At 63.7% G+C, this 57,671-nt stretch carries 43 protein-coding genes and 1 riboswitch (2 of these 44 only partly in view); of the genes, 18 read left to right on the top strand and 25 right to left on the bottom strand.

The window, feature by feature from the left end; genetic code table 11:
- Positions 1-1,193: the 3' portion of a sigma 54-interacting transcriptional regulator gene (locus KOM00_RS00510; protein WP_216496880.1), read on the top strand. Its footprint begins 286 nt before the window's first position; 1,193 of the gene's 1,479 nt are visible here — the last part of the coding sequence; its start codon lies beyond the left edge, outside the window; its stop codon occupies positions 1,191-1,193.
- A gap of 228 nt (positions 1,194-1,421) precedes the next feature.
- Positions 1,422-1,730 (top strand): TRL-like family protein, encoded by a 309-nt coding sequence (locus KOM00_RS00505; RefSeq protein WP_216496879.1) that lies wholly within the window; start codon positions 1,422-1,424, stop codon positions 1,728-1,730.
- Positions 1,731-1,794: 64 nt separating this feature from the next.
- Here KOM00_RS00505 and KOM00_RS00500 read toward each other — a convergent pair whose 3' ends face one another.
- The 11 genes from KOM00_RS00500 to KOM00_RS00450 form a co-directional block, all read right to left on the bottom strand.
- A complete protein-coding gene (locus KOM00_RS00500; RefSeq protein ID WP_216496878.1) occupies positions 1,795-2,742 on the bottom strand; it encodes a D-2-hydroxyacid dehydrogenase in 948 nt (315 codons plus the stop codon).
- Positions 2,742-3,539 (bottom strand): universal stress protein, encoded by a 798-nt coding sequence (locus KOM00_RS00495; protein ID WP_216496877.1) that lies wholly within the window; start codon positions 3,537-3,539, stop codon positions 2,742-2,744. Before KOM00_RS00495 ends, KOM00_RS00500 begins: the two co-directional genes overlap by 1 nt.
- On the bottom strand, positions 3,539-6,607 hold the full coding sequence (locus KOM00_RS00490; protein ID WP_216496876.1) for an NAD-glutamate dehydrogenase domain-containing protein: 3,069 nt from the start codon (positions 6,605-6,607) through the stop codon (positions 3,539-3,541). The genes KOM00_RS00495 and KOM00_RS00490 overlap by 1 nt, the downstream gene beginning before the upstream one ends.
- A 1-nt stretch (position 6,608) precedes the next feature.
- Positions 6,609-8,450 carry an aldehyde ferredoxin oxidoreductase C-terminal domain-containing protein gene (locus KOM00_RS00485; protein ID WP_216496875.1) on the bottom strand — a complete coding sequence of 614 codons (1,842 nt, stop codon included), beginning with the start codon at positions 8,448-8,450 and terminating at the stop codon, positions 6,609-6,611.
- A gap of 273 nt (positions 8,451-8,723) precedes the next feature.
- Positions 8,724-8,948, bottom strand: coding sequence for a MoaD/ThiS family protein (locus KOM00_RS00480; RefSeq protein WP_216496874.1), 225 nt, complete (start codon positions 8,946-8,948; stop codon positions 8,724-8,726).
- A gap of 120 nt (positions 8,949-9,068) precedes the next feature.
- Complete coding sequence (locus KOM00_RS00475) at positions 9,069-9,779, bottom strand: ABC transporter ATP-binding protein (protein WP_183344896.1); 711 nt, start codon at positions 9,777-9,779, stop codon at positions 9,069-9,071.
- Positions 9,776-10,501, bottom strand: a complete 726-nt coding sequence (locus KOM00_RS00470) for an ABC transporter ATP-binding protein (RefSeq protein WP_216496873.1) — start codon at positions 10,499-10,501, stop codon at positions 9,776-9,778. The genes KOM00_RS00475 and KOM00_RS00470 overlap by 4 nt, the downstream gene beginning before the upstream one ends.
- 3 nt (positions 10,502-10,504) lie before the next feature.
- A complete protein-coding gene (locus tag KOM00_RS00465) occupies positions 10,505-11,506 on the bottom strand; it encodes a branched-chain amino acid ABC transporter permease (protein WP_216496872.1) in 1,002 nt (333 codons plus the stop codon).
- A gap of 1 nt (position 11,507) precedes the next feature.
- Positions 11,508-12,395: a branched-chain amino acid ABC transporter permease gene (locus KOM00_RS00460; RefSeq protein WP_236026660.1), complete on the bottom strand. Its 888-nt coding sequence runs from the start codon at positions 12,393-12,395 to the stop codon at positions 11,508-11,510.
- Between the two features lie 172 nt (positions 12,396-12,567).
- Positions 12,568-13,809: an amino acid ABC transporter substrate-binding protein gene (locus KOM00_RS00455; protein ID WP_216496871.1), complete on the bottom strand. Its 1,242-nt coding sequence runs from the start codon at positions 13,807-13,809 to the stop codon at positions 12,568-12,570.
- A 364-nt stretch (positions 13,810-14,173) separates the two neighbouring features.
- Positions 14,174-15,952, bottom strand: a complete 1,779-nt coding sequence (locus tag KOM00_RS00450) for a sigma 54-interacting transcriptional regulator (RefSeq protein WP_216496870.1) — start codon at positions 15,950-15,952, stop codon at positions 14,174-14,176.
- Positions 15,953-16,428: 476 nt separating this feature from the next.
- Here KOM00_RS00450 and gabT point away from each other — a divergent pair, with 476 nt between their 5' ends.
- Positions 16,429-17,739 (top strand): 4-aminobutyrate--2-oxoglutarate transaminase, encoded by a 1,311-nt coding sequence (gabT, locus tag KOM00_RS00445; RefSeq protein WP_216496869.1) that lies wholly within the window; start codon positions 16,429-16,431, stop codon positions 17,737-17,739.
- Positions 17,740-18,032: 293 nt separating this feature from the next.
- The gene (locus KOM00_RS00440; protein ID WP_216496868.1) at positions 18,033-18,515 is read left to right on the top strand and encodes an NUDIX hydrolase; all 483 of its coding nucleotides are present in this window, start codon (positions 18,033-18,035) and stop codon (positions 18,513-18,515) included.
- A gap of 80 nt (positions 18,516-18,595) precedes the next feature.
- Here the strand turns inward: KOM00_RS00440 and KOM00_RS00435 are convergent, their stop codons facing one another.
- Positions 18,596-21,616, bottom strand: coding sequence for an MASE3 domain-containing protein (locus KOM00_RS00435; protein WP_328757784.1), 3,021 nt, complete (start codon positions 21,614-21,616; stop codon positions 18,596-18,598).
- Between the two features lie 252 nt (positions 21,617-21,868).
- Between KOM00_RS00435 and KOM00_RS00425 the strand changes: the two genes are divergently transcribed.
- The 5 genes from KOM00_RS00425 (at position 21,869) to KOM00_RS00405 (ending at position 26,003) form a co-directional block, all read left to right on the top strand.
- Positions 21,869-22,378, top strand: a complete 510-nt coding sequence (locus tag KOM00_RS00425) for an OmpA family protein (RefSeq protein WP_216496867.1) — start codon at positions 21,869-21,871, stop codon at positions 22,376-22,378.
- Positions 22,379-22,594: 216 nt separating this feature from the next.
- Positions 22,595-23,245, top strand: coding sequence for a response regulator (locus KOM00_RS00420; RefSeq protein ID WP_216496866.1), 651 nt, complete (start codon positions 22,595-22,597; stop codon positions 23,243-23,245).
- Between the two features lie 80 nt (positions 23,246-23,325).
- On the top strand, positions 23,326-24,807 hold the full coding sequence (locus KOM00_RS00415) for a B12-binding domain-containing radical SAM protein (protein WP_216496865.1): 1,482 nt from the start codon (positions 23,326-23,328) through the stop codon (positions 24,805-24,807).
- Positions 24,808-24,988: 181 nt separating this feature from the next.
- Positions 24,989-25,708: an AzlC family ABC transporter permease gene (locus KOM00_RS00410; RefSeq protein ID WP_216496864.1), complete on the top strand. Its 720-nt coding sequence runs from the start codon at positions 24,989-24,991 to the stop codon at positions 25,706-25,708.
- On the top strand, positions 25,692-26,003 hold the full coding sequence (locus KOM00_RS00405; protein ID WP_216496863.1) for an AzlD family protein: 312 nt from the start codon (positions 25,692-25,694) through the stop codon (positions 26,001-26,003). Before KOM00_RS00410 ends, KOM00_RS00405 begins: the two co-directional genes overlap by 17 nt.
- 74 nt (positions 26,004-26,077) lie before the next feature.
- Here KOM00_RS00405 and KOM00_RS00400 read toward each other — a convergent pair whose 3' ends face one another.
- The 3 genes from KOM00_RS00400 to KOM00_RS00390 all read right to left on the bottom strand — a co-directional run bounded on the left by KOM00_RS00400 (position 26,078) and on the right by KOM00_RS00390 (position 31,854).
- Positions 26,078-28,864 (bottom strand): GPMC system transcriptional regulator, encoded by a 2,787-nt coding sequence (locus KOM00_RS00400; RefSeq protein WP_216496862.1) that lies wholly within the window; start codon positions 28,862-28,864, stop codon positions 26,078-26,080.
- 352 nt (positions 28,865-29,216) lie between these two features.
- Positions 29,217-31,061 carry a TIGR04442 family protein gene (locus KOM00_RS00395; RefSeq protein ID WP_216496861.1) on the bottom strand — a complete coding sequence of 615 codons (1,845 nt, stop codon included), beginning with the start codon at positions 31,059-31,061 and terminating at the stop codon, positions 29,217-29,219.
- A 37-nt stretch (positions 31,062-31,098) separates the two neighbouring features.
- On the bottom strand, positions 31,099-31,854 hold the full coding sequence (locus KOM00_RS00390; protein WP_216496860.1) for a GPMC system MBL fold metallohydrolase: 756 nt from the start codon (positions 31,852-31,854) through the stop codon (positions 31,099-31,101).
- A 156-nt stretch (positions 31,855-32,010) separates the two neighbouring features.
- Here KOM00_RS00390 and KOM00_RS00385 point away from each other — a divergent pair, with 156 nt between their 5' ends.
- The 6 genes from KOM00_RS00385 to KOM00_RS00360 all read left to right on the top strand — a co-directional run bounded on the left by KOM00_RS00385 (position 32,011) and on the right by KOM00_RS00360 (position 37,690).
- Complete coding sequence (locus KOM00_RS00385; RefSeq protein WP_216496859.1) at positions 32,011-33,033, top strand: GPMC system family 4 glycosyltransferase; 1,023 nt, start codon at positions 32,011-32,013, stop codon at positions 33,031-33,033.
- Between the two features lie 253 nt (positions 33,034-33,286).
- The gene (locus KOM00_RS00380; RefSeq protein ID WP_216496858.1) at positions 33,287-34,792 is read left to right on the top strand and encodes a methylmalonyl-CoA carboxytransferase subunit 5S; all 1,506 of its coding nucleotides are present in this window, start codon (positions 33,287-33,289) and stop codon (positions 34,790-34,792) included.
- Positions 34,793-34,820: 28 nt separating this feature from the next.
- Positions 34,821-36,365: an acyl-CoA carboxylase subunit beta gene (locus tag KOM00_RS00375; protein ID WP_216496857.1), complete on the top strand. Its 1,545-nt coding sequence runs from the start codon at positions 34,821-34,823 to the stop codon at positions 36,363-36,365.
- Positions 36,366-36,375: 10 nt separating this feature from the next.
- Positions 36,376-36,576, top strand: a complete 201-nt coding sequence (locus tag KOM00_RS00370) for a hypothetical protein (protein WP_216497207.1) — start codon at positions 36,376-36,378, stop codon at positions 36,574-36,576.
- Between the two features lie 115 nt (positions 36,577-36,691).
- Positions 36,692-37,135, top strand: a complete 444-nt coding sequence (locus tag KOM00_RS00365; RefSeq protein ID WP_328757771.1) for a biotin/lipoyl-containing protein — start codon at positions 36,692-36,694, stop codon at positions 37,133-37,135.
- Between the two features lie 90 nt (positions 37,136-37,225).
- Positions 37,226-37,690: a CHRD domain-containing protein gene (locus KOM00_RS00360; RefSeq protein WP_216496856.1), complete on the top strand. Its 465-nt coding sequence runs from the start codon at positions 37,226-37,228 to the stop codon at positions 37,688-37,690.
- A 157-nt stretch (positions 37,691-37,847) separates the two neighbouring features.
- Here the strand turns inward: KOM00_RS00360 and rmuC are convergent, their stop codons facing one another.
- The 5 genes from rmuC to recC form a co-directional block, all read right to left on the bottom strand.
- A complete protein-coding gene (rmuC, locus tag KOM00_RS00355) occupies positions 37,848-39,170 on the bottom strand; it encodes a DNA recombination protein RmuC (protein WP_216496855.1) in 1,323 nt (440 codons plus the stop codon).
- Between the two features lie 2 nt (positions 39,171-39,172).
- The gene (locus KOM00_RS00350) at positions 39,173-39,970 is read right to left on the bottom strand and encodes an alpha/beta fold hydrolase (RefSeq protein WP_216496854.1); all 798 of its coding nucleotides are present in this window, start codon (positions 39,968-39,970) and stop codon (positions 39,173-39,175) included.
- 42 nt (positions 39,971-40,012) lie between these two features.
- On the bottom strand, positions 40,013-41,815 hold the full coding sequence (gene recD / locus KOM00_RS00345; RefSeq protein WP_216496853.1) for an exodeoxyribonuclease V subunit alpha: 1,803 nt from the start codon (positions 41,813-41,815) through the stop codon (positions 40,013-40,015).
- 78 nt (positions 41,816-41,893) lie between these two features.
- Positions 41,894-45,256: an exodeoxyribonuclease V subunit beta gene (gene recB / locus KOM00_RS00340; protein ID WP_216496852.1), complete on the bottom strand. Its 3,363-nt coding sequence runs from the start codon at positions 45,254-45,256 to the stop codon at positions 41,894-41,896.
- Positions 45,257-45,388: 132 nt separating this feature from the next.
- Positions 45,389-48,607 (bottom strand): exodeoxyribonuclease V subunit gamma, encoded by a 3,219-nt coding sequence (gene recC, locus KOM00_RS00335; RefSeq protein ID WP_216496851.1) that lies wholly within the window; start codon positions 48,605-48,607, stop codon positions 45,389-45,391.
- A 275-nt stretch (positions 48,608-48,882) separates the two neighbouring features.
- Between recC and KOM00_RS00330 the strand changes: the two genes are divergently transcribed.
- The 3 genes from KOM00_RS00330 (at position 48,883) to KOM00_RS00320 (ending at position 52,321) form a co-directional block, all read left to right on the top strand.
- On the top strand, positions 48,883-49,815 hold the full coding sequence (locus KOM00_RS00330; RefSeq protein WP_216496850.1) for a polysaccharide deacetylase family protein: 933 nt from the start codon (positions 48,883-48,885) through the stop codon (positions 49,813-49,815).
- A gap of 58 nt (positions 49,816-49,873) precedes the next feature.
- On the top strand, positions 49,874-50,905 hold the full coding sequence (locus KOM00_RS00325) for an endonuclease/exonuclease/phosphatase family protein (RefSeq protein ID WP_236026659.1): 1,032 nt from the start codon (positions 49,874-49,876) through the stop codon (positions 50,903-50,905).
- Positions 50,906-51,118: 213 nt separating this feature from the next.
- Positions 51,119-52,321: an acetate kinase gene (locus tag KOM00_RS00320; protein WP_216496848.1), complete on the top strand. Its 1,203-nt coding sequence runs from the start codon at positions 51,119-51,121 to the stop codon at positions 52,319-52,321.
- A 262-nt stretch (positions 52,322-52,583) separates the two neighbouring features.
- Here KOM00_RS00320 and metX read toward each other — a convergent pair whose 3' ends face one another.
- The 5 genes from metX to KOM00_RS00295 all read right to left on the bottom strand — a co-directional run.
- Positions 52,584-53,687, bottom strand: coding sequence for a homoserine O-acetyltransferase MetX (gene metX, locus KOM00_RS00315; RefSeq protein ID WP_216496847.1), 1,104 nt, complete (start codon positions 53,685-53,687; stop codon positions 52,584-52,586).
- Positions 53,688-53,786: 99 nt separating this feature from the next.
- Positions 53,787-53,885: riboswitch (SAM riboswitch) on the bottom strand.
- 86 nt (positions 53,886-53,971) lie between these two features.
- Positions 53,972-54,142 (bottom strand): hypothetical protein, encoded by a 171-nt coding sequence (locus tag KOM00_RS00310; protein WP_216496846.1) that lies wholly within the window; start codon positions 54,140-54,142, stop codon positions 53,972-53,974.
- The gene (locus KOM00_RS00305) at positions 54,139-55,002 is read right to left on the bottom strand and encodes an NAD(P)-dependent oxidoreductase (RefSeq protein ID WP_216496845.1); all 864 of its coding nucleotides are present in this window, start codon (positions 55,000-55,002) and stop codon (positions 54,139-54,141) included. Before KOM00_RS00305 ends, KOM00_RS00310 begins: the two co-directional genes overlap by 4 nt.
- 110 nt (positions 55,003-55,112) lie before the next feature.
- On the bottom strand, positions 55,113-56,828 hold the full coding sequence (pabB, locus tag KOM00_RS00300; RefSeq protein WP_216496844.1) for an aminodeoxychorismate synthase component I: 1,716 nt from the start codon (positions 56,826-56,828) through the stop codon (positions 55,113-55,115).
- On the bottom strand, positions 56,828-57,671 hold the 3' portion of the coding sequence (locus KOM00_RS00295) for a TIGR02757 family protein (protein ID WP_216496843.1). It continues 14 nt past the right edge of the window; the window shows 844 of its 858 coding nt (coding positions 15-858); the start codon falls outside the window, past its right edge; its stop codon occupies positions 56,828-56,830. The genes pabB and KOM00_RS00295 overlap by 1 nt, the downstream gene beginning before the upstream one ends.

The following is a 57,671-nucleotide window of genomic DNA, read 5'->3' as shown; positions in this document are numbered from 1 at the left end:
GGCTCATCCAGTCGCAGCTGCAGGCAGGGGACAAGCCCTGCCCTGTCCCCTTCGCCCGCCAGGCGCTGGAGGAGCTGGCGGGGTTCGGACTGGGCGAACAGGAGGCCGAGCGCGCCTTCGCCGTCTTCTACCAGCTGCGCCGCGCCTTCTACTTCATCAAGAACGGGCTGGTCGGCGCCTCGCCCTCCATGAAGACGCTGCGCCGCCACCTCTGGGACTGCGTCTTCACCCATGACATTCGCTGGTTCGAGGCGGGGCTGTGGGACAAGATGGAGGAGTTTTCCATCCTCCTTCTGGGAGAGACCGGCACCGGCAAGGGGGCTGCGGCAGCCGCCATCGGTCGCTCCGGCTTCATCCCCTACGACCCTGCCAGAAAAGGATTCACCGAGAGCTTCACCCGCAACTTCGTCGCCATCAACCTGTCCCAGTACTCCCAGGGGGTGCTCGAATCCGAGCTTTTCGGGCACAAGAAGGGCTCCTTCACCGGCGCGGTGGAGAACCACGAAGGGCTTTTCAGCCGCTGTGCGCCCCACGGCGTCATCTTCCTGGACGAGATCGGCGACGTCAGCATCCCGGTGCAGATCAAGCTTTTGCAGGTGCTGCAAGAGCGGGTCTTCTTCCCCGTGGGGAGCCACGAGCCCAGACGCTTCAGCGGCCGCATCGTGGCGGCCACCAACCGCCCGCTGGACGAGATGCTCCTGGACGGTAAGTTCCGCGACGATCTCTACTACCGCCTCTGCTCCGACGTGGTCACCATCCCGCCGCTGCGCGAGCGTCTGCAGGAGGAGCCCGCCGAGTTGGGCCATCTGATCGGCGCCATCCTCCGCCGCATCGCGGGGCAGCCGGTGTCGGGGCGGGAGCAGCAGTTGGTGAAGAAGGTGTTGCAGCGCGACCTGGGGCGGGACTACGACTGGCCGGGGAACGTGCGCGAGTTGGAGCAGGCGGTGAAGCGGATCATCCTGACCGGCCGCTACCAGGGGGTGAAGCGGGAAAAGGGGAGGGGGGACGCGGCCGACCGGCTGGTGTCCGGGCTCAGGGAAGGGGCGCTCAACGTGGAGGAGCTGTTGGCCGCCTACTGCGGGCTCCTCTACGAGCGCTTCCGCACCTATGAGGAGGTCGCCCGCCGCACCCAGCTCGACCGGCGCACGGCGAAGAAGTACGTGCAGATGGGGGAGCCGGAGAGACAGAATTAGCCGTTGACCTGGAGTTGATCTCGAAGAATCCTAGGAAATGAGCGCCCTCCTTTTGTCCTCCCTCAGGCAATTCCAAGAAATACGTTCAAAAACTTGAATAAATCAGCCCCCCGTGCTAAGGTCGCTGCGCTAAGTTCTGAACATCATTGCTGCATCGTCGGCGGAAGCTGTTGATGGGGAGTGGCTTCAGGAACGTGAGATGGAAAATCTTGTTATGAGGAGGAAGCAGTGAAGAAGATTCTTTATGCAGGTCTGTTGGCTGGTTTTGGGATCATGTCCGGTTGTGCCTCGCCTTTCCCGATGGGCGCCCTCTACACCGAGCTTAAGCTCCCGGTCGCGGCCACCGCGAACGGCGGCGAAAGAAAGCACGGCGTGGCCGAGTGCAAGAGCGTGCTGGGGCTCGTGGCTACCGGTGACTGCAGCATCGAAACCGCCAAGAAAAACGGCGGCGTGAGCAAGGTGTCCGCGGTGGACTGGGAAGGCAAGAACATCCTGGGGCTCTTCGGCGAGTACAAGCTGCACGTCTACGGCGAATAACCCCAAGCAGGTTGAAAATCAAAAAGCCGGGCTCCCTCCAACTGGGATGCCCGGCTTTTTTTTGTCAGACCACCAGGTTGCGCGGGTGCCCGAGAACGAATCCTTCCACGTTCCCGATCACCTGCTCGGCCAAGGTGGCCAGCGACCGATCGCTGATCCAGGCGACGTGCGGCGTGACGATCAGGTTGGGTCGTTTCAGATCCAGCAGGGGCGATCCGTCCCGGGGCGGTTCCTGGGTCAGCACGTCGAGGCCTGCCCCCGCGATGGCGCCTTCTTCCAGTGCCTGCGCCAGCGCCGCTTCGTCCAGCAGTCCCCCACGGCCGCAGTTGACCAGGATCGCATGGCGCGGCATCAGTTCAAGCTCCGCCGCCCCGATCATGCCGCGACTCTCCTCGGTAAGGGGGCAGAGCAGCACCAGGACGTCGCATTTCGCCAGGACCTCCTCGAAGGGGGTCCGGTCGGGGCGCAACTCGGCCGCCCCCTTTCGCTCGGCGAAGAGCACCTCCATGCCGAACGCCTTCCCCAAGGCGGCCACCGCGCTTCCCAGCGCGCCGACCCCGATGATGCCGAGGGTCGCCCCGGAGAGGGAGCGGGGCATCGGCTCCACCTGCACCAGGTATCCTTCCGAGCGCTGCCAGGCGCCCTCCCTGATCGCTTCGTGGTAGGCGAGCAGGTTGCGCCGCAGGGCGAGGATCAGGGAGAAGACGTGCTCCGGCACGCTCACCGACCAGTTGCGCACGTTCACCACCGTGACCCCCTGGTGGCGGCAGGCGTCCAGGTCGACGTGGTCAACCCCGGTGGCGGCGACCGCGATCAGGCGCAGTTGCGGCAGCTCGGCCAGGTGTTCCGCGCTGATGGCGACCTGGTCCGTGATCGCGATGGTGGCGTCGGCAAGACGCCCCACCACGTCCTCGGGACGGGTGTCCGGGTATTCCTGCCAGTGGTGCGGGAAGCATGGGGGGCGCAGCGGCACCGAGATGCCGCCGCGGTCCAGAAAGACGATCCTCTCCATCAGTGGGACATGAGGACCGGGATGGTCATGTGGCGCAGCACGTGCTTCGCGACGTCCCCGAGCACGTAGTTGCCGAAATGGAGGTCGGCGTAAGCCCCCATCACCAGGAGGTCGCTCCCCTCGTCGGAGACGCGGTTCAACAAGACGTCGCCCACGTGCAGCTCGGTGACGAGGCTGGTCTCGACTTCGGCCGTGACGCCGTGCGCGGCGAGGTAGCGGCGCAGGCTCTCAAGGTCTGCCTCCTCCCCCTGGCTCGGGTTCACCTCGAAGATGTGGGTGGAAGCTGCAGCCTTCAGGAAAGGTACGGCGTCGGTGAGCGCGCGGGAGGATTCCCGCCCGGTCTTCCAGGCCACCAGGACCTTGTCGCCGGCGCTGCTGTACTTGCCGGTGTAGGGGACGATCAGCACCGGTTTGCCGGAACCGAAGACCACCTTCTCGGGGAGGAAGTCCGTGGCGCGGCGCTCGGAGGAGCCGTGCTCGCTCTGACCCACGACCACGAGGTCGGCGAAGGTGGCGTAGTGGTTGATCGCCTCGACCACCCCCCCCACCGCCTTGGCGTCCACGCTCACCCACTCGCCCTTCACGTCGGCGGCAGCCGTCTTCTCCTTGAAGAGCAGTGCCAACTCCTCGGCGGCGTCCTGGTCCTGTCCCCGGCGCAGCGGGATCAGGTGGTGCGGCTGCACCTTGAGCCCGATGACCCCCGCCCGGTGCCGCTTGGCGAGGTTGAGGGCGAGGTCGAGCCGGTCGGCGGAATGCTGCGGGTCATCCATGAAGACAAGAATCTGTTTCAGCTCCATCAGGTAGCGCCTCCTTGATAAGCGAGCGTGACGTGCTCGGTTGCTGGTACTGCGGATGTGGTCGGTAAAGCCTTTTCCAAGGTGGCGAAATTGCGCAGCAGATGCCCCTTGATCATCTCCTTGAAGTCCGCCTCCTGGTCGCCGCGGTAGACCAGTGAAGAGGCGATCTCGGCGGCAAGGATGGCGTAGCGGCACTTGGCGGGAAGACGCCCCAGCCGGGTCCGGTACTCGGGTTCGCGCAGCATGGCGGGGAGATGCGCCAGGATGGCCTGCTGGAAGACCGGCTCGTCGCACAGTTCCGGGTTCCTCTGGAAGAAGGAGAAGAGCCGGGCGTAATGGCCGTTTATCTCGTGGCTGATGGCTTCGGAGATCTCGGTGTAGGTGAAGCTGCTCCCCGCCTCGCGGTGGCGCCGGAAGATGAGCTGCGCCTCGTCGCGGGCCCGCTGCTCCAGGATCTGCAGCACGTCGGCTACGTAACGTTCCTTGTGCTGCAGGAACTCGGCCTCGGAGAGCATCAGGTTGGCGATGATCTCGTAGGACGAGGAGATGACGCCGCACTTGTTGGCCGAGGCGTCGCGCATGATGACGATGCCGCGGCGCTGCATCTGGGTACGCGCCTCCGGGGTGATGAAGGAGTTGGCACCCTCGACGATGGCGCGGGTGGTGGGTGTGCCGTCCTCGCGGAAGAAGCGGGCCCAGTTCTCGCCGTCGATGGTCTCCGGGCGCCCCCCCGCCGGGATGAAGAGGTCGGTGGGGACGGAGAAGAGGAGGTTGCCGAACTCGCGGTGGAACTGGTCGGTGGTGACCCACTGTTCCTCGACCCCCAGGCCGGTGCTCACGGCCCGTTTGAAGAGTTCGCGCAGGCCGTCGGTGCGGCGCTGGTTGCGGTACAGGATGAAGCCGCCCGGGTGCAGGCGCGCCGGGTCGAAGGCGTCCAGGTCCTCCTTGAGGACTATGCGCGAGAGCTCGGCGTGGTCCATTCCTTCAGGGTCGAAGATGGCGCCGCTGCCGTCCAGGATCAGCTTGATGCAGGCCTGCGGGGAGCGCTCCAGCATGATGCGCAGGGCGTTGCCGGCCACGTCGCCGCTGGGGCCGCCGGTGAGTTTCACGCTGAAGCGGTCGCGCCGGATGTCGATCCCGAGCTCGCCCATGGTGGTCTCGGCGAACTGCATCACACCGGTGGAGGTGACGCCGTACTCCTTGTGGTTGATCCCCACCCGCTTGCTGGAGATGAGGCCGATGCCGAGCAGGTAGCCGCGTTTCAAGGACTGGCGCGCGATCATCTCGATCATCACGTCGTGCATGTTCTCGTCGGGGCCGATCTCGATCGGTTCGTCCTCGCCGTAGTAATCCACCACGCGCGGGTCGCGAGCCTGTCCGCCGTCGGTGACGAAGATGTCCAAAAAGGCGTTGATGAAGCCGAACTGCAGCTTGTACAGGCGCTGCGTGGAGAGGTCGTGGGCCTCAAGGCGCGCGGCGTCAAGCACCACCACCATCTTGGAGCCACCCTCGTAGATGTCCTTGTTCTTCAGGTGCTGGGTGTGGGCCAGCACGTAGACCTCGCGGAACAGCGTGCTCGCCGAGGTGACGTAGTCGTCCCGGTTCTTGGTGATGATGGTGCGCCAGCCGCCCCGGGCGATGTCGGAGAAGCCGATGTGGTAGCCGCAGCCGTAGCGTCCGAAGAAGAAGGTGATCCGGAACGGAATCTCCGGGGGGAGGTCGGCGGTGAACTCGGGGGCGAGCTCCGAGAGGTAGGCCGGGTCGAGCCGGAAGGCGAGCGCGTGCTTCTCCCTGACGTAGAAGTTGGTCTTCAGGGTGTTGCGGATGAAGGTGATGGCGCAGCGGAAGATGGAGCGGCGCAGATCGTCGATGTAGCGGTGCCCCGTGTTGTACGACTCGACGAAACGGACCGTCTCCTCCAGGGTCTTTCTGTAGAACTCCTCGCGCAGGGCAAGCCCCGGCTGGAACCGGGTCCGGAACAGCTTGGCGAGCTGCAGGGCGATGTCCGGGTGGGAATGGAACGCGAGCATCACCTCTTCGCGGCTGAAGGGGTCGGGGTGGTGATGGGCGAGGTTCGTGTGGCAAAAGGCGATGAAGGCGTTGACGAGCGACGCCTCCTCCCCGGTCATCACCTGGGTGGTGACGAACTTGCGGTAGGTGGTGGAGGCGGTGGAGAGGATCTGCGTGTTGTAGAGCTCCATCTGCAGCCGGTCGAAGAGCTCGCTCCCCTTGGACAGCAGCGCCGCGTCGCCGCGCTTTCTGACGTAGAAGGTCCCCAGGAAGTAGGGGTGCACGCCGTTGGAGATGGTCAGGCAGTAGGCGCGCTTCACCCCGAAGTCGAGCCGGTTGAAGACCTCCATGGTCTGCAGCAGGAAGTCGTTCTGGGGCGGGTTCCCCACCGCGAAGAGGACGCGGGTCTCGGCGTCGGGCCCCTGGTCCTCGGTCTGCTCGACGTCGAGGAAGATCCCCCCCTGGCGGTTCCCCTCCTGGAAGACCCAGAGGATCTGGGCCACCCGGTTCGGGGGGGAGATGCGCACGTACTGTTCGTTGTTGAGCCACAAAAGCCGCAGGAGCGGATCGAGCTGGTTCATGTCGAACAGCGGATAGCGGCTTTGCAGGGCCTGGGCGATCCCCTCCCTGATGGCGGGGGGGATCTCCGGCGTCGGCGCGTTGGCGATCTCGCCGTGCTCCTTGCGGTCGAAGTCGAAGCGCTGCACCTCGAGCCCCTGGGAGAGCCCCGGCACCAGGCCGCTTGAGTGGGTGAACTCGGCGTAGGAGATGTCGCGCTCCTGCAGCGTGCGCAGGGTGTCGTACAGGGAGCCGGGCTGGTTCAGGCGGGCGAGGATCAGCGTCCTGGACCGGTCCGCCACGGTGAGCTTCTGGTTGTGGGCCAAGGTTCTCAGCCCCACCGCCAGCGCGTGCACCGCCTCGGCCTCCTCCTGCATGGTGATGAAGAAGTAGGAATCCATCTGGGCCTGGAGCCAGGCGAGGTTATCCCTGGTGCACCCCTCGTTGGCGCCGATCAGGCGGTCAACTGCGGCGAGCACATCCGTTTCGGCGGCGCACATGTCACTCCCCCTTGACCGGCAGCAGTCCTTCCATTTCCGGTTTGAACACGCTCCAGACGCGCTGGCGCAGCTCGCCCAGGAACTCGTTGGTGATGAATTTGGGCAGCGTCACCTTCGGGTTCGGGTCGTCCATGACCTGCGAGGGGAGGGTGTACTCCTTCTCCTCGTGGAACCCCTGGCGCAGCTCCAGGGCGAGCCCCCGCAGGTAGGCCCGGCGCACGGCGGCGACGATCTCCCCGGAGGCGATCTCCAGCCCCGCGGCCTCCTTGAGCGCCCTGACGATGATGTCGTGCCCGATGCCGACCCCGACGAACTTGCACAGGCCGATCATGTCGTAGCCGACCTGCAGGAGGCCGCCGGTGGTGATGGCCTGGGTCCACTCTTCGAGGGAGTGCTTCCCTTCCTTGGCCAGCATCATGTGGGTCCCCATGGACATGTGGCCGCCGGCGATGGCGAACATGTAGCCGGGGTTGGTGTCCGGGAGGTAGGCCGGGAGCTCCAGCCCCTTGACGTGCATGGCGTAGGAGGTCTCACCGGCATCCTGGGAGAGTCGCTTCACGCCGCGGGCGATGCCGGGGAGGGTGCCGCGGCCGGCCCCTTCGATCAGCTCGGTGATTTTCTCGTAGTCGCCGAAGGTGGCGCCGTTGAAGAGCGGCTTTTCCGGGTGGCGCTCGTTGTAGTCCAAGACGTAGGAGATGGTGGTCCCGAGGGAAATGGCGTCCATGCCCAGAAGGTCGCAGCGGTGGATCAGGTCGCAGACCTTCGCCGGTTCGTGCACGCCCAGGTTGGAGCCGAACAGGATGAGCGGCTCGAAGTCGAACTTCGCGGCCAGCTTGCCGCGGCTGCCGTCCTCGTTCTTGTAGAAGAGGTTGTTGTGGCAGCGGATGCCGCAGCGGTGGCAGGCCTCGGTGGCGATGTCGAATTCCTTCTCCACCTCGTCGCGGAAGAGCCTCTCCACGTCGTCGTTCCCCTTGGGACGGAAGTTGTTGAGCGGTACCGCGTGGAAGACCTGGAGCACCTCGATGTTGGCCCAGGTCCCGCCGCCGCCACCCTGGCTTGCCGGCTGGAAGCGGGCGCTGCCGCCGCTTTTGAGGATGTCGCGGTTCACGTCGCGGATCTCGGGGGTGATCTTTTGCAGCTTGTCGGAGCTCTGCGCCACGACGGCCAGGAGGTTCTTGTACCCCATGAGGCTCCCCATGCCGCCGCGGCCGGCGAAGCGGCTCTTGGGCTCGCCGGACTTAAGCTCGTTGTCGGTGCTCATCACCACGGCACCCATGTAGTTGTTCTCCCAGTTCTCGCCGGCGGGGCCGATGGCGGCGAAGTGGGCGTCCGGGTACTCCTGGTACAGGGCCATGATCTTACCGTGGCCGGTGAGCCCGACCAGGTGGTCGGCGGGTTTCAGCTCGACCTCGGGACCGTTCTCCCCTTCCTTCAACAGGGCGTAGACCGGCTTGTCGGAGCGGTTCTCGAAGATCACCTCGTCCAGCCCGGTCCACTTGAACTTGTTGCCGAAGTTGCCGCTGCCGGTGGACCACATTGCGCCGGGGCGCCCGGTGCCGGACTGCTTCAACGGGCTGTAGCCGGAGAAGTAGCTGCGCATGCCGGTCATGATGCTGGTTCCGGTCAGAAGGCCGGTGTTGAGGATCACCGGGTTCTCCGGGGAGTAGGCCTCGGCGATGTCGCGTTCGGCCAGGATCTGGAAGCTCCTGCCGAAGCCGCCCAGCACGTCCTCGAGGTTTTTGCAGGGGACCTGGGCGAAGGTGGTTGTGCCGCTGGCAAGGTCGACGGTGCAGCGCTGGTAGACGACGCTCGCCGGGTTGTTGCTGATGGTTTTTTCGCTCATATCGTTACTCCGCAAAAATATTGAGATGGACTGCCGGGGCCAGGCTCCGTCAGGTGCCTGTCCCGGTGGTCTTATGGTGGCGATCCAAGGTCAACTGGTTTTCCGACTAGCGACTGGCTGCAACTGGTAAAAGTCCCCCTTTGGCAAAGGGGATTTAGGGGATTTGCTTTTGCTTTCGGAGAGGGAACCCCCCCCCGCCCCCCCCCTCGCAAAGGGGGGAGCCTACGGGCACATGCGGCTCTACGTAACTCAGCAACGCCGCTCGCACGCGGGCTACCCTCCGCCCATGCGCGGCAGCAGGGAAACGACGTCCCCTTCCTGTACCGTCTCGTCCCACCCTGCGTGCAGTCCGTTTACAAGGACGGTGCCCACATCCTGCCGGGCAAGCCCCAACTGCTCCACGATGGAGGCGATTCTATCGTCGTCAGCGCACTCCCAGTCCGCCTCGTCGAACTTCTGCCTGCGCAGGGATGCGTAGAGTTTTACCTTGATCTGCATGTGAAACCTCCCGTCATGACAACGGAAAAAGGATCCCTCCGGCCGTACCCGGGCGGGCGGGAAGCCGGCGCCCGGGGGGACGGAGGGGAGTCTGAAAGGAGCTTTGGTACCGGTGGTTACTTAGAAGCCGAGGTAGGCTTCGCGGATGGACTCGTCGGCTTCGAGGTCCTTGCCGGTCCCCTGGCCCACGATGCGCCCGTTTTCCATGACGTAACAGTAGTCGGCGACCTTGAGGGTCTGGTGCACGTTCTGCTCGACGAGGAAAATGGTGAGCCCCTGCTTGTGCAGCTCCTGGATCACCTTGAAGACCTCCTGCACCATGATCGGTGCCAGGCCGAGGCTCGGCTCGTCGAACATGATCACCTGGGGATCTTGCATCAGCGCGCGCCCGATCGCAACCATTTGTTGCTCGCCGCCAGAAAGGGTTTCGGCAGTCTGGGTGCGCCGCTCCTCCAGGCGCGGGAAGATCTCGTAGATCCGCTTCAGGGTCTGGGCGCGCTTGCCATGCGCCCTTTTCAGGTAGGCGCCGACCAGGAGGTTCTCCTCCACGGTCATCTTCGGGAAGAGCTGGCGTCCCTCGGGGACCAGGGTGATGCCGAGGTCGACCACCTTGTGCACCGGCATGCCGGTGACCAGCTTGCCGTCGTAGTGGATGGTGCCGCTCGCGGTCGGGATCAGGCCGCACAGCGACTTGAGGGTCGTGGTCTTGCCGGCGCCGTTGGCGCCGATGAGCGCGACCAGCTGCCCCTTGGCCACCGAGAAGGAGATGTTCCAGAGGGCCTGGATGTCCCCGTAGTTGACTGAGATACCGTTGACGTCGAGTAGATTCATGCCGCTTCCTCTCCAAAATACGCTTGAACGACGTGCGGATCGCTGGACACCTCGGCCGGGGTCCCTTCGGCGATCTTCTTGCCGAAATTGAGCACCACCAGGCGGTCCGAGATGTTCATGATGACGCGCATGATGTGCTCGACGATGAGGATGGTGAGCCCCTGCGCCTTGAGCTTCATGATCAGCTCGACGGTGCGGTCCGCCTCGGTCGGGTTGAGGCCGGCGACGACCTCGTCCAGGAGCAGGAACGACGGCTCCAGGGCGAGCGCCTTGCTGATCTCCAGGCGCTTTCTCCCCGCCAGGGTGAGCCCGGCGGCGGAGACGTTGGCGCGGTCGGCGAGCCCGGTGGCCTCCAGCACCTGCCAGGCGTGACGCTCGGCGTCGGCCTTTTTGGGGTGCTTCAAAAAGGAGGCGATGGTCACGTTCTCGAGGACGGTGAGTCCCGCGAAGGGCTTCACCACCTGGAAGGTGCGGCCGATGCCCACCCCGGCCAGGTGGTAGGGGGGCTTGCCGGAGATGTCGTTCCCCTGGAAGACCACGCTCCCCTTGGTGGGGGCGTAGTAGCCGGAGATGACGTTGAAGAGGGTGGTCTTGCCGGCGCCGTTGGGGCCGATGAGCCCCACGATCTCGCCTTTTTCCACGCTGAAGCTCACGTCGTCCACCGCGGTGAGACCGCCGAAGCACTTGGTTACCGAATTTACCTTGAGGATAGGTTCAGCCATGATTTAGTTCCCTTCTTCCGGTGCTGCCACGGCGGAAAGCGCCGCGGGTTCCGATGCCGGTTCCGGCTGGTGCTGCGGCCTGGTGGCGTCAGCCTTGCGCTTGAACATGGTGCCCCAGAGGCCGTTGGGTATGAAGATGACGCTGATGGCGATCAGCGCGCCCAGGATGATGAGGTAGAGGAGCTGGAAGTCGGACAGGTAGGCCCAGAAGATCGTCTTGAAGGCGAAGATCAGGATGGCCCCCAGTGCCGGTCCGAACAGGGTCCCCATGCCGCCGAAGACCACCATGACCACCGCCTGGTCGCTGACCAGGTCCCCCAGGGTGGAGGAGGGGTCGATGAAGGTGATCCAGTAGGCGTAGATGCCACCCAGGATGCCGGTGGGGAGTGCGGAGAGGACGAAGGACTGCATCTTCAGCTTGGTCGGGTTGAGGCCGAGCGCCTTGGCCCCTTCCTCGTCCTCGCGGATCGCCTTCAGCTTCAGCCCGAAGGGGGCGCGCTCCAGGAGGTACCAGAGGATGGCGAAGGTCGCTCCCACGGTGATCAGCATCAGGTAGTAGAAGAACTGCGGGTTCAGGAACGCCTCGAGACGCATGCCGTCCGGGCCGCCGGTGAACTCGACGTTCAGGGCGAGCTGCTGGATGGCGCGGGAGAGCGCCCAGGTGGCGATGGCGAAGTAGGCACCCTTGAGCCTCAAGGTCGGGATACCCGCGATGAGCGCCACGACGGCGGCAGCGACCCCGCCGGCAGGCAGCGCCGCCCAGAATGGGAGGTTTGCCTGCATCATCAGGATGCCGATGGTGTAGGCGCCGATGCCGAAGAAGGCACCGTGACCGAAGTTCAGGTAGCCGGTGTAGCCGGCGATGACGTCGAAGGCGATGGCGAGCCCGATCCACATCACTCCCTCGGTGAGGACACGCAGTACGAAGGTGTCGTGCACCACGAGAGGCAGGATCAAAAGGGCCGCGCCGATGATGGCCAGTATGGTTGCGCCACGGTTTTTCATGTCAGACCCCCTTGCCGAACAGCCCGCGCGGGGAAATCAGCAGGATGATGTAGAGGATGGCGAAGACGGCGAGCAGGGTGTGGCTCGGGTTGAAGTAGATCATGAAGATCGACTGCACGAGCCCCAGAAGGAGCGCCGCCCAGGGGACGCCGGCCAGGTACCCCATGCCGGCGAGCACCACCACGAAGAAGGCGAAGATGGTGTACTCGTTCCCCATCTGGGCGCCGATGGAGAGGATGCAGCCCAGGAGCACCCCGGTCATGGCCGAGATGCCGACGTAGATGCCGTAAACGTAGGAGCCGGTGCGCTTGCTGTTCACACCCATGAGACCGGCGGCATCCTTGTGCTGTGCCAGCGCACGGACGCCGAGGCCGAAATTGGTCTTTTTCAGAAGGTAGTGCAGGATCAGGGTGATCGCCAGCGCGTAGGCGAGTCCCACGAGACGCACGGTCGGGATGGTCACGGTGAGCCCCAGCGGCTCCAGGTCGAACGACCCTTCCGAGAAGGCGGAGGGGATCGAGTTCGAGTAGAAGCCGAAGGCGGTGAGGGCGAGCCCGCGGAACATGATGGCCAAGCCGAAGGTGAAGACCAGGCCCATCAGGAAGGGGTTGCCCTTGGTCCCGGAGAGCACCCGGTGGATCACCGGCTGGATCAGGTAGCCGACCCCGAAGTAGAGGACGAAGATGACCGGCAGGAAAAGGAAGGGATCGAGGCCGGTCCATTTGTTCAGGTAGTAGCCGGTGAAGGCCCCGAACATGATCCATTCCCCGACGGCGAAGTCGATGACGTGCATGACCCCATAGGTGAGCGAGAATGCGATGGCGATGGTGATGTAGATCCCACCCAGCAGTATCCCGTCGGTCAAGGCTTGTGGCAGCAGTTCCATCATAAAGCAAGTCCTCCAGCGTTGCGTTTCCAGCGAATTGGCAGCTACGTTGTTTGTCCGTCGTCCATAACGGCGTCAGCTTCGCCGCCGGCCGCTATGGCCGTTTCGGTTTTTCCAAAAGGGAGGTGATCCCCTGCCGGCGGCATTACCGGCCGGCAGGGGGGGACTTCAGGTGTTAACGGGATTTCCACTCTTTCATCGGGTAGATGGCGGCGGCTTCGACGGAAGCCTTAGGACCGACGGTTTTCACGTGGCCCCCCTGGATCTGGATGGTGAGCGGGTCGAGGCCGACGTTGGCGTGGTAGAACTCACCGGAGGTGGCGAACTTCACGCGGCCGTAGAAGGTCTGCACGTCGATCTGCTCGAGTGCCTGGATCAGCTTGGTGCGCGTAGCCTCGTCCATGCCCGGCTTGGCGCCGATCTTCTGCAGGGCGGTCTGGAAGGCGATGCCGGCAGCGGAGCAGCCGCCCTGGGTGTAGTCGCCCGGGTTGTTGAAGGCCTTCTGGGAAGCGGCTGCGTAGGCGGCAGCGTTGGGCCAGAGCACCTTGCTCTTGGTCTTGGCGGTGCCGGTCCAGCAGGTGGTGCCGAAGATCTGGTCGCCGTCCTTGCCCACCGCGTCGATGAACGCCTTGTCGGTGATGCCGCAGTGCATGAGGAGGGCTTTCGGGGTGTAGCCGATCTGTTTGAGTGCCTTGACGAACTTCACGTGCTCCTCGTCGTGGCCGCCGAAGGCGATGACGTCCGGCTTCATGCTACGCACTGCGGAGAGAAGCGGGGTCATGTCCTGACCGGAGGGGACGATGCTGAACTTCACGATTTTCAGCTTGGCTTTCTCGGCGGCTGCCTTGTAGGACTCCGCGGTCGCCTTGGAGAAGGCATCGTTGGAGCCGATGATGGCGATGGTCTTCGGGGCCGGCTTCAGTTCGGTGAGGGTCTTGATGGAGGTCGCGCCGGTGAAGTTGATCGGCGGGATGGTGCCGAAGGTGTACTTGAACTTGTTCTTCCAGATGAGCGGGCTCTCCGCGGAACCGGTGATCATCGGGATCTTGTACTTGTCGACGACCGGGGCCACGGCGAGGGTCACGCCGGAGGAGTAGGGGCCGAGGATGAAGTCGACCTTCTCCTGGGTGATCAACCTCTCGGCCGCTGCCGCGCCGGCAGCCGGGTTGGACTGGGCATCGGCGTACACAAGCTTGACCGGGTACTTCTTGCCCTGGATCTCGATGCCGCCCTTGGCGTTCACTTCCTGCGCCCAGAGGTCGTAACCGCGCTTGGTGATGTTGCCGCCGGTGACGAGGTCCCCCGACAGCTCGGTGATGACACCGATCTTGAAGAAGTTCCTCTGCTCCGCGTGGACCGGGATGGCCACGAAGAGGGCTGCAATGAGCAGCAGTACCCTGACGAATCCAAACTTCATTGTGCTACCTCCTGTTGTTTGATGTGCCAAAAAAAGTTTTGAAACAACCTGCATCGCATTCCATCCAGGGCTCGCGGCCGGTGCGGCGGACGACGTCGGCTGCCGCCGGTCGAGGGAGCCCCTGCCGGCACCTCACGGCGCTGGTAGCCCGTATACAGCAGAAAGCATGCCAAACGGCCCTCTTGGGCGGCACAGGAGGAATTTGCAAAACGGGGTTTGGCGAAACTCCGCATGCTTACTGACAAAGAACGGTGAACGGGTCGATGCAGGGGGAGGAGGAGGGGGGTACCGCCCCGCTGCGGCACCTCCGGTTGACGGGAAAATTATTCACATCTGAATAAGGGCCGTATACGGGGTCGCGCACTCAGCAGGCGAGCCCGTAGCGTTTTAATTTTCGCGCTATGGTCGGCTGGCTCACGCCGAGCGCCTCGGCCAGGTCCGCCTGGCAGCCGTGGGACTTCAGTGCGTGGGCCAGGAGCGCGCGCTCAGTGCTTTCAATGACTTGCGGCAGCGTCATGCTTTCCGGCCACTGCGCCGGGGCGGCAGTCTCGCTGGTGTCCCCCTTGGCCACGTCGGCCGGGAGGTCCTGCAGGCTGATCACCTCGGTCTCGGTCATGACCACCAGCCGCTCGCACAGGTTCATCAGTTCCCGGACGTTGCCGGGGAAGGGATAGCCGAGCAGGGTGTCGCAGGCCGCGCGGGAGAGGCGTTTGCCGGTCTTGTGCTTCTTCGCGTACCACTCGATGTAGTGCAGGATGAGGGGGAGCAGGCATTCCTTGCGCTCCTTGAGGGAGGGGACGTGGATCGGGATCACCTTGAGGCGGTAGTAGAGGTCGAGGCGGAACTTCCCCTCCTCGACCATTTGCTCGAGGTTGCGGTGGGTTGCGGCGAGGATGCGCACCTTCACCTCGCGGGGGCGGGTGCTCCCAAGGCGCATGATGGTGCCGTCCTCCATGAAGCGCAAAAGCTTCACCTGGGAGGGGAGCGGCAGTTCGGCTATCTCGTCCAGGAACAGGATGCCGCCGTCGGCGAGCTCGAAATAGCCGGGCTTGCCGCCGGACTGGGCGCCGGTGAAGGCCCCCTTGTCGTAGCCGAAAAGCTCTGATTCTATGAGGGATTCGGGGATGGCGCCGCAGTTGATCTTTATGAGCGGCTTGTTGGCGCGCTCCGAGTTCTTGTGGATCAGGTCGGCGAAGAGCCCCTTGCCCACCCCGGAGGGACCGAGGATCAGCACGGTCGACTCCACCTTGGCGACCTTGAGCGCCTGGCGCAGCGCCTTCAGCATGGCGGGGCTCCTGGCGATGATCTGCTGGTTCTCCAGCTGCTGTTCCTGCTGCATCTCGAGCATCTGGTTGCGGAACTGGTCCTTGATGGCCTCCTGGTCCTCAAGTTCGCGCTGCAGGTTGTCGATTTCCGTGATATCCCGCTCGCTTACCACGACCCTCGTGATCCGGTCGGCCGAGTCGAAGACCGGGGTCGCGGTGGTGATCAGCTTGCGCCCTTCGCGCTGCTGCAGGAGGTTCACCCGGGCGCGGGTCCTGATCACCTCCAGGGTGGCGGAACGGTCGAAAACGCGGGCGTTGATCAGGTCGCGCATGTTGCGCCCGACCACGTCCTTGGCCTGGACGTTGTTGATCCTCTCCGAGGCGGGGTTGATGCGGACCACGTTGGCGTCGGCGTCGCAGATCCAGAGGCCGTCCGACGAGGAGTCGATGATGGTGTCGAGCTCGCGGGTAAGTCCCTGGAAAAACTCCATCTGTTTGGCCATCTCCTCGAGCTCCGTGCTCTCGACGAAGACGCAGACGGCCCCCACCTGCTCCTGGTCCAAAAGCATCGGGCTCACCCGCACCAGGAAGTTGGACTCGATGCCGCGCACCGAGATCTCAGTGTTGCGCGTGTGCCCCAAAAGCCTCTGCGCCACCTTGGGCCAGAGGTCGGGGAGCACGTCGTTTAGGTGCACCCCCTGGAAGGCGCCGAAGCTCTCGCGGACCGCCCGGTTGGCCAGGATGATCATCCCCGAGGTGTTCACCGCGAGGATGCCGACGTCGACGGCGTTCACCATCGCCTGGTAGAAGTCGTCCGAGCGCAGCTCGCCGCTGCTGGAAAAACCTATCAGTTCCGCTGGGTTCAGTGAGGTATTCACGGCAGGGGATCTCCTTCTGCAGGCCTCGGGGGGTGCCCGGAATGGCGTATACCACAACTCCTTTGTGGCGCATTATGCAGAAATGAATCAAATATTCAAGTGTAAATAATAGAACGACCCCGAAACAGTCATAGCTCTTGTTACCACCCTGGGCGATGAAAGTCCTTTCTTTTCTCGTATGACATTTTTGGCCTTACTTATAGTGCGGATGCGACTTCTCTGTCTGTATACGCATAAGCTGTTAGAGTGAGGGGCGTTTCCCGTGTGTGGCAGGGCTCTGCTCAACCTCGATTGACCTTTACGTCAACACTCATATGGGCGGACACATCCGTGTCGCTTTCTCCTTGGTACGGTCCTTGTAGTAGGGGATGACCGGGCGGACCCAACAAAGGTCCGGTCGTTTCGATCCGACACCTGTACCGGGATCCACTGGACCCCCCGGTAGTCACCAACTACTAGGCAAAGGAGCTTCACCCATGACCGCTGGTAACGAGCAACTGATGGAGTTACGCAACAAGCATGTCCCCGGAGGGGTCGCACTTTTGAGCCCCGCCTTCATCGCCAAGGCCCAGGGGGCCATCATGACCGACGTCGATGGACGTGACCTGATCGATTTCGCCGGCGGTATCGGCGTGAACAACGTGGGGCACAGCCACCCGAAGGTGGTCAAGGCCATTCAGGAGCAGGCCGAGAAGTTCATCCACACCTGCTTCCATGTCGCTCCCTACCAGGGATACATCGAGTTGGCCCAGCGCCTGAACGAACTGGCGCCGGGTAACTCCCCGAAGCAGACCATGCTGGCCAACTCCGGCGCCGAGGCGGTCGAAAACGCCATCAAGATCGCCCGCTACGTCACCAAGCGCCCGGGCGTCATCTCTCTCGAGAACGGCTTCCACGGCCGCACCCTGATGACCATGACCCTCACCAGCAAGGTGAAGCCCTACAAGTACGGCTTCGGTCCCTTCGCGCCGGAAAGCTACCGCATTCCCTCCGCCTACTGCTACCGCTGCCCCTACGGCGGGAGCTACCCGAGCTGCGGTTGCGCCTGCGCCCACAAGCTCGACGAGTTCTTCACCGGCTACGTGGCGGCCGAGCAGACCGCGGCTATCATCATCGAGCCGATCCAGGGGGAGGGGGGCTTCGTCACCCCGCCGAAGGAGTACTTCGAGATCGTGCAGGGGATCTGCAAGAAGCACGGCATCCTCCTGATCATCGACGAGATCCAGAGTGGCATGGGACGTACCGGCAAGCTGTTCGCCATCGACCACTGGGGCATCGAGCCGGACCTCATCACCACCGCCAAGAGCCTTGCCGGCGGCATGCCGCTTTCCGCGATCACCGGCCGCGCCGAGATCATGAGCCAGCCGCACCCGGGCGGCCTGGGCGGCACCTACGGCGGCAACCCGCTCTCCTGTGCCGCGGCCCTCGCGGTCCTCGACATCTTCCTCAACGACGGGCTGCTGGACCAGTCCGTGAAGCTCGGCGAGAAACTCCAGCAGCGCTTCGACGAGATGCAGCAGAAGTACGAGATCATCGGCGAAGTACGCGGCAAGGGGCCGATGCTCGCCCTGGAGCTGGTCCGTGACCGGAACACCAAGGCGTCCGCCGGCGACCTGGCCAAGAAGCTGGTGAAGCTCTGCTACGACAAGGGGCTCATCATCCTCTCCTGCGGCGCCCTCGGCAACGTGGTCCGTCTGCTGATGCCGCTGGTCATCACCGACGAGCAGCTCGACCGCGGCATGGCGATCCTCGAGGAGTCCCTCGCAGAGGTGAACGCCGAGATCTAAGACTCAAGGCATAGCAGCAAGAACGATACGGCAACGGCAGTGTCTGGCATCTTCGGGGTTGGGGAGGAAGAGACGCACAGCACTGCCGTTGTCGTTTTTTCCCCTTCGCCGAGGCTACGGGGGACGCGCAGGTACGGGCATTCCCATGGCGGTCCCTAAAATCTCCCTCTCCCTCAGGGAGAGGGTCGGGGTGAGGGCGCCTCTCAGCATTGGCGGCGGAACTCTTGCCAGCCACCCACAGCCGATGGCATAGTGGAGTGCGCCGTGATGGGAAATTTTCGAGGAGAACAACGATGACCGAAAAAAACGATCCGCGCCACACCGTTGTGGTGGGATGCCTGGTACGCAACGACGAGAACCAGGTCCTGTTGATCCGGCACCGCAAGCGGGGATGGGAGATCCCGCAGGGGCGGGTCGAGGAGAGCGAGAACCTGGTCGACGCGGTGCGCAGGGAGGTAGCCGAAGAGGCCGGGGTCGAGGTCGAGATCGGTCCGCTGGCCGCGGTCTGGTCCATGGTCTCTCCCGGCTCCGCCCTCATCTTCGCCTTCCTGGGGCGCTATCTCCGCGGCGAGCTCAACCCCACCGACGATAGTGAGGCAGCCGCCTGGTTCGACGAAAAACAGGCGTTGGAGATGGTGGCCAGCCCGGTGATGCGCGAGCGTCTCGCCCTGCTCCTTCGCCATGACGGCAGCGTGAGCTACCGCTCCTACTCGCTAAAACCCTACGAGCTGCACCTGGAGCGCGACCTCCTCGCCTGGCCCGAAGCGCTGCAATGAGCTTCGGGGTGCGCGGGTAGCCGACAGCCTGGTCGCGGGATGCGAATGCGAGAAGGGGGAGCCGTTTGCTCCCCCTTTCTTCATGGACAAGCGGGTCCGGACGATCCGAGCAGGCCGGCGATCTTGTCCAGGCACTCCCTGAAATCGATGGGTTTGGAAATGTAGTCATCCATGCCGGCGGCGATGCAGCGCTCCTCGTCCTGTTTCATGGCGTGCGCGGTCATGGCGAGGATCGGCAGCCGTCCGCCCTGGCGCAGCTCCTGCTCGCGGATCGACCGCGTCGCCTCGAACCCGTCGAGCCGCGGCATCTGGACGTCCATGATGATCATGTCGAAACAGGATTCCTGCCACTTATCCACCGCCTGCTCGCCATCTTCCGCGAATTCAACCCGGTAGCCAAGCCTACCCAGCATGGTTCCCAACACCTGTCGGATGGTGGGGTCGTCCTCGGCGACCAGCAGGCGCCTGCCGCTTCCCGTCGCTGCCGCTGCCGGTTGGGAGTGGGGGCGCGGCGTGGTGGACGCCGGCTTCGGCTCCCCTTCGAGTAGGCCCAGTCGGACCGAGAACGAGAAGCAGCTTCCTGCACCAGGTTCGCCTTCCACGACGATGCTCCCCCCCATCCGCTCCACGATCTCCTTGCTGATGGCGAGTCCGAGCCCGGTGCCCCCGTGGCTGCGGGTGTTGGAGTCGTCCAGTTGGCTGAAGGAATTGAAGAGCAGGTGCTGCTTGTCTTTCGGGATGCCGATGCCGGTATCGCGTACCGCGAAGCGGTACTCCATCCGCCCGTCGGGATTCCCTGCCCCTGCATGCACGGCTATGGCGACGCCGCCGTGCTCGGTGAACTTCACCGCGTTTCCCACCAGGTTGGTGAGCACCTGGCGCAGTCTCACCTGGTCACCCTGCACGTGGTCGGGGAGTCCGTCCTCCACCTCCAGGGCAAGATCCAATCCCTTGCGCTTCACCTCGGGCATCACGATGTCGACGGCCTGGCCGATGCAGGCCCGCAGGGAGAAGGGGCGGTTGTCCAGGGAGAACTTGCCGGCCTCGACCTTGGCCAGGTCCAGGATGTCGTTCAGTATCCGAAGCAGGGAGCGGGCAGACCTTTGGGCTGTCTGGATGTAGTCGGCTCTCTCGGAGGCGTCCGGAGTCAGCAGGGCCAGGTCGAGCATCCCGAGGACGCCGGTCATCGGGGTGCGCAGCTCGTGACTCATGTTGGCGACGAACCTGCTCTTGGTGCTGCTCGCGGTCTCGGCGGTCTGCTTGGCCTGGCGCAGCGTCTCCTCCATGCGGTTGCGCTCCATGGCAATGGCCACCTGGTCGGCTACCGCCTTCATCAAAGAGAGGTCGTCCTCGCTGAAACTGGTCCGGCTCCGCGTGCCGAAGGAGAGGGTACCCAGCACCCGCCCTTGGGACAGCAGCGGATGGCAGGCGTAGGCCTTTATTCCGAGGGACCTGACCAGGTCGGCACGAACGTCCTGCGATGCGGGGATGTTCTCGGCGACGATCCTGCAGGCGTCGCGCGCGGCGCAGCCGCAGATCGCCACCCCGAGGTTCAGCCGCTCGATGGCTGCGGCCTGTTCCCCGCCGATCCCTGCGCAGGCGTTCAGTTTCAGCACCCCCTCTTCTTCATCGACCAGATAGTTGAAGAAAACGTCGCAGCCGAGAAAATCCATCACCTGGCGGCAAAGGGTGTCGGCGAGTTGCCGGGGAGCCTTGCTCTGCAGCAGACTGTTGGCGGTATCGGCCAGAAGATCGAGCCGTTCGTTGCTTCGCTTGAGCGCGGCCTCTCCCTCCTCGCGCTCCGTGATGTCGACCGCCATGCCCACAGCGAAAGAGCGGCCGTCCTGCAGTCGCCCCAGGAAGGACGCGTTGAAGATCCAATGCCGGAGGCGGCCGTTGCTGCCGGTAACCGGGAAGTCGGCTGTAAAGCTGTTACGTTCAAGGTGAAACAGTTCCCGCATCTGGACCCGCACTGTTTCGGCGGCCCGCCGAGCGACCTGCGCCTGCAGCCAGCCGTCGAAGGAGGGGATCGCCCCCGGGGCGTAGCCGGTCACCTCCAGCCAACTCCGGCTCGCCTGCAGCACCTCGCCGTCCTGGGTGAGCATGACGACGGGAATGGGAGCTTCCTCTATGGCGCGGCGGAACTGCTCCTCGCGTCCCCTGAGCTCCGCCTCGACCTCTCTGCGCACGGCGGTTTCCCGCTGCAGCTCAGCGTTCAAAGCCTCCTTCTCGATCAGTTCCCGCGTGCGCTGCTCCAGGGCAAGCTGCAGCCGCGCCTCGCTCAGCTTGAGCGCCCGCTCGCTTTGTTCCAGGTCGCGAAACAGGAGCGCGGCCGGCTCTTTCAGGCCCGTCGAGACGATGGCGCGGTAGATCAGGAACGAGGAGAGGAAGAGAAAGAGGTGACCCACCAGGTTTGCCTGGCCGTAGACGCTCAGGTACTGGGTGAAGGCGATGCCGGCGCAAGCGGCGCTTAGCACGGAGGCGACGAGTTTGTTCAGTACGCGGCGGTCGAAACGCTCCCTGTTCACCCACAGCAAGGCCGCGGAGGCCAGGAGGATGATTATCGCGAGGTATTCGCTGTAGATCTTGAAGGGGGTGAGTCCCCGTCCCTCGACGTAGCAGTCGGGGAAGTGGCCGGAAAAGATGGCCAGGATAAGCAGTGCAGCCGTGCTGCCGAATGCCGCCACGGCAGCGGCGACGTTGAGCTTTCTGGTGATGAAGAGCGGTGCCGCCAGGAAAGAGAGGCTGACTACGTAGCGGAAGGAGATCCAGAGCTGGGTGGGGAGGTTGGCGTCGTGCCCGGCGAAAATGCCGATCCCCTTGTAGGCAAAAGTGTGCAGCAGTTCCAAAACGCCTGCGACTGCGAAGGACATCGCCAGGAAAAGGAAGTAGTGGTTATCAAGGAACTTCCGTGCGTTCCAGGCCAGGAGGAAGACGCCCAGGGTGACGAGGACGGAGAAGATCTCCACCATGGTATGGAAGAGCAGGTAAGAATAGCGGCTGCAGGCATAGAGAATAAGTATCGCGAGCGCGAACAGGACGAAGCTGAGGAGCCTCGCCTCCGTTCGTTGTGCCTCGTTTAAGGTGGTTGCCTCGCTCACCGATCCCCCTCTACCACGTCCCAGCCAATTTAGTAACACTTTATTCGTTGGGAATTTATCATTCTGTGCGGAAGGCAGTCAAAGCTTTTTTGGGATATATCGAATCTTCGGATTCTTTTTACCTTAAAAGAAGGCACGGTTCACACCGCCGTGTCGGTGCGGCAAAAGGTGGGCGACGGATTGACTCGCCGACTTTGAGAGATATGATTTTGCACTGGCCCAGCCTGGGTAACAAAAATGAAAGGAGGGAACATGATCAGGAAAATTGCTGTAGTTGCTGTACTGTCACTGACGGTCTCGGGTGTTGCCCATGCGGCGCTCGATGCAGTCAAGGGGCTTGGCAAAGACCTTGGCAAGGAAGCGGCGGCGACCGCCAAAGAGGGCGCCCTGAGCGCTGTGACCAAGAAGCTTAAGAAGGTTCAGAACGAGAAGGGACCGATCAAGTTCAAGACCGGCAAGGCGGAGGTGGATCCCGCTTGTGACAAGACTATGGTCGCCATCGCGGCGATCATGACCGATTACCCGGGCTTCCACGTGCAGGTCGACGGCCACACCGACAACGTCGGCAAGCCCGAGGCCAACATGAAACTCTCCCAGGACCGCGCCGATGCCGTGGTGAAGTACCTGGTCGACAAGAAGGGCGTAGCAGCCAACCGTCTCTCCGCCAAAGGTTTCGGCGACACCAAGCCCATAGCCAGCAACAAGACCAAAGCCGGCCAGGCCAAGAACCGCCGCGTCGATTTCACCGTCACCAAGATGTAAAAGCGCAAGGGGGAGCCGTCCGGCTCCCCCCACTCCTCGATTTTCAGTCTATCGGCATCCCATCCCATCAGGTGCCGATGGCCCCCTTCCTCAGGCCGATCCGGCCATCTTCCAGCCACGTCCAAACATACGTTGATTCAGGCTAAGGGGAATGTTAAGCTGCAGCACGCTAAGTCCCCGTACCGCTTCCTTCCCGGTTGCCTTTTTGGAGAGCCTATGAAAAAGATCCTCGCCGTAGAAGACAGCAAGGTGGCGCAGGCCCAGCTGCTGGACATCCTTACGCCGGAGTACGAGGTCACCCTGGAAGAAAACGGGGCGTCGGCAAAGTCCGTCGCCTTGGACCTGGGGCCGGATCTGATCCTGCTCGATGTCAACCTCCCCGGGATGAACGGCTACGACATCTGCCGGCAGTTGAAGGGGGATGCCGCAACGCGCGAGATTCCGGTGATCTTCCTCACCGGTTGCGACACCAGTGGCGAAAAGGTTAAAGGGTTCGAGGCAGGGGCTGACGATTACATCGTGAAGCCCTTTTACCCGGAGGAGCTTGTAGCACGTGTCTCCCTGCATCTGGCCTCGCGAAGAGAGAAGCAGATGGCGGTCGAGTTCGAAAGGCTGAAACTGTTGCGGGAGATGGCAGTGGCGATAAGCCACGAGTTCAACAACCCCTTGACCGCGATACTGTGGCATCTGCACCTTGCCACCAGGGAATTGGGCGACGGGAATGACAAGGCGCGCACGCACCTGTCGGACCTGAAGCTTGAACTGGACAAGATCCGGCGCATCGTAGCGCGCCTCGCCGAAGCCTCCCGCGACGCCAAGACCGAGTACGTAATGGGGGAAGCGATGATCGATGTGAACAGCATCTGATCCTGCTTCTCCCGTCACCGCGATATTCCCCCTGAATCAAGGGCGCAATCCAGAGTGCGCCTGCCGAGGAGCCCGTAGCTATGGCCCGCATCACTTTCGTCTACCCTGATTTCGAGAGCCTCGGGGTGGAATATCTCATGGCGGTCTGCTCGGAGGCGGGGCACGAGGTTCATCTCGTCTATTACGAGGCGGAGGATGCCTATCTCGGGAAAAGGAAGAGTCCCGCCTACGACGAAATCGCTGACAGGATCTGCCAAACCCACCCCGCCGTCGTCGCCTTCTCCTGTGTCACGGACAACTACCAGCACCAGCTGCAATGCTCGATTGCACTGAAGCGCAAAAGCGCGGACGTTTGCACCATATTCGGCGGGATACATCCGACCGCCGTGCCGGAGAAGACGCTTTGCAACGATGCCATCGATGCCGTCGCCGTGGGCGAGGCAGAGCACGCCCTTTTGGAATTTCTGGAGGCATGCGCGTCGAACGGCGGATTCTCTTTGCCTGACGCACCCGTCGCCGGCTTCATGTTCAAGAAGAACGGCTTTGTCATCGGCACGCCGGCCGAGGGGAAGCTGGCGGATCTCGATCGACTCCCTTTCCCGAAGAAAGAACCCTTCCTCTCCATCTTGAAAGATGCCTGTCACGAATACCGCATCATGACCAGCAGAGGCTGCCCTTACCGTTGTTCTTACTGCTTCAATTCACAAATAGTCGACCTGCGGGGCAAAAACTCCATCAGGCGCAGAAGCGTGGACAATGTCATCGCTGAACTGGCTTGGGCGAAGGAGAGGTTTTCGACCGGGAGAATCCTCTTCGTCGACGACTCCTTCACGACCAGCAAGTCCTGGCTAAGCGAATTCTGCGACAGGTACCGAAGGGAAATCAGTCTCCCCTTCGCCTGCATAGCGAACCCGCACTACGTCGACCAGGAGATCGCGCACATGCTGGCAGCCGCCGGCTGCATCAATGTGCAGCTTGGCGTGCAGTCCCTGTCCGAAACGCTCTGCGCCCAGACGCTGGAAAGAAAGAGCTCCAACGCGCGGATCGCGGAAGCCATTGAGCACCTGAAGCGTAACAGGATCATGGTGCAGGTGGACCACATGCTCGGGATACCGGGGGATACCGTCGCCATCCAGGAGGACAACGCCCGCTTCTACAACCGATACCGGCCCGATCTGATCAGCATCTTCTGGCTGACCTATTACCCGAGGACCACCATCGTGGAGCTTGCGCGGAAAAAAGGTGCGATTACCGAGAAGGAAATCGAGTCGATCGAGGAGGGGGTGCGGCTGACTACTGAATCCTACCTTACCGGCGGCAGCCTAAAGGATCCGGCCCCCTACTACAGCGTAGCCTTCCTGCTGAACTGGATGCCTCTACTGCCGAGGTGGAGCGTGACCCTTCTGCTCAACTCCCGGCTTTATCGTCTCTTCAAGGTCCGCAGTTACTACCTGTCCACCGCCTTGCCGCGTGTGATCGGGAGCCTGTTGAACAAGAGAGATTTCAGAGGCAGGAGTCACCTCATCCGGTTCGTTCAAAAGACACTGGGGCATGCCGGATAATCACCTTGCAGGCCGAAGCTTGCCGTGATTCGGAGAGGGCCTTCAAGGCCCTTTTTCAGCTCGGGCCGCACACAGTAATGCGTTTTTTTTATAGGCATCTGTGCCTTTATCCCGTGAGCTTGTTGTAGTACTCTCTGGGACTCGCATGAGCGGCTAAGTGGTAGTCAAAGGCAAGGTGAGTATGAAACGAAGGAAGCCGGAGATGATCAGGGGGGCCAGGGCCAACGTGCCGGTGGCCGCCAGCGCCATGGCCTATGGCAGCGTTCTGGGCGTGCTCGCCGCGCAAAAGGGGCTGAGCTGGCTCGACATGATGTACATGAACACCGCGATCTTCGCCGGCGCGGCGCAGTTCGTCATGGTGGACATGTGGTCGAACCGGCTGCCGCTCTTCGAGATGACCCTGGCCGTCTTGGTGATCAACCTGCGTTACCTGCTGATAGGCGCCTCCCTGGACCCGCTTTTCTCGGGGCGTGGCCTGCTGCACAAGATGGGAATGATGCACCTGGTCGCCGACGAAAACTGGGCGGTGACCATGTCCGAGCAGCGAAACGGCAGTGCCACCACCTGGTTTCTTTTTGGCGGAGGCGTCTTCCTTTACCTCGCCTGGAGTAGCGGCACGTTGATCGGTCTCCTCGGCGGCGGCTTCATCACCAGGCCGGAGGAATACGCCCTCGATTTTGCCTTCACCGCGGTTTTCACTGCGCTGGCCGTCGGGCTGTGGCGCGGGAAGAGCGACGTGCTTCCGTGGATCGCAGCCGGGTGCGTGGCCTTGTTGGCGCACAAGTTTCTGCCGGGGAAGTGGTACATCGTGGCTGGAGGACTGGCCGGCGCCGTCAGCGCCATGTTGGGGCCGTGCGATTCGATCGAGGTGGAGGAGGTGGAAGATGCTGCCGGCTATTGAGCCTCAGGTTTTGATTGCCGTGGGGCTGGCCGCCGGTGTGACCTATTCGCTGCGGCTGGGCGGGTTGCTGCTGGCGTCCCGTTTCCCGCGTTCCGGGCGTTTCCGTCGCGGCATGGACGCCCTTCCCGGAGCCCTGTTGTTCTCCCTCGTTTTGCCGTCCATCGTCGCCGAAGGCGGCTGGGGCCTCATGGCGGCCGCCTTAACCGCCATCGTCGTCCTCCGCACCCGCAACACCCTGGCCGCCATGCTCTGCGGCATGCTGGTCATCTTCATCGTCCGCAAGCTGGGGGCATAACCACGGGCCATGCAGGGCTATCTTCGGTGCCCGTCAACGGCCCTCGGTGCTGCTGCCAGACTTTCCCTCGCCGGCTAAATCTTCACCGTCTTGTAAAGGAAGTTCTTGAACCGGAAGAACCGCTTCCTCTCTTCCTCGTCCTCCTGGGGGGAGCCGGTGACGGCTCTTAGGTGACGGGCGACTTCGGGCATGCTCTTGCCGGCGACGCTCCGGCTCCTCTCCACTACCAGGCGCACCACGTCCTTCGAAATCCTGCTCTGCGAGTACGGCTCGTACACCGCCTCCCAGAAATCCTTCCCCGCCTCGATGTCGCTCAGGATGTCGCTCGCCACTTCCTCGGCCAGCAACTCGAACGCGGGCACCACCTGCTCGCGGGAACCGTCACGGATCGCTTTCCTGATGTCATCTCCGGTCACCACCTTGCCGGTCCTGAAGAACAGGGCGCGCAGGAGGATACTCCTTAACTCGCGGATGTTCCCCTTGTAGTTGTGCCCGACCAGCGCCTCCTTGGCGTCCTTGGAGAGGCTGGGCTCGTCGTCGCGACTCGCTTCCTCGGTGCTTCTGTAGGTCCGGTAGAGCTTGCCCAGGAAGTGGATGGAGAGGTCGGGAATGTCCTCACGCCGCTCGTTCAAGGAGGGGACCACGACGGAGAGCTCGGTCAGGCGGTGGTACAGGTCTTCACGGAAATTACCGAGGGCGATCTCCTTTCTCAGGTCCTTGTTGGTGGCGGCCACCAGCAGGACGCGGCTGATCCTCTCCCGGTTCTCGCCCAGGCGCACGAAGCCGCCGTTGTCCAGAAAGCGCAGCAACTGCACCTGGGTCTTCGGGTCGGCGTCGCCGATCTCGTCCAGGAAGACGATGCCGCCGGAGGCCTCCTCCAGAATCCCTTTCCTGTCGCTGTAGGCCCCGGTGAAGGCGCCCTTTATGTGCCCGAAGAGCTCGGAGTAGGTGAGGTCCCCGCTGTAGGCGGCGATGTTGGTCTTTTTGACCGGAAGCTCGCCGTCCGGGTTGATCTGCTGCCGGTACAGCTCGTTCAGCTTGTTGTACAGGTTGTTGAAGAAGAACTCCTTGCCCGCGCCGGTGGGGCCGAGCACCAGGATGGAGGGAAGGCCAATGGTGGCCTCCTGCAGGACGTGCCGGCTCCAAAGGGCGATACGGTTGGAGAGCGGCTGGGAGACCGTGTTGATGAAGGCGACGATCTCCTGGGCCTTGCGGCTGTTGCCGATGATGTTGCCCAGGCGGTAGGAGGAGACCTTGGGGTCCTTGTAGGCGATGTCGCTTTGCAGCTTGTTCACCTCGGACTGCAGCCGCTCGATGCGCTGGATGTCGGAGATGTGCCGGGAGGTGAGGCGGTCGATGATCTGCAGGATCCGCTTGTGCTCCTCGGTGAAGTACCCCTCCTGGAGCGAGTTCAGGCAGATGACGGCGATCACCTCGTCGTCGCTGATTACCGGAACGGCCATCTCGCTCTTGATCAATTCGTTCATGGGGCGGTGGAACCCCTCGTGCTGCGAGGTGTCGGTGACCTCCCCGATGATCCTGGGCTCCTTGGTCCAGGCGACGTAGCCGGTGAGGCTCCGTTCTTCCGCCGGAAGGTCACCCCCGCCGATCTTGAAGGGGGGGATCTTCTTCTTCAGCCATTCCTTGTTCTTGGCGCCGACGATGGTCCCTTCCTCGTTCTCGACGACCAGGTACTTTTCACCTTCGCGCTCCTGCACGATGGCGATGCTGCCGGTGTCCGCGCCGATCAGTTCGGTCGCCTTGGAGAGCACCTTGGTGAGGAAGGGGTGCAGCCCTTCGTTTCGCTCCTGCAAAAGGTCCGAGATCTCGGAGAGCACCTTGATCTCCAGGTGCTCGCCCCCCACCTCGTTGATGACCCGTTCCACCATCTCGGCGTGGGTCTGCAGCAGCCCCTCCTCGAACTCGGAGAAACTGGCGAGCTGGCGTGTGAAGTAGTTGATCAGGCAGATGAGGCGCCGCGTGCCGGGCTCGATGCGCGGCACCATGTACAGGGTTCTCAGCCCCATCTCCTCGGTCAACGCCCGGCGCTGGATGGTCTGGTCCTGCAGGTCGGCGATGAAGAGCGGCTTCAGGAGCTGGTCGTCGGTCACGACCCCGGCCTCGTTGACGTAACGGGAGACCAGCGAAGTGCCGTGTTTCAGGTCGATGCTGCCGACGTTGTCGTAGCGGGTCTTGAGATCCGGGTCCTCGGCATGGCTCGCCAGCACTTCCATGCCGCCGCGTGCAGGCACAAGCACCGAGGCAAGGGTCAGCCCGTCGATCAGGTTCACCGCGGAGCGCACCATGAAGCCCGCTGCTTCCCTCTTCTTGTAGACCTCGACCCGGCGGGCCAGCAGCAGTTGCTGGTGGTATTTGCGGGCGTGGTCCACCCGCTCGCCGGCCCTCGCCAAAAAGGGGACCAGCATCTCGATCCGGTCACGGGAGAGGAGCTCGCCGTCCACGCAGGCGACGCCGATCGATTTCCCCTCGCTGGTGATGGGGAGCATGGTGGTGCCGTCGATATTGAAGCGCCGGGAAAACTCCTGGTCCAGGGGGAGCCCGCTTTGGGCGGGGAGCAAGAACTGGGAAGGCATCTGCGTGACGAAGGTGTTGGAAACGCCTGCCTCGGCGGAGATGATCGGGAAGGTTGCTTCGCGGATGTCGGCGGCGAAGCTGCCGCAGGCGAAGGCGCAGGACAGCGCCCCGCGGGTCAGGTCTTCCAGGTAGATCCGCACCCGCTCCTGGTTCGAGACCAGCCGGGCCCCCTCGCCCACGAGGTGCAGCATCTCGTCCAGGTTCTCCTTGCCGAAAGAGGCGATCCGGTCGCCTAGCGTCTTAAGTTCCAGATCCGTAACGGCCATGTAGTCCTCTGAGTACAAAATTTACACACAGGGTGCACACTAGAGGAATTGATGTCGGGTGTCAAGGGGGAGCGCGAACGAAAGATGACGGATTGTGAGTCGGAGCGGTGCAGGTTGGACGGTTGGGTGGTTGGGTGGATTGGGTGGATTGGGTGGATTGGTTGATTAGTGGATTAGTGGATTAGTGGATTAGTGGATTAGTGGATTAGTGGATGAACGGATGAACGGATGAACGGATGAACGGATGAACAGATGAACAGATGAACAGATGAACAGATGGATCCAGAGGTGAACCGAGGGCGTATGCCCGGCGTGTAGGGGCGAATAATCATTCGCCCTGGCACCGCCTCGTTTAGTTGAACCCCTTCCTGATCTGGTACAGCTCCTCCAGGTTCAGGCCGTTCAGGTCGAAGAACTCGCGCTCCAGTTCCTCCACGTAGAAGCGGTCCAGGCCCGAGTTTTCGAGGAAGTCTTCACGCAGCGAGGAGTTCTTTTCCAGGATGATCTGCGGCAGCAGGTTGTGAATGTAGACCGCTTCCTTCTTGATGGTGAGGATGGTTTCGCGGAACAGGTGATCCGGGATTTCCCCATCGATGAGCTTCTTGTGGATGAGCTCCTCGGTGAGCTCCTTCTTGAGCGCATCCTGGTCCGCCTTGGTCGCGTACTTCGAGTAGAAGTTGCGGATCCGGTCCTTGACGTGTTCGAGCAGGGTGAGGTGCAGCCGCTCGTCGCTGTCGATCTTCACCAGTTGCTCCAGCAGTGCGGTGGTGGTAAGCCGGTTCTCCTCGATGAGCTTCAGTCCCGAGGCCAGGTGGCTCACCTTCTTGCGGCCGTAGATCCCCAGGTACTTGTCCTCGAAGATGCCGGAGAGGAAGAGCTTGGTGAACAGGTCGGGGGCCAGCATGTCGAAGGCGTGCTTGTTCCCCAAAAGGCTTCGGATCATCTCCTCGGAGATCCTGACGTTCTCCATGAAGGCGAGCTGGTTGATGGCCGATGAAGTGGCGTCGTAGCGGTCGAAGTAGGTGATGATGTACGAGTACCCCTCGAGGATCGAGATGTCTGCGCCGTCGCGGATCTTCTCGTCGCAGACCTTGCTTGCGTCGAGCAGCATCTCCTCGAAGGCGTGGTCCCGGTTCTCGGCGGCCTGCTTCTTGGCGAAGAGGAGCTTCAGCATATCCTCCGCGTCGATGGTGCTCTCGATGTGTCGCTCGGAAAGGAACATCCCCTCCAGGATTTGCCTGGTCTCGGAGATGTAGTTGCTTTCCTCCAGATCGACCAGCTTCTTGTCCTTCTTGAGCATCTCGTCCAGGGTGTAGAAGAGCGCCCCCGGGATCTTGTTGCGCACCGACAGGGTCTTCAAGCGGGTGAGACGCGCGTTCTCCAGCTTGTTGATCTCACCCTTGCGGTTGCAGGCGATCAGGATGTTCTTGTATTCGTCGACGATGCGCCGGTTGTCCGGGTGCTTGTACATCACGTCGATCCGGATGCGCTCCTGCTGGTAGCGGTCGATTCCGTAGCGCTCCGCGAGCACGGCCAGTGACTGGAACTCGGCGTCGGCGATCTTCTTGTTGTTGAAGTAGAGCGTCTTGAAGGCCTCGCTGTACTCGCGGTGCCGGATGTTGATCAGCTTGAAGAGGAAGAGGTGGGCACTCGGGTCGTCGACGATGTCGAGGATCTCCTGGATGATCAGGTTGTCCTGTTCCTCCCCGACGGCGCCGGAGCGTTTGAGGGCCTTGCCCAGCACCCTGAGGATGCGCTCCTGCTGATCGTGCATCGGGCCGGAGAAGTCGACGCCGGTGAGTGCGAAGAAATAATTGAAGATGGCGTTGCCGTCGAAGAAGATCTTGTCGTAGCTGACGAATCCTTCGGTGCGGTCGCTGAACCTCAGCGTGCCGCTTTTGTGATCGTAGTGGGTGCCGTAGATGATGAGACGGTTGGAGACCTCTTCCTTGGCAAGGTCGGCGATGGGCTGGTCCACGCCGAACATGTACTCGCAGAACGAGCCACCGTTGCCCCGGTGGCTGATGCCGCTCTTGGCGATGATGAATTCGTTGCCGGGAGAGAAGAAGCGGATCTCGTCGGGGTCGGAGGGGTCGGTGTTGAAGAAGTAACGGTTGTACGCCTCGCTACCCGCCGTGATGGCGTAGAACTCGACCTGGTCGTTTGCATAGCCGTGCAGCCGAATGTCTCTGAACATCAGTTCCGTCCGTTTCTCAGGTTCTTTTAGTTCGTCTTCAAAGCTCGACCGACAAGCCGTCGTAGGCGAATTCAACGCCCTGGGGGAGTCGCTCTCCGTCGCTGTGGTGCACCTCGTGAGTCAGGTGGGTCAGCACGGTGCGGCGGGGTTTCAGGATCTCCGTTATCTTGAGCGCCCCCTCTATGTTGAAATGGTTGGGGTGCGGGGAAAAGCGCAGGGCGTCGATGATCAGCAGGTCGAGTCCCTGTAAAAGGGCCAGCGACTGGTCCGGTATCTCGCTGCAATCGGTGAGGTAGGCAGCGTTGTCGAACCGATAGCCGGTGGCCAGGAAGGAGCCGTGCCGGATCGGCACCGGTGTGACGCGGCAGCCGAACAGGTCGAAGGGGTCCTCCACGGGGAACGCCTCCAGCAGCGGCCAGTATCCCTCCGAGTGGAGCCCCTCGAAGATGTAGGAAAAGTTGGCGCTGACCTGGTCGATGGTGTCCTGGCTGGCGTAGCAAGGGATCACCCTGCGGTGGATGAAGTGAAAGCCGCGCAAGTCGTCGATGCCATGGATGTGGTCGGCGTGGGTGTGGGTGAGCAGAACGGCGTCGATCTGCGGAATCCCTTCCCGCAGCGCCTGCATCCTCAAGTCGGTCGAGGTATCGACGAGGATGCGTTGGCCGCAGGATTCGACCAGGATGGAGGCACGTGTTCTCTTGTCGCGCGGGTCTGAGGAACCGCAGACCTGGCAGTGGCAGCCGACCATGGGGACCCCTGTCGAAGTGCCAGAGCCGAGGATGGTAATTTTCATGTGTCGCACCTCGGAATGCCGGTAAAGTACCATGAACCACTCAGTGAGGCAAGGGGTTTATCCCTTGCCTAGTGCGGGTTTTGCGGCTATTATCAGAACCTGTCGCGGCGGCGTTTTCTAATGATGCCGGCGTAAAAACTTTAGCAGAGGTCCCCAATGCGTGTCGGCATCATCGCCCCCAACTACTATCCCGCGGAAACCGGCAATGCCGTCACTGTAAGACGTATCGAGGCCCAGTTGAGGCTCTTGGGGTGCGAGGTGCGGGTTTTCCCCGTGGAGCGGCTGCCGGGGGAGCGTCTGCAGGCCGCCGTGGCGGAGTTCGCGCCGCAGATCTTGCATGCCTTTCATGCCTACCACGGCGGCAGGGTCGCCTACGCACTCTCGAAGTCGCTCGGGCTCCCCTACCTGATCACGCTGACCGGGACGGATATTTACCAGGCGCTTTGCGACCAGCGCGGCCTGGAGATGCATGGAGCGCTGCGTGGCGCCGCGCGGCTGGTCGCCTTTCATGCCTGCGTCAAGAAGCGTCTGGGGGAGCACCTGTCCAGCCTGGAAGAGCGCACCGTCCTGATCCACCAGGGGGTGGAGCTTCCGACCGAGTACGCTCCCCTTGCGGGTGCGGGGGAAAAGGAGGAATTCGTCTTCCTGCTCCCCGCCGGTCTGCGTCCGGTGAAGAACGTGCTGTTCCCGCTCGCCCCCTTGGCCGAGCTGCATGCCCGCTACCCGCAGGTGCGGCTGGAGCTGGCCGGTCCGGTGCTTGAACCTGGATATGCCGCGCAGGTCATGGAAGCGTTGGAGCGATACCCCTTTGCCCGCTACCTGGGGGTGGTGGCCCACGAAGCGATGGGAGAGCTGTATCGTCGGGTGGACGTGGTCCTGAACACCTCCCTCACCGAGGGGGGGATGGCGAACACGGTCCTCGAGGCGCTTTCCTACGCCAAGCCGCTGCTGGTGTCCGACATCGAGGGGAACCGTTCCATCATCAGGGACGGCGTCACCGGCCTGGTCTACCACAGTGCGGCGGATTTTTGCAGCAAGGCCGAGCACCTGGTGACCGACGCGCACCTGCGCGACCGACTGGGAAAGAACGGCAGGTGTCTGGTGCGCGACAACTGTTGTCCCGAGAAGGAAGCCGGTGCCTACCTCGCCCTCTACCGTGATATCCTCGGCGCGGCATAGCCGCGCCCGCTGCGCCCGCGAAGAAGGCCCGGCGCTTTTTGTCCACCTCGCCTTTCCCCGTCCACCGGGTCCCCTCCCGTCCCTGTAATCCACCAAGACGCCATCCCTTGGCCGCCGTCCGTGCCCCACCCCCTGCCGCTTGACCGCCGTCCGTGTCCCACCGTCTGTCCCGCCCCCCAGCTTATAATAGACATTAACCCTTGCCAATGAGCCCGGTTCCCGTAGACTATCCCTTCGTGACAAGGGGGAAGACATGAACCGTATCATCGACATCACCGAGCTGGCCCTACGCGATGCCCACCAGAGCCTGATAGCGACCCGCCTGGGCATCGACGACATGATCCCTGTCTGCGAAGACCTCGACAACGCCGGCTTCTGGTCCCTGGAATGCTGGGGGGGCGCGACCTACGACGACTGCATCCGGTTTCTCAACGAGGACCCCTGGGCGCGTCTGCGCACCTTCAAGTCGCTCATGCCCAAGACCCCGCTGCAGATGCTGTTGCGCGGTCAGAACCTCCTGGGCTACCGGCACTACCAGGACGAGGTGGTGGACCGCTTCGTCCAGAAAAGCGCTGAAAACGGCGTCGACGTCTTCCGCCTCTTCGATGCGCTGAACGACCTGCGCAACCTGGAGCGCTCGGTCCAGGCCGTGAAGAAGACCGGCAAGCACGCCCAGGGCGCCATCTCCTACACCGTGAGCCCGATCCACACCACCCAGGCATACCTGGACCAAGCCAGGCGCCTGGTGGAGATGGGGTGTGACTCCATCTGCATAAAGGACATGGCGGCGCTCATCAAGCCCCAGGCCGCCTACGAACTGGTGCGCGGCATCAAGGAGTTCTGCGGCGAGCAGACCCGGGTGCAACTGCACGTGCACGCCACCACCGGCGTCACCATGGTGAGCCTGATGAAGGCGGTGGAGGCGGGGGTGGACGGGGTCGACACGGCGGTGAGCTCCATGAGCCTGGGGCCGGGGCACAACCCGACCGAGAGCTTCGTTGAGATGCTGGAGCATACCGGCAACAGCACCAGGATCGATCTCGGCCGCATGCTGCGGGTCAAGGAACACTTCTCCAAGGTGCTCCCCCGTTACAGCGAGTTCCTCTCCGCGGTGACCGGCGTCGAGACGGAGATCTTCAGGAGCCAGATCCCGGGCGGGATGCTCTCCAACATGGAAAGCCAGCTGAAGCAGCAGGGGGCGGCGGACCGGATGCGCGAGGTGCTGGACGAGATACCGGTGGTCCGCAAGGATACCGGCTACGTTCCCCTGGTGACCCCCACCAGCCAGATCGTGGGTACCCAGGCCGTGCTGAACACCCTGACGGGGCGTTACAAGGTGCTGACCGGCGAGTTTGCCGACCTGATGCTCGGTTACTACGGTGCGGCACCGGGAGAGTTGAACCCCGAGGTGGTGGAGATGGCGCGGCGGCACGCGAAGAAGGAGCCGATCACCGTCCGTCCGGCGGACCTGCTGGAGCCGGAGTGGGGCAAGCTGCGCGCGGCGGCGCTGCCGCTGGAAGGGTGCGACGGCAGCGACGAGGACGTGCTCACCTATGCCCTGTTCCCGCAGGTGGCGCCGAAGTTCTTCGCCAGCAGGAACGAGGGGCCGAGAAATGTCGGCAAGGACCCGGCCACCGGCGCCTCCGAAACCTGCATCCCCGAGGGGCACCCGGGCAAGATCACCGGCCCGGTAACCTACACGGTCACCCTGAGCGGACAGCAACACAAGGTCACCGTGGCGCCGTACGGCCAGGAATAGACGCCGCACCCGCTAAAGGAGCGCGCTCATGTCCATAGATGAAAAGGTCAAGGAACTGAACGAGAGGAAAGAGAGGCTGAAGCTGGGAGGGGGGCGGGCCAGGATCGATCAGCAGCACGCCCAGCAGAGCCTTACCGCGCGTGAACGCATCGAGACGCTGGTGGACAAGGACAGCTTTCAGGAAGTGGGACTGTTCGCCAGGCACCGCTGCACCAACTTCGGCATGGCGGGCAAGGAGTTCCCCGCCGAAGGCGTGGTGACCGGCGCCGGAACCGTTGCCGGGCGCCTGGTGCACCTGGCGAGCCAGGATTTCACGGTGGCGGGCGGCTCGGCCGGCGAGGTGCACAGCGACAAGATCGTCCAGGCGATGCAGTCCGCGTTGAAGACCGGCACCCCCTTCGTTTTCATGAACGACTCGGGGGGCGCCCGCATCCAGGAAGGGATCGACTCCCTGGCCGGTTACGGCAAGATCTTCTACCACAACGTGATGCTCTCGGGCGTGGTGCCTCAGATCTCCCTGATCTGCGGCCCCTGTGCGGGCGGCGCCGCGTACAGCCCCGCACTCACCGACTTCATCATCCAGACCGCCAGCGCCCGGATGTTCATCACCGGCCCCTCGGTGATATGGGAAGCCACCGGCGAGGAGATCACCGCCGAGGCGCTGGGCGGACCGCTTTCGCAGATGAACTACGCGGGAGTGGCCCATTTTGTCGCGGAAAACGACCTCGTGGCGCTGCGCATCTGCAAGCGGCTGCTTTCCTTTCTCCCCTCCAACAACCTCGAGGACCCGCCGCAGCTTCAGGCCGACGACATCGTGGTGCCGGACAAGACCCTCAACACCCTGGTCCCGACCGATTCCAAGAAGGCTTACGACGTGCGCCAGGTGATCAACCGCCTGGTCGACGGTGGGGACTTCCTTGAGGTGCAGCCTCTGTTCGCCGGCAACCTCGTGGTGGGCTTTGCCAGGATCCTCGGGCGGAGCGTGGGCGTGGTGGCGAATCAGCCGAGCGTCCTGGCCGGCGCCCTCGACATCAACGCATCGGACAAAGGAGCGCGTTTCGTCCGCTTCTGCAACGCCTTCAACATCCCGCTGATCACGCTGGTGGACGTTCCCGGTTTCCTGCCGGGGGTGCAGCAGGAGCAGGGGGGGATCATCCGCCACGGTGCCAAGATGCTGTTCGCCTATTCCGCCGCGACCGTCCCCAAGGTCACGGTGATCATGCGCAAGGCCTATGGAGGGGCGTTCCTCGCCATGTGCGGCAAGGAACTGGAAACCGACCGCGTCTTCGCCTGGCCCACCGCGGAGATAGCCGTGATGGGGCCGCAAGGTGCGGTCAACGTGATCTTCAGAAACGAGATAGCCCAGGCGGAAGATCCGCAGAAGAGGCGTCAGGAGCTGATCGAGTCCTACCAGGGCACCTTCGCCACCCCGTATGCCGCGGCGGCTAGGCGGGACGTGGACGACATCATCGAGCCTGCCGAGACCCGGCGCCACCTGGCCATGACGCTCGACATCCTGCACACCAAGCGCGAGTTCCGCCCCATGAAGAAGCACGGGTTGATCCCGCTGTAAGGAGGAGGCCGTGGAAGAAAGCGCAGGGAACCATGAGGAGATAACGCCGGAACTGCTGATGGTGATGTCGGCGTCGATAGCGGCCTACCTGGGCAGGAACGTCCGCATTCGGAAAGCGAGGTTCGTCGACCCGATGCAGGCCAACGCGTGGGGACAGTCGAGCCGCGTGGTGCTGCAGGCGTCGCACAACCTCAACATAAGGCACGCGTAGGTGCGTCGCATTCGCAAGGTGCGATGCCCTCACCCCCGCTCTCCCGGAGGGCGAGGGGAGATACCTCCATTTTCTCCCCGCCTCCCTCCTCCGGGGGGAGGAGCTGGAACCGGATGTGTTCAGCGAACAGCAAAGCGATAAGGAGACCACCGTGCAGCTCATCATGACCATCGACGGGAAGAAGTACCGAGTGGATGTGGAAGTCGAGGAGGGCGAAGAGGTCCGGTTGGCCGAGTCCTATCCGACCACGACGGTGCAGGCGGCACCGGCGGCGATGTCTGGCATGCCGATGGCCGCTCCCGCACCGGTAACCGGCGCACCGCCGGGAGGCGTGTCAGCGGGTTCGGACAAGATCTGCCGCAGCCCGATCGCCGGCGTTGTCTTCAAGGTGGTGGCCCAGGTGGGGCAGCACCTTGAGGTCAACGACCTCCTCGTGGTCCTCGAGGCCATGAAGATGGAAACGAACATCACGGCCCACATGACCGGCAAGGTCGAGAAGATCCTCGTCACCGTCGGGGAGGCCGTCCAGCCGGGACAGGCCATCGCCGAATTCGCCTGATTTTGATGCTTTAAAACATATAGTATTTTTTGAATATAAGAGGTATCATCGGCGGTAGTGGTAGTACAAAGGCTGTAAAGGAGGCAAGCGATGAGAAAGGTAAGGCTGTTACTGCTGGTTCTGCTAGCCGCGTTCTTTGCTGTCTCGACCGGCTATGCCGCTGAGCACAGCTTCAAAGCAAAATTGAGCCCGAAAGAGGAAGTCGGCAAGCCCGACGTCAAGTCTTCCGGCAAGGCGGAGTTCAAGCTCAGCAAGGACGGCAAGGAGCTGACCTACAAGCTCTACGTCAAAAACGTCATGGACGTCAGCGCGGCCCACATCCATGTAGCCAAGAAAGGGGAAAACGGCCCGCCGATCGTAGGGCTCTTCAGCGGCAGCAAAAAAGGGAAATTCTCGGGCGTCCTCTCTGAGGGTAAGGTCGGGGCCAATGACCTGATGGGTGACTACAAAGGCAAATTCGACGAACTGGTTAAACTCCTGAGGTCCGGCGACACCTACGTTAACGTCCACACCGACAAATACCCCGACGGCGAGATCCGCGGGCAGATCAAATAACGCAGCGGCTATCCCGACTGCATCATAAAGCCCGCCGGCAGCGGCCCTTTGGACCACCTGCCGACGGGCATTTTATTTTTAACGATCCTCGTGCTTGGTAACCCCTCCCCTTGCGGGAGGGGGGAGATGTGGTCGCCCCCACAGAAGCAGAGTCCTTTTAAGCCTCGTCGAGCAGGACCACCTCACCCGGTTCGATGTCGGGCCCCGCTGGAAGTTCCACACCCAATATCCCCTTCGCCTCGTGCTCGGGCAACTCCTCGATCCCCTGCATCTTGCGCTGGATGCGGCGCGTTCTGGTCGCCGCGGTGTCGATGCTGGAGGAGGCCTCGTCCAGTTTCTTCCGGGTCTTGTCCAGCAGGGTCCCGAAGGTCATGAACTCGGTCTTGATGGCGCCCAAAAGCCGCCAGACGTCGCTGCTGCGCTTCTCGATGGCGAGGGTCCTAAAGCCGAGGCTGAGCGACGACAGGAGGGCGGCGATGGTGGTGGGGCCGGCGACGATGACCTTGTGCTCGCGCAGGATGGTGTCGAAAAGGCCGGGGCGGCTCAGCACCTGCGCGTAGCTCGCCTCGTTGGCGAGGAACATCACGGCGAAGTCGGTGGTCTCGGGAGGGGCAAGGTACTTGTCGCAGATCAGCTTGGCCATCCCCTGGACGGTCTTGTCGAACTGCCTGGTCGCATCCGCTACCGCAGCCTGGTTCCCCTGCTCCTGGGCCTCAACAAGGCGCAGGAAATCCTCCTGCGGAAACTTGGCGTCGATGGGGAGCCACAGCGGTTTGTCGTCCCGCCCCGGGAGCCTCACCGCAAACTCGACGCGGGCGTCGCTGCCCGGCTTGGTGGCGACGTTGGCGCCGTACTGGTCCGGGGTCAGGATCTGCTCCAGGAGGTTGTGCAACTGCACCTCGCCCAGCGTACCCCGGGTCTTGATGTTGGAGAGGACCTTTTTCAAATCGCCGACGCCGGAGGCCAGCGACTGCATCTCGCCCAGCCCCTTGTGCACCTGCTCCAACTGCCCGCTCACCTGCTTGAAGGATTCGCCCAGGCGCTTCTCCAGTGTCTCGTGCAGTTTCTCATCCACCGTGGCCCGCATCTGCTCAAGCTTCTTGGAGTTGTCCTCCTGCAGCCACTTGAGCCTGACTTCCACCGTCTCGCGCAGTTTGTCCAGGCGCTGCTCGTTGCTGGCGGTGAGGTTGGCGAGCTGCTGCGTGAAGCCGTCCATCTGCCCCTTCTGCAGGGAGGCGATATCCACCATCCTTTTTTGCACCGCTTCGCCGAACTGCCGCAGGTTGCCTCCCAGTTCCTCGCGGTTGCGCCGCAGCTCATCCTGCAGGGTTCGCTCCAGCCGCTCCAGCCCCTTCTCCAGCTGATCGAAGCGTGCCTCCGAGGAGGACAGACGCTTCAAGCCCAGGTAGCACAACAACGTTACCGCCAGTGTGGCGGCCAAAAGCAGCAGGGCAATCAATTGCAGGACGTCGGCGCTCATGGTTACTCCGGCAGAGAGTTCAGAAAGTCGATCAGGGTCTTGTTGAAGATCTCGGGCTGTTCCATGTTCAGCATGTGCCCGGCCTTGTCGATGATCCTGCTTTTGCAGCCGGGCAGGCCGTCGATGAGCACCTTTGCCACCTCCAGGGGGGCGGCGCGGTCTTCGGCTCCGGCCAAAACCAGCGAGGGGAGCTGGAAAGATTTGAGGTCCTCCACGTAATCTTTTCTGTCCCGCATGGCTAGGAGTCCCCCCGCCAGCCCCTTGGGGGCGGCGTTGCGCATCCAGGAGGTGACCAGGGCGATCAATTCGGGATTGCGCTCAGCCGTTTCGGTGGCGAAAAGCAGTTCCGCGAAGATCTTGATGACCGGGTTCGCGCCCAGCCGCTCGGCCTCGGCGGCCATGGCGCTTCTGCGCGCTCGTCCCGCCTCGTCGTCCGCGTTGGCGCGGGTGGCGATGAAACAGGCGGCGCGGACCCGGTCCGGGTAGCGTTCCATGAGGTTCAAAAGGACGTAGCCACCCATGGACATGCCGCCCACCACGGCCTTCTCGATGTCGAGTGCATCGAGGAGTCCGACGATGTCGTCGGCAAAGAGGTCCATGCTGTAGCCCCCTGCGGGGGCGTCGCTGGCTCCAAAACCGCGCAGGTCGGGAGCTATGACGCGGAAGCCGGCCTCGGCTATGGGCGTCAACTGCGGCTGCCACATCTGGCGGTTAAGCGGAAAGCCGTGGATGAGCATCAGGACGGGGCCGGTGCCAACGTCATCGTAGGCGAGGTTTATATCATCAATAGAGATGTTCATGGTTGCTCCTTAGTGGTGGGAGTTGGGACAAGCTGATGCGAGTCAGGCTGTGGTCCCCCAGAGACGGCCGCGCAGGCCGGACCTTCGGACCACCCGCCGCTCCACGGTGGTCAGGAAGAGGTCGTTGGTGGCGAGCACTTCCACTGACTTTTTGGCACGGGTGATGGCGGTGTACAGCAGCTCCCTCGTCAACACCGGGTTGTCGCGGTCGGGGAGGACCAGGAGCACCTTCTCGAATTCGGAGCCCTGGCTCTTGTGCACGGTCATGGCGAACGCGCACTCGTACTCGGGGAGCCTGAGCGGCAGCACCTTCCTCATCCCCCCGGAACCGGAAGGGAAGAAGGCGCGCAGCTCTCCGCCGTTCTCGGCGTCGGGGAGGATCAGTCCCACGTCGCCGTTGAACAGCCCCAGGTTGTAGTCGTTCCTGGTGATCATCACCGGTTCGCCGGCGTACCAACGTCCGTGGGGATGAATCAGCCCGGCCTGTGCCAGTCGCTGCCGCACCAGCTGGTTGATCGCCTCGACCCCGTACGGGCCGCTGCGCATGGCGCACAGGATACGGAACCGGCTGAACTGTTCGAAGGCCTCCTCCGGCGTTTCCTCCGCCAGGTAGGCGCGGTAGCCGTCGGTGATGCGCTTGGCAAGGGCCTCGGCAAGGCCGGCGGTGGGGGGGAGCGAGGCCAGCGAGACATCCGCAAGGGCGGGGTCTATCGAGGCCGCCAGGGCGCCTTGGGCGTCACCCGCGTTGACCAGGGCGGCGACCCTGCCGATACCCCCGGCGGACGAGAAGCGATAGCTCTTTTGCAGCAGCACGACCGCGTCGCCGAGCGGGCCGAGCCCGGGCTGGACCTCGACCGCGTCACCTGCCACGTCTGCGGCGAGTTCAGCGAATTCGGGGGAGAAACCGTGCGCGCCGCCGGTGTCGCACATGTCGCCCAGAACGGCGCCGGCCTCGACTGAAGCGAGTTGGTCCCGGTCACCCAGGAGGATCAGGCGGGTGTCCTGCCGCAGCGCACAGACCAGCTTCGCCATGAGCGGCAGGGAGACCATCGACGCCTCGTCGACGATGACGACGTCGTAGGGGAGGGGGTTGTCGCTGTTGTGGCGGAAGCCGCTGGAACCCTTGAGGTAACCGAGCAGCCGGTGCAGGGTGAAGACCTCCTCCGGGATCAGCTCGCGTACCGCCGGATCGGCCTTGTCTACCCCTCCGGAGATCGATTCCTTGAGGCGCGCGGCGGCCTTGCCGGTGGGGGCCGCCAGGGCGATGCGGAGGGTGCTCCCGGCTCCGGCGGTCTGGGCCTGCTCCAGCAGCAAGGAGAGCACCTTGACCACGGTCGTGGTCTTGCCGGTTCCGGGGCCGCCGGAGATGACGCAGAAGCGCCTGGTGACCGCGGCCAAGGCGGCGAGGCGCTGCCAGTCGGTCTCGCCCTGCGTGGGGGGGAACAGGCGCGCGAGCCCCTGGCGCAGCTGTTCGCGGTCAAACGGCGCCGGTTCTCCTCGGTTCAGGATCGCCTCGGCCAGTTCGTTCTCGTAGCGCCAGTAGCGCTGCAGGTAGAGGCGGCCCGTGGGGTCCAGGATGAGCGGTTTGAACTCCCCGGGGGCGCCGACTGCGGGCGAGGCTTTCAGTCGGTCGCACCAGGTCGCCGCCGATTCCAGGCGGAATCCCGCAGCACGCCCATCCTCCAGCGCGGTGTCGAGATCGAGGCAGACGTCGCCCGCGGTAACCCCACGGCTCAACAGCGCGGCGGCCGCCTCCAGGTGCTGGTCGCGGCTCCCCGCCAGGCGGCAGATGAACGCGGCGAACTGCCTGTCTATGTCGTTGAGTTGAACTCCTTCAGGAGTCATGGCATCACCTAAAATCGTCTAACAGGGATACAAGGGATACAAGGATAGAATCAGGAGTGTTAATCCCTTTCATCCCTGTTAATAAAGGTCAAGGCTCAATTGCCCCACTACTTCGGCCTTCTTTGACTTTTTGCCGGCCGCACCTCGCGCGGGCCAGCCAGTTGAAGCTGTGGCCGGCGCGGAGAGCACCGATTCCGGCAGCAGTACCCCGGCAAGTTCCTGGATGAACTCCTTGGGCGGCCGGTCGGCGAAGACGCCGTTGCCGGTGCCGTCGACGCCGCGCAGGAACAGGTAAAAAATACCGCCGAAATGCCGGTCGTAATCGTAATCCGGGATGCGCAGCCCCAGGTAGCTGTCCAGCGCCACGGTGTAGAGGAGGTACTGCAGCGGGTAGAAATTTGCCTCCATCCCCCTTTTCAGCGCCGCCCTCCCGTAATCCCCGGGGGTGTTGCCGAGGTGGTTGGACTTCCAGTCCACGATGTAGTAGCGCCCGTCCTGCTCGAACACGAGGTCGATGAAGCCGAGCAGCATCCCCCGCACCGGCGCGAAGGAAAGATGGTTGAACAGTTCCGCCATATCCACCGGGAACGCGGCCGCCGCGCCATGTCGGGCCATGAAGCGCGCGACTGACTCCTTGAGGCGCTCGGAGGTGACCTGGGCCAGCGGGAAGAAGAATTCCAGCTCGGTCAGCCGCCGCTCCAGGGGGACCTGCGCCAGGGTGATCCCTTCGTCTCCCAGCGGCGCCTGCAAGACGTTCAGCACCATGTTACGCACCGCGCCGCTCCAGTCCGCGGAAAAGCCGTGCTTGTCCAACTGGTCCTCGACCAGCGGAGCGAGCAGGTGCTCGGCCTGGGTGAAGTCCAGGTCCTCGAAGATCTTGTGCAGGAAGATGCCGGCCTTGGCACCCTTGGGGAAAGCGAAGATGCCGGTCGGCTCGACGTCGCGCACCGGGTTTTCCTCGACCGGGGTGGTCTCGTCGCGGTCGGGCAGTTCGGCGGTGTGATGCTGGCGGCTGGAAAGGGAGGTGAAGCTCGCCACGCGCCAGTCGCGGGTGATGGTACCGGTGAAGCGGGCCGCTGCCAGCTCGGGCAGCTGATCGTCGCCGGCATGGAAGCCGAGCAGGTCGGCGGCCGGCATCACCAGTTGCTCGATGCTTCCGGCGGAGACCGCGGCAAGCTCTGCGAGCCGTTCCCTCATGTCCTCATCGGAGAGCGTCACCTGCCCCTTCGCGGTCTCCTGGTCCGGGTGCAGCAGGTAGTGCAGCGAACTGTCGCCGGCGTCCTTGAAGGCTCCCCAGATGACGTAGGTGCGATGCTTGCCGCGGGTGAGGGCGACGTAAAGCAGCCGCAGGCTCTCGGCCAGCGCTTCCTGTGCGGCCTTTGCCTTGCTCTGCTCCAGATCCTCCGAGCCGATGTCCAGCACGACCTTGCCGTTGTCGTCGTGGAAGAGCGCCCCCTCGTCCTTGCCGCTGACTTCGGCCCAGCAGAAGGGGAGGAAGACGATGGGGTACTCGAGCCCCTTGCTCTTGTGGATGGTCACCAGCTGGACCGCGGCTTCGTCGGTCTCCAGGCGGACCTCGTACTCCTCCTTCTTGGGCTCCTCGGTGATGCGGCAGGAGAGCCAGGCGACCACCCCTTCCATCCCCAGCCGCTCCCTGACCTGGGCCTGGTGGATGGTCTCGATGGCATGCAGCACGTTGGTGAGGCGCCGCTCCCCCATCGGCCCGGACAAGAGCCGCTGCCGCACCTTGCGCTGCTCCAGGAACTGCAGCGCCATCGCCATGCAGGAAGCCGAGTTCCACGTGTCGTGGTAGCCCCGGAACTCCTCCAGGATTTCCTCCCACCTCTCCTCGTCGTGGACCAGTTGTGCGAGCTCAGAACCGGTGACCCCCACGAGGTCGGTGGCGAGCGCACCGCGCAAGAGCGCCTCGTGCCCGGGCTGGGCCACCGCCGAGAGCAGCCTCAGCAGTTCCGCCGCCTCGTCGGTTTCGAAGAGGTTCCCCGCGCTGCAGAGGACGCTCGGGATCCCCCTGCGGCTCAAGGCCTGCTGCATCAGCCTGGCCTGCCGGTTGGCCCGCACCAGGACCGCCACGTCGCGGGGGCGAACCGGCCGCGGCACCCAGCGCTCCTCCTCGCCCTCCTGCTTGAGTTCCTCGATGGTGAGGTCCCCCGCCGCGCCGCCACGCAGGATGCGGGCGATCTCGGAGGCGACCGTTTCCGGGAGCAGGTCCCACGCCTCCCCCTTGTTGATCGGCTTGCCCTCCTCCTTGCGCGGTGCGAACCAGAACTTGAGCGGCGCCGTCCGTTCCCCCCGCTCGGTGAGGATGCTCCGTTCCTTCGGTGCCGCCTCGACCTCGTTGAAGCCGATCTTCTCGTGCAGGAACGGGAGCTCCCGCGAGGTGAAGAGCTTGTTCACCGCCGTGATCAGTCCCGGCTCGGACCGGAAGTTCTGCAAAAGGGTGTGGCGTTTTTCGGTCGCGTCGGCCGCCCCCAGGTAGGCGAAGATGTCGGCGCCGCGGAAGCTGTAGATGGCCTGCTTGGGGTCGCCGATCAGGAAGAAGGGGGCCTCGTATCCCACCGGGTAGATCGCGTCGAAGATGGCGAACTGGACCGGGTCGGTGTCCTGGAACTCGTCGATCAGCGCGGCCTGGAAGCGCTCCCGGATCAGCCGCGGCAGCGTCGAGCCGGCGCGGGTCAGGGCGGCATGGAGGTCGCCCAGCAGGTCGTCGAAGCAGCGCACGTTCTTGAGCCGCTTTCTCTTGGGTAGCTCGGCGCGCAGGTAGTCGAAGAAGTTGCGCTTTAGTGCAAGGAGCCAGTCGGCGTCCCCCTCGGTGTCGGCCGGGGGATCCGGGATGACGGCGGCGTAAGGATCGCTGCAGACCCTCTTGGCCAGCTTGAGCAGGGAGTCCGGCGAGATCTTGGCCCGGTCGGCCGCCGCGATCCTGTCGACGGGCTCGCCGTAGCAGTTGATGCGCCAGTAGTCCTGTGCGATCTCCTTGAGGATCTTTTCCTGGTCGGTCAGAAGTTCGGTATCGCACAAAGAGCCGCTTTCGAAGGGGTTGTCCTGCAGCATCCTCTGGCAGAAACCGTGGATGGTGAAGATGGCCGCCTCGTCGAAGCTGCGCACAGCGCTCGCCAGAAGGCGCCGCGCCTTGGCGGGGTCAGGTGTCCGCTCCAGGAGTCCCGCGATCAGGAAGTCGTCGCTGTTACCGGTCTCGAAGGAGGTTTCGGCGTCCTTGAGCTTCTGCCGGATGCGCTCCTTGAGCTCCTTGGTGGCGGCCTCGGTGAAGGTGACCACCAGGATGCGCGACACGTCGAGCTCCTCCTCGACCACCAGGCGCAGGTACACGCCGGCGATGGTGAAGGTCTTGCCGGTGCCGGCACTCGCCTCGATCAGGTTGCGCCTGGCAAGCGGGGTATGTAGGAGGTCGAATTTCTTCATTTGGTATCCTCCCTCTCCCTGCGGGAGAGGGGCGGGATGAGGGCCGTCGGCAACCTATCCCTTCGTGGCGTCGCCCTCACCCGGCCTACGGCCACCCTCTCCCACAGGGAGAGGGGTAGGTGGGGGTAGTCGTTACTTCTTCCTGCCGCTCTTCACCAGGTTGTCCAGGATTGGGTCCCAAACCGCGCGGGCCAGGGCCTGGAAGTCCTCGTCGAGCGGGGGAGCCTCGCCGAAGCAGCGGCGGCAGTACTCGTCCTTGACGTCACCCTTCTTGTACTCGCTGCCCTGCCAGGCCGCAGCGGCGGCGCCGAGAGCCTTGGCGGCGTTTTTCGGTTCGCGGGCGTTCTTCACGTACTCGAACGAGGTCTCCGGGAAGAACTTGAGCGGAGAGCTCATCCCCTGTTGGTAGAGCTCCAGGAGCCGGTTCAGGTGCCCTTCGCTGTCGTCGATGGCGGGGAGGTTGACGGTGCTCTTCGCGGCGACGAAGGTGCTCTGCAACGGGTACCCTTCGGCCTGCACGCAGTTGAGCGCCAGGTGTTCGACCCAGAGCCGCAGTTGGTCCTTCGGCTTCAGGTCGGTGTAGCGGTAGCGCACCATCCGGTCGCTCCCCAGGTTTTCGAGCCGCCCGATGATGCGCCCGGCAGGGAGCCTCAGGTCGATGTCCAGGGGAGGGAGCGGCTCCCCGGCGGCCACCTCGCTCACCTTCGCCGCGAATTCCGCTGCCGGCTCGCCCAGCTTCTGGTACAGCGCGGCGCCGCAGACCCCGGGGGGGAGATCGCCGCGGGCGCAGGCTACGGTCAAGGGGACTTCCAGCCCCTCCCCGCGCAGCACCGCCGCCACGATTTCCTGCTCCAGCTGGTACTTCTCCAGGGATCCCAGCGCGAACGGTTCCACCTCTTCCAGCGGGTCATCCCCTTCCACTATGCGGACCCCCAGCCTGCGCCGCAACAGCTCCTTGGACGGGTTGCACAGGAAATCCACCAGGGACTTCAGGGTCACCGTCGACGACTCCTCCCACGGGGGGAGGGGGGTGGCCAGGAACGGCACGGGGGGGGCGGGGGGCAGGAGCTTCGCCGCGGCGCCGGCGCAGTTCTGCTGGGAATAGCTGAAATGCCCGTTGTCGCCGGTAAAGTACCTGGGGCTGAAGGGCTGCAGCGGGTGGCGCCGCGACTTCCCCGCGGGTTTCCCCTCGGAGGTTACGAAGCACCTCCCCAGGTAGTCCTGCAACTCGCTGACCAGCACGCAGGGGGGGAGTTCCGCGTTGTCCTTGATGCCCTGTCCCACGTAGCTTATGTGCAGCCGCTTCCGGGCGGAGAGGAGCGCCTCCAGGAACAGGTACCGGTCCTCGTCGCGCGGCGAGCGGTCACCGGGGCGGTGCTCCCTGGTCATCAGGTCGAAACCCTGGGCGGGGTTTTTGCGCGGGAACTGCCCCTCGTCCATGCCGATCAGGGCGACTACCGGGAACGGGATGCTCCGCATCGGGAGCATGGCGCAGAAGGTGACCCCGCCGGTCAGGAAGCCGAGACCCCGCTCCGAGCTCCCCAGTTGCTGTTCCACCCAGTAGCGCACCACCTCGATGCCGATTTCTTCCTCGAAACCGGCCTGGCTGCCGCACTCTCCGAGCTTCTTCACGATCTCTATCAGGGAGAGGAGTTCGCGCTCCCCCTCCTGGTCCGGCAGGATGAAGTCGTCCAGGATCCGGCGCAGCACCGGCACCCACTCCGCAACCCGCCTGGGGCGGGAGAGTCCCTGCGTCTCGGCAAAGAGTTTTTCGCAGAAGGAGAGGAAGCGTCCCAACACCAGCGCCACGCCCCCCTCCATGTCGTCGAACGGGAGGATCTCGTTGTAGAAGGAGCGGCCGTCGCCGTTCATCGCGTAACCCAGGAGCAGCCGGTCCAGCCCGGCCGCCCAGGAGTTCTCGTGGAAAGGGGGGACGCCATGCTCGGCGCGCTGGACGGCGTCGATCCCCCACCTGATGTTGGCCCCCCTGAGCCAGTCGCGCACCGTCTCCAGGTCGTCCTCGTTGAGCCCGAAGCGGCGCGCCACCGGCGCCGATTCCAGGATGTCCAGCACGGTGGCCACCCCGTAGCGGCCGCCGCACAGCCCGAGGATGGCGAGCAGCGCCTGGGCCCCTTCCCCCTCGTTTTTGAGGCTGCGGTCCGCGATGGAGTAGGGGATGCGCTCGGCGCCGGTCTCGGGGTTGCCGAAGACGGCGGAGATGTAGGGGGCGTAGCTTTCGATGTCCGGGGTCATCACCAGCACGTCTCGGGGGGAGAGCGACGGGTCTGCGTCGAAGATGGAGAGGAGGGTGTCGTAGAGCACCTCGACTTCCCGCATGGGCGAGTGGCAGGAGTGCACCTCGAGGGAGAGGTCGCCCGACTCGACCTCGCGCACGCCCGCGTCGGCGCCGCGCAGCTCCACAATGTCGGCCTGGACCTCATGCAGCAGCGAACCCTGCGGGAGCTCCGAGAAGCTGTCCTGCCTGTCGTGCTCGCCGCAGCCGTCGATGATGGCTGCGAAGAAGTCGCGTCCGAGCTTCCCCCAGGAGGCGAGCAGGGGATTCCCCGTCTCGTACCACTGCTCCGCGCCTTCTCCCTGCTTCTCCAGCCGTGCCAGCTCGCGCTCGGAGACGATCTCGCCCCAGTACTGGCGGCAGGGGTTCAGCAGGAACAGGTTTACCTCGGCGTGCCGGGCGAGGCGGGCCAGGACCTCGAGATGGAACGGCGGAAGCGACGGGATGCCGATCACGGAGATGCGGCGCTGGTCGGGGAGCCGGCCGCCGGCCAGCGCCTTGCGGAACTCGTGCAGCAGGCGGGCGCGGTGCTTCTGCGAGACGTCCCCGCTGAGGGCGCGCCAGAGCTGCGCCTGCCAATGCTCTTCCTTTCCCTGCTCCCACTCCATGAGCTTTTCGGGGCGGTAGACGGTGTAGCGGTCGAAGGTGTCTGCGACGCGCTGGGCAAGCTGCATCCGCTTCAGCCCGTCCGCGTCGTCCGAGAGGTATCCCGCGATCTCCTCGAAACCGGGCTTTCCCCCCGCCTGCTGCAAGAGCCCCAGGATTCTCCAGGTCATCACCTCGGGTGAGAACAGGGGGGCCTGCTCCGGCGCGTCCGGGAGCACCTTGGCGAAGACCTGCTCCACGAAGCGGTTGGGGAAGAGGAACTCCCCGTTGGCCCAGACGCCGATCCGCGCCGCCAGCTCCATGGAAAGCCAGCGCTGCATACCCTTGCTTTGCACCACGATCAGTTCCTTGTCGAACGGGGTGCAGGGCGCGCGACGCGGCGCGCGGACCACCTTCTCCAGGCGGTCCACCAGGTGCTCCATCTGGTTGCTGGTGTGGATGTACAGGGGCATCGATCCTCGTGGTGCGGGGGGATACGGGCTTTTCCGGGGGGGGAGGCCCCAGCCCCGCGGATTGGAAAACATATCATATCCTCCCGCGACTGTCTCGGTGAAAAGAGGCCTGCGGGCGGCGCTGTGCCCCCTTCCGGGTGCTTGCATTGCGCGCCGCTTTGGATATATTTTGTCTTTGTGTTTCCTAATTAATGGCCGGTTCCGCCTCGTTGTCCCTTCACCGTCGACTCGCCGGTCCGATGATCCGGGCCTGCGCGGCATGCAAAGGAGAGGTCATGAAGCCCTTCATCGAGGAGGCCCTCGCACGCGCTTATTACCAGATGAAGCCTTGGATGTCGCGTCGGTTTCAGATCATGCTGCGCAGCGTAGTGGCGAAGTACAAGCGCTACATCTTTCAAAACGTCTGGCCCATCGATCCCGAGGCGGGCGCCACGCCTCCGGGGTTCCGGGGGTGGCCGGACGGGAGACGGTTTTCCGTGGTGCTGACCCACGATGTCGACACGGCGCGCGGCGTGGCGCGCTGCGAGCAGCTCATGGCACTCGAGCAGGAGCTCGGTTTCCGCTCCTCCTTCAACTTCGTCGCCCATGACTACCACCTTCCCCAAACGCTGAGGGAGAAACTGGTGTCCTATGGCTTCGAGGTGGGGGTGCACGGCCTGGAACATAACCGGAAGCTCTACGAGTCGCAGCAGACCTTCGAAGAGCATGCGCAGCAGATCAACGATTACCTGAAGAAATGGGGTGCGGTCGGCTTCCGCTCCCCGTGTGTCTATCACAACTTCGAATGGCTGCATCGGCTTGACATCCTTTACGAGGCATCCGCTTTCGATACCGACCCCTTCGAGCCGCAATCCGACGGACTGAAAACGATCTTCCCGGTGCACCAGACCAAGGTCAGGGGAAGGGAATACGTGGTGCTCCCCTACACGCTCCCCCAGGACTTCACCATGTTCATCCTGTTCCGGGAGAAGGACATCCGCATCTGGAAGGAGAAACTGAGCTGGATCGCTGACCACGGCGGAATGGCCCTGCTGATCACCCACCCCGACTACATGAGTTTCGACGGCGACGTTGGCTATGACGAATACCCGTGCGAGCTGTACCGGGAACTGCTGCACCATATCGCGACGGAATACGACGGGCAGTACTGGCACCTGTTGCCCCAGGAAATGGCCTCCTTCTGGAACCAGAGCGTCACCAGATCCTAGGGGTGTGGCGCTCCCGGGCAGGCAGGAGCGGCCGGGGCTCCAAGGGAGGCGGATGAGTATGTTCAACTGGCTCCTGGGACTCAACACGGCTTACGTTCTTTTGCTGGCCGCCATCACCATTCTCAACCGGCTAGGCCCGGACCGCTTCTGGGTTGCCGCCTTGAACTTCTACCTCCCCCAGTTCATCTGGGCGGTTCCGGGGCTGCTGCTGGCCCTTGCCGCCTGTCGCGGCGCGAAGCTCCTGGTGTGGGCGCCACTTCTGGGCGTCCTGCGGGTTCTGGGGCCGATCATGGACTGGCACTGGTCCCTGCACAAGGTCTGGGGAGAGTCCCCTCAGACGCTGCGGGTGATGACCTGGAACGTCAAGTACGGCAAGCGCGACCTGATGCCGCTGGTGGAGGAACTGGAAAGAAGCCGTCCCGACATCGTCCTTTTCCAGGACGCGGTCGATGCAGGTGGCGGCCCGCTGGCGGACTACCTGGCCGGCTGGCAGATGCACAACGAAGGGCAGTATCTCGTCGCCAGCAGGTTTCCCATCTCCGATGTCGAGGTCCATGATCTCCCCTACCACGAGAGGAAGGGGGAATCCTTCCTGCGTTGCCGGGTGCGCGTCGGCTCCCGCGACATCACCCTCTACAACGTCCATTTCAAGACCCCGAGAAGAGGCCTGAACGCCTTCCGCAAGGCGCGGCGGGGCGCCTGGTACATCCCCAAGGCCATCGACCGCTTCGAGGCCAACGTGGATACGCGCCTCAGGCAGGCACAGGCGGTGTCCGGGTACCTGGCACGGGAAAAGGGGGAGGTGGTCGTTGCCGGCGATTTCAACTCGCCTGATCACTCGCTGGTCTGTGAGACCCTGAGGAAAGCAGGCCTCAGCGACGCCTTCGCCCAGGGGGGGAGGGGGTACGGTTACACCTACGGGCACTTCCTGCTCAAGAACAAGGTGCCCTGGCTGCGGGCTTCCTGGATGCGCATCGATCACATCATGACCACTCCCGGGATCAAGACCCAGCGCTGCTGGGTAGGAACCCGCAGGGCCTCCGATCACCGTCCCGTCATAGCGGATTTCATCCTCAGTGATGCCCGTTAGTTTCCTTTTGTCATACCCGTTACTGTTTGCACTTTTCCACAGATAGTGCTAGTTATGGACGTTCCGTCAATGCGAAACCGTGAAGACCGCGGCATCCCACCGATCATACTCTCCACACGTATCGTAGCTGACATCCCGGTACCTCTCCCGAAGATACGCAAATTGCAGCGGGCACGACTGAGCTTTCTCCTGCCCGGATCGGAGTTTAGCAGCATGCTGATTCTCACCCTGAACTGCCGGAGGTTCTCGGCACAGTACCAACTCTACAACTGGGGCGAGCGGTCCTTAGTGGCCACCGGCAAGGTGGAAAGGATCGTGGTAGGGGATTCCTTCCTGACCCACCGCGTTCCCGGGGCAGACCCAAAGCACCTGGAAGGGGAGTGCGCTGATCACACGGATGCACTGCGGCTGATTCTCGACACCCTCGTAGGCGAAGGGGCGATCTGCGACCTTACAGAGATCAAGGCCATCGGGCACCGGGTGGTGCACGGGGGAGAGCGCTTCACGAGATCGGTGCTGATCGACGAGGATGTGGTCGAGGCGATCAGGGAGGTGGCGACATTGGCGCCGCTGCACAACACGCCCAACATCGCCGGTATCCGTGCGGCGCAGGAACTCCTTCCGGAACTACCCCAGGTAGCCATCTTCGATACCGCCTTCCACCAGACCATGCCCGAGCCCGCCTACATGTACCCGCTTCCCTACGAGTGGTACCAGAAACACGGCGTCAGGCGCTACGGCTTCCACGGTCAGTCCCACCTGCATGCCGCCAGGAGAGGGGCCGAACTGGCCGGAGTGCCTTTGGAAAACTCCAACATGGTCACCATCCACACCGGCAACGGTGTCTCGCTCTGCGCGGTCAAAAACGGCGTGTCCGTCGACACCAGCATGGGGCTCACCCCGCTCGAGGGTGTCATGATGGGTACCCGCTGCGGCGACATCGACCCCGGCATCATCCCCTTCATGGCCAACGAGGCGGGAGTGTCGGTGACGGAGCTCGACCTGTTCCTGAACCAGAAGAGCGGCCTGGCCGGCATCGTGGGGCGCCGGGTCAGCCGCCGGACCGTGGTGGACGAAGCGGTGGTGGGGGATCCCCGTTGCCAGCTCGCCCTCGACATGGAGGCCTACCGGCTGAGGAAGTACCTGGGGGCCTACATCGCCGTCACGGGCAAGCCCGACGCCATCGTGTTCACCTACGGCGAGGGGTGGGAGGACTGGCCGGTGCGCGGCATGGCGCTCCAGGGAATGAGCCAGTTCGGAATCGAGGTGGATCTGAAACGGGACGCCGAGGCCCTCATGGGAGGAAAGGACGTCATGATCAGCGCGGACCACTCCTCCATCAAGGTTTTCGTGATACCAAGCGGCGAGGACATGGTCCTCAACGAGGACGTCGCGGCCATCATGGGGTGGCAGTAGGTTCGACGGGAGTCGGAGCAGTTACCGAAGGGGGCGGATGAGCGATCATCCGCCCTTTTTTTGCGTGCTATTGCCTCCAAGGAGAGGGGGCTATGACCGCACCTGTAGGGGCGAATGAGCATTCGCCCGCCCCCGGCGCCCGACCAACGTCAATGGCGGGATGGGCAAAGATGCCAACGGGGGCGAATAATTATTCGCCCCTACGTTGATGCTGAACGTCTCCCGATAGCCGCATTCGGTAAAACAGGGGGGGCAGATCGCGTTATGGTTTGATGCCGTCCAGGAAGGACTGCACCATGGGGGTGAAGGTCTGGTGCTCGAGGAGGAAGGCGTCATGGCCGTAGGCCGAGGTGATCAGGTGGTATTCCACCGACTTGCCCAGGTTTTGGAGCGTGGCGACCATCTCCTCGGTCTGTGCCGGCGGGTAAAGCCAGTCCGAGGTGAAGGCAAAGAACTGGATCGGCGCGCGGACCGGCTCGAAGGCCTCTTCCATCGACTCGAAGCCGGCGGCGACGTCGTAGAGGTCGAGCGCCTTGGCCAGGTAGAGGAAGGAATTGGCGTCGAAACGGTCCACGAAGTTGTAGCCGTTGTAGTTCAGGTAGCGCTCCACCTCGAACTGGCCGAAGAAGTCGAACTGTCCGTCGCGGGCCGAGAAGCGGCGGCCGAACTTGGCGGTCATGGACTCGTCGGAGAGGAAGGTGATGTGCCCGATGCCGCGGGCCAGCGCCAGGCCATCCTTGGGGTTCTTGCGGTACTCCCCCTTCTTCCAGGTAGGGTCGTTGAAGATAGCCCAGCGCGCCACCGCGTTCAGCGAGATCGCCTGCGCCGACGGGCGCGGCGTCGTGGCCAGCACGACCGCCGAGGCGACCCTGTCCGGGTACTGGGTGGCCCACTCCAGGGCCTGCATCCCGCCCATGCTGCCGCCCAGGACGCAGAAGAGTTTCTCGATGCCGAGCCGGTCCAGGAGCAGCGTCTGGGCCTTGACCATGTCCCGCACCGTTATGACCGGGAAGGCGAGGTTGTAGCGCTTTCCGGTCTTGGGGTTGATGGAGGTCGGGCCGGTGGAGCCGAAGCAGGAGCCGATCACGTTGGAACAGATGACGAAGTAGCGGTCGGTGTCCAAAAGGCACCCCGGTCCCACGATCTCGTCCCACCAGCCGGCGCGCTTCTCGTCTTCGCTGTGGCGGCCGGCCAGGTGCGCACTCCCGGTCCAGGCATGGGTCACCAGGATGGCGTTGGAGCGGGCCTCGTTGAGCGTGCCGTAGGTCTCATAGGCGATGTCGATCGGCCCGAGGATGCGGCCGCTCTCCAGGCGCAGCTCGGTGTCGAAGGTGGTGATCTGTTCTGTCACGATGCCGTAGGACATGTCTCTCTCGTACTTTCGGGTGCCGGAACCGGCACGAAAAAAGCCCCGTCTCGGTGTGAGAAGGGGCTTTTCGGGTGTGGCAATGGTGCAAAAGCGCCTTTCTCATCTTCGCCTTTCGGCAGGATTTAGCACCTGTCGCCCGATGGGCCGGTTGCTGTGGCTTCGCAGGGCCTTTCCCTCCACCACTCTAGATAAGCAGGTCTTTCTATTCAATTTTCGGAGCAGGATAAGGGAGCCGCTCCCATTTGTCAACGGCAAACTGAGCCCCGGGTTCACAACGCACGCTACAGCTGCCGATGGTATTTGACCAGGATGTACAGGCAGGCCGCCCCCGCCAGGAACATCCCGAAGTCGCGCGCCCACGGGACCGGCTTGTCCAGGCCGGACTGTATCAACGGGTCCAGAAAGGCGCTGGTCAAAAGCGACACCCCGGCAAAAGAGAGCAGCTTTTTCATGAGTTGATGGCCTTTAAGACGGCGCAGAAGTCGCGGTCGGCAAGCCCCATCGCCTTCGCCCTCTTGAAGCTCTCATTGGCGGCCGCGGCGGAGCAAAGAGGCTGGTTCAGGGAGTCCCCCAGGGCGACGGCCAGGCGCATGTCCTTCTGCATGTGCTTGAGCGGAAAGGCCGGGTCGAAGACACCCTGGGTCATCTGCCCCCCCTTCAGCTTGAACATCGGGTTGGCCAGGGCACCGGAGTCGAGCACGTCCAAGAGGTCGGAGCTGGCGAGCCCCGCCTTCTCGGCCAAGGCGAGCCCCTCGCAGAAGATGGTCATCATCCCCCCCATCACCATGTTGACGATCAGCTTCATCTCCGCGCCGCGTCCCACTTCGCCCAGGAACAGGCTCTTCTTGCCCATCTTTTCAAAGAGCGGCATCGCCTTGTCGAAGAGGCCGTGGTCGCCGCCGGCGAGGATGATCAGGGTGCCGTCCTCGGCCGGCTTCTTGCTCCCGGACACGGGCGCCTCCAGGAACTGTCCCCCCTTGGCGGTGATTGCCGCCGCTATTTCCTGCGCAGTGGCGGGGTCCACGGTGGACATGTCCACGTAGCCGCGCCCCGCCCCGATCCCCTCCAGGGCACCGGCCGGTCCGAAGCAGACCTCACGGGCCGCGGCCGGGTCGGCCAGCATGGCGATGGTTACGGCGCACGAGGAGGTGACCTCGGCAGGCGTCGCGGCGACGGCTGCTCCGAGCGCGGCGAATTCCTCGCATTTCGCCTGGGAGCGGTTCCAGACCTTTACCTTGAAGCCCGCCTTGATGAGGTTTTTGGCCATGGCGCTCCCCATGATGCCGAGCCCCAAGAAACCGTATGTTTCCATGGTGTTGCCTCCTTTTGTCTGCAGTGGTGGGTGCCCCTCGACCTTCGCTCGCCGCCAGGCCTGGTTCCGTGGGCGTAAGAGGACGGCCGCAGGCCGGGTGAGGGGGGCGCTCATGGTACCAGGGTCACCTGGCGCCACCTGCGCACCGAGTTTACCAGAAAAACCGCATCAGCTCGTGCCAGGTCCTCCCTTTTCAGGATCCTCTCCTCGATCATCCCTTGCGCCAGCAGCTCTTCGCGGAGGGTGCCGGGGAGGAGCCCGCTGCCAAGCGGCGGGGTGCATTTCCTGCCGTCGATGACGGCGACCAGGTTGCTGTAGGCCCCTTCGGTCAGTTCGCCACGCTCGTTCTCGAAGATCACCTCGTCGAGGTCGGGGCGGGCCGCGAGCTCCCGGTGCAACAGGTCGCGCCGGCTGGTCTTGTGGTAGAGAAAGGGATCGGCGGAACTGACCGGTTGCCGCGCGAAGGCGGCCTTGGCTTCCGGCATCGCCTCGGGGAGCGGCGCCGCTTCACAGCTCAGCCGGCCATCCCCGAAGAGCATGAGTCGCACCTTGTGGCGCGCCGAAGGGGCGAGCCTGGCGGCGGTCTCTTCCAGGGCCCGCCGCGGCGCGCCCTCGGCGAGGGGGAAGGAGAAGTAGCGGGCCGAGCGCTCCAGCCGCTCCAGGTGCCGCTCGAGCAGGAAGTAGCCCCGCTCGTCGTGCAGCAGCGACTCGATCAGGTGGAATTCGCCCCGCTGCTCTGCAACGAAGGCCCGCTTGTCCAGGCACTCCTGGTATTCCGCCTCCGGCTGCGAATCGTAAGTGATCCCGCTGCCGATGCCGATCTCGCCCCGCCCGGTTTCATGGTCGAGGACGGCGGTCCGGATGGCTACGCTGAACTGCGCCTCACCGCCGGGAGAAAAATAGCCGAGGCAGCCGGTGTACAGTCCGCGCGGTTCCCCCTCCAGCCCCGCGATGATCTCCATGCTGCGTCTCTTGGGCGCGCCGGTCACCGACCCGCAGGGGAACAGAGCCCGGAACAGCTCCAGCGGCGACACCCCTTCCCCGACCCGAGACTCGATGGTGGAGGTCATCTGGTGCACGGTCGGGTGGCTCTCTACGTCGAACAGCGAGCTGACCTGGACCGAGCCGGTCCGGGAAACCATCCCCATGTCGTTGCGCAGCAGGTCGACGATCATCAGGTTCTCCGCCACGTCCTTCGGGCTCTGACGGAGCCGCTCCTTTCGGGCCAGGTCCTCGGCGTACCAGCGGCCGCGCGGGGCGGTCCCCTTCATGGGGCGGGTGACCAGCCTGCCGCCGGACAGGGAGAAGAACAGCTCCGGCGAGGCCGAGAGAAGGCGCCACCTGCCGCACTCGATATAGCTGTTGTAGGGGGTTGGCTGGTTGCGGCAGAGCTCGCTGAAGAAGGAGCGGGAGCAGCCGCTGAAGGTGAAGCGTTGCCGCATGGTGTAGTTGACCTGGTAGCTGTCTCCGGCGGCGATGAGTTCCCGGATCTCCTGCACCGAGTCCCGATACGCGTCCAAGCCGGGACTGGTCTGCCAGTCGGAGCAGCGGAAGGAGGCCTGGTGCAGCGGGAAGGGCTCGGCGTTTCGCTCGGTGAAGAGGCCGAACCAGAGGAGCGGCATCTGGTGCGCGGGAGGGGTGGTGAGGGCGTCGTTGAGGGCGCCGGCGGCCTCGTAGCAGACGAAACCCGCCGCATGGAACCCCGCTGCCAACTGGCGTTGCAGTTCCTCGAAGGCGGGCAGCACCTCTCCCGGCGTCCTGGCGACGATCTCGCCGACCCGGCCGGTGAAGGCGAAGCCGTGCAGGTATGCCGGAAAGGGGTGCATCAATCGGTCCCCGCCGAGCAGATGTCGCCGATGGGGCAGGCGGCGCACTTAAGCCTGTCCTTGCCGTCGCACCCTTCCGAGATCCCCAGGTGGCAGATGGCGAAGTCGTACTTGACCGGGTCGGCCGGATCGAGCTCGCGCAGGGCCCGGGTAATCTCGCAGGCCATGCGCCAGTCCCCTTGTTTCCGGCCGGTGAAGCCGAGGAAGCGGCAGATGCGCTGGATGTGGGCGTCGACGGGGATGACCAGTTGAGCGGGTGAGATGCCGTGCCAGATGCCGAGGTCGATGCCGTCGGCGGGGCGCACCATCCACCGGAGCAGCATGCAGAGTCTCTTGCAGGCGCTCCCCGAGGCGGGAGAGGGGAAGAAGAAGGGATAGTACGAGTCCGCGGGAACGCCGCCGGGGCCGAACACGGGGGAGAGGTCGAGGTTCTTCGCCGCCTCGGAAAAGCCGGAAAGGGTCCCGGTCAGGTCCTCGTCCGCCGGGGTGTAAAAGCGCAGCAGCCACTTCTCGACGGAGCCGGCCTCCTCGAGCATGATCCGGCAGGCGAGCAAGAGGGCGCAGAGATCGCGGGCGTCGTTGAAGCGGTGCTTGAAGCCGGCGAAGAGGCGGCTACCCTGCTTCGGGTCGAAGCGCTCCACGAAGCGGCGCGGAGAGGGGCCCATGGCCTGGAAGATGCCGGCCAGGTTCTTCTTGATGATCTTGACGTTGCCGTAGGCGAACGAGGAGGCCACCAGCCCCGCGACCTCCTGGTCCAGTGGGTCGCTGTAGCGGTGACAAAACGAGAGCGGGTCGTTGGCCAGGTGGGCCTGGGAGCGGTTCTGGTACAGTGCTTCGAGTATG

The sequence above is a fragment of the Geomonas diazotrophica genome (assembly GCF_018919385.1).
GTDB lineage: Bacteria > Desulfobacterota > Desulfuromonadia > Geobacterales > Geobacteraceae > Geomonas > Geomonas diazotrophica.
The sequence above is the reverse complement of the archived record's forward strand: the minus strand, read 5'-3'. Positions and strand labels throughout refer to the sequence as shown.

Excerpts from the sequence above, each read along its gene's own strand:
- KOM00_RS00310 (WP_216496846.1), bottom strand. The coding sequence starts at position 54,142 with ATGAAAAAGCTGCTCTCTTTTGCCGGGGTGTCGCTTTTGACCAGCGCC.
- KOM00_RS00325 (WP_236026659.1), top strand. The coding sequence starts at position 49,874 with ATGTTCAACTGGCTCCTGGGACTCAACACGGCTTACGTTCTTTTGCTG.
- KOM00_RS00455 (WP_216496871.1), bottom strand. The coding sequence starts at position 13,809 with ATGAAGTTTGGATTCGTCAGGGTACTGCTGCTCATTGCAGCCCTCTTC.
- KOM00_RS00485 (WP_216496875.1), bottom strand. The coding sequence starts at position 8,450 with ATGAGCGAAAAAACCATCAGCAACAACCCGGCGAGCGTCGTCTACCAG.
- KOM00_RS00495 (WP_216496877.1), bottom strand. The coding sequence starts at position 3,539 with ATGGAGCTGAAACAGATTCTTGTCTTCATGGATGACCCGCAGCATTCC.
- KOM00_RS00425 (WP_216496867.1), top strand. The coding sequence starts at position 21,869 with ATGATCAGGAAAATTGCTGTAGTTGCTGTACTGTCACTGACGGTCTCG.
- KOM00_RS00470 (WP_216496873.1), bottom strand. The coding sequence starts at position 10,501 with ATGGCTGAACCTATCCTCAAGGTAAATTCGGTAACCAAGTGCTTCGGC.
- KOM00_RS00305 (WP_216496845.1), bottom strand. The coding sequence starts at position 55,002 with ATGGAAACATACGGTTTCTTGGGGCTCGGCATCATGGGGAGCGCCATG.
- rmuC (WP_216496855.1), bottom strand. The coding sequence starts at position 39,170 with ATGAGCGCCGACGTCCTGCAATTGATTGCCCTGCTGCTTTTGGCCGCC.
- KOM00_RS00420 (WP_216496866.1), top strand. The coding sequence starts at position 22,595 with ATGAAAAAGATCCTCGCCGTAGAAGACAGCAAGGTGGCGCAGGCCCAG.
- KOM00_RS00500 (WP_216496878.1), bottom strand. The coding sequence starts at position 2,742 with ATGGAGAGGATCGTCTTTCTGGACCGCGGCGGCATCTCGGTGCCGCTG.
- pabB (WP_216496844.1), bottom strand. The coding sequence starts at position 56,828 with ATGCACCCCTTTCCGGCATACCTGCACGGCTTCGCCTTCACCGGCCGG.
- KOM00_RS00390 (WP_216496860.1), bottom strand. The coding sequence starts at position 31,854 with ATGAAAATTACCATCCTCGGCTCTGGCACTTCGACAGGGGTCCCCATG.
- KOM00_RS00380 (WP_216496858.1), top strand. The coding sequence starts at position 33,287 with ATGAACCGTATCATCGACATCACCGAGCTGGCCCTACGCGATGCCCAC.
- KOM00_RS00320 (WP_216496848.1), top strand. The coding sequence starts at position 51,119 with ATGCTGATTCTCACCCTGAACTGCCGGAGGTTCTCGGCACAGTACCAA.
- KOM00_RS00395 (WP_216496861.1), bottom strand. The coding sequence starts at position 31,061 with ATGTTCAGAGACATTCGGCTGCACGGCTATGCAAACGACCAGGTCGAG.
- KOM00_RS00360 (WP_216496856.1), top strand. The coding sequence starts at position 37,226 with ATGAGAAAGGTAAGGCTGTTACTGCTGGTTCTGCTAGCCGCGTTCTTT.
- KOM00_RS00400 (WP_216496862.1), bottom strand. The coding sequence starts at position 28,864 with ATGGCCGTTACGGATCTGGAACTTAAGACGCTAGGCGACCGGATCGCC.
- KOM00_RS00405 (WP_216496863.1), top strand. The coding sequence starts at position 25,692 with ATGCTGCCGGCTATTGAGCCTCAGGTTTTGATTGCCGTGGGGCTGGCC.
- KOM00_RS00415 (WP_216496865.1), top strand. The coding sequence starts at position 23,326 with ATGGCCCGCATCACTTTCGTCTACCCTGATTTCGAGAGCCTCGGGGTG.
- KOM00_RS00460 (WP_236026660.1), bottom strand. The coding sequence starts at position 12,395 with ATGATGGAACTGCTGCCACAAGCCTTGACCGACGGGATACTGCTGGGT.
- recC (WP_216496851.1), bottom strand. The coding sequence starts at position 48,607 with ATGCCCCTGTACATCCACACCAGCAACCAGATGGAGCACCTGGTGGAC.
- KOM00_RS00375 (WP_216496857.1), top strand. The coding sequence starts at position 34,821 with ATGTCCATAGATGAAAAGGTCAAGGAACTGAACGAGAGGAAAGAGAGG.
- recB (WP_216496852.1), bottom strand. The coding sequence starts at position 45,256 with ATGAAGAAATTCGACCTCCTACATACCCCGCTTGCCAGGCGCAACCTG.
- KOM00_RS00440 (WP_216496868.1), top strand. The coding sequence starts at position 18,033 with ATGACCGAAAAAAACGATCCGCGCCACACCGTTGTGGTGGGATGCCTG.
- KOM00_RS00350 (WP_216496854.1), bottom strand. The coding sequence starts at position 39,970 with ATGAACATCTCTATTGATGATATAAACCTCGCCTACGATGACGTTGGC.
- KOM00_RS00480 (WP_216496874.1), bottom strand. The coding sequence starts at position 8,948 with ATGCAGATCAAGGTAAAACTCTACGCATCCCTGCGCAGGCAGAAGTTC.
- KOM00_RS00385 (WP_216496859.1), top strand. The coding sequence starts at position 32,011 with ATGCGTGTCGGCATCATCGCCCCCAACTACTATCCCGCGGAAACCGGC.
- gabT (WP_216496869.1), top strand. The coding sequence starts at position 16,429 with ATGACCGCTGGTAACGAGCAACTGATGGAGTTACGCAACAAGCATGTC.
- KOM00_RS00465 (WP_216496872.1), bottom strand. The coding sequence starts at position 11,506 with ATGAAAAACCGTGGCGCAACCATACTGGCCATCATCGGCGCGGCCCTT.
- KOM00_RS00410 (WP_216496864.1), top strand. The coding sequence starts at position 24,989 with ATGAAACGAAGGAAGCCGGAGATGATCAGGGGGGCCAGGGCCAACGTG.
- recD (WP_216496853.1), bottom strand. The coding sequence starts at position 41,815 with ATGACTCCTGAAGGAGTTCAACTCAACGACATAGACAGGCAGTTCGCC.
- KOM00_RS00490 (WP_216496876.1), bottom strand. The coding sequence starts at position 6,607 with ATGTGCGCCGCCGAAACGGATGTGCTCGCCGCAGTTGACCGCCTGATC.
- metX (WP_216496847.1), bottom strand. The coding sequence starts at position 53,687 with ATGTCCTACGGCATCGTGACAGAACAGATCACCACCTTCGACACCGAG.
- KOM00_RS00330 (WP_216496850.1), top strand. The coding sequence starts at position 48,883 with ATGAAGCCCTTCATCGAGGAGGCCCTCGCACGCGCTTATTACCAGATG.
- KOM00_RS00475 (WP_183344896.1), bottom strand. The coding sequence starts at position 9,779 with ATGAATCTACTCGACGTCAACGGTATCTCAGTCAACTACGGGGACATC.